Here is a 46,973-nt window from a genome sequence, read left to right on the forward strand (position 1 = left end):
TTAATCGCAAAAAAACACGCGAGCAAACACGTCAAACCTCTTAGTATGTTCGCTTGCACTATCAGGTAGATTAAATAATAATAACTGTATAAATGAACAGTTGTTGTATGCCTGATGAAAAAATTCATTCATATTGATATGGATTGCTTTTTTGCTGCAGTAGAGATGCGTGACAATCCTGCACTTGCCAGTGTGCCTCTTGCGATTGGTGGGAACAGTCGCCGTGGTGTGCTTTCTACGGCCAACTATATTGCGCGCCAATATGGCGTTCGTTCAGCTATGTCTAACTACCATGCTAAACAATTGTGTCCTGATTTAGTCATTGTGCCTGGACGAATGCATGTATACAAAGAAGTCTCTCAACAAATCCGTGAAATTTTCGCTAAATACACTGACCTGATTGAACCCTTATCGCTTGATGAAGCTTATTTAGATGTTACCCAAAGCAGTGCATGCAGAGGCAGTGCGACTCTTATGGCTGAGCAAATTCGACAAGAAATTTTTACCACAACAGGCCTAACTGCATCGGCGGGTATCGCACCGATTAAATTTATTGCCAAAATAGCCAGTGATGAGAATAAACCCAATGGTCAGTGCGTGGTACTGCCTGAGCAAGTGGATAGCTTTTTAGCCAAGCTGCCGCTAGGCAAGATCCCAGGTGTAGGGAAGGTGACGCTTGAAAAGTTGCAACTTAAAGGCTTATACACGGGAGCTGATGTACGCGAAAAAGGGGTTAATTGGATGCAGCAACACGTGGGGAACTTTGGTGTTTCGCTTTATCAAAAATGCGCAGGAGAATACGTAGGTAAGGTGTCTACGGAACGCGTACGTAAATCGCTGAGTGTGGAACACACTTATGAATTCAACAAAAATAGCTTAGCTGAATGTTTATCTGAGTTACCCCGTTTAATGACAGAGTTAGTACGCCGTTTAGAAAGGCAGCAACTGAGTAACAGAATCAACAAATTATCAGTTAAAGTGAAGTTTGCAAATTTCACAGTGACCAGTGCCGACCAAAGCCATCATCAGTTAGATGACAGCATTTTTACAGAGTTAATGAGTAAAGCGTATGAACGCGGAAATAATAAACCCGTCAGACTCTTGGGCATTGGTGTGGGAATAAAGAGTGAAGCCCACGAGCATTTTCAGTTAAGTATATTAGACTAAAGGTTAACACCTAGGTTGTTTAAAGTTTGTTAGTGTTCAGTGTGGGGTGTTGAACCATTTGTGTTCACGGCCTCTAGACAACATTATAACTACATAAGAGAGATGACTATGCAATCGGTCGTGATCGTGCTGCTCGGAATAGTCGGTATGTTATTCGGATGGTTTGTTTATTCGAAATTCATCGCCGAAAAAATCTTTAAAATGGATGATAACTTCGTCACACCTGCTCATGAGCTTGAGGATGGTGTGGATTATGTACCCACCAATAAGGTCGTATTGTGGGGCCACCATTTCACGTCTGTAGCAGGTGCTGCACCGATAGTCGGTCCTGCTATTGCTGTTTATTGGGGCTGGGTGCCTGCCGTGTTATGGGTCGTATTTGGAACAATCTTTTTTGCTGGCGTCCATGATATGGGGGCTCTTTGGGCCAGTGCTCGCAACAAAGGTAAGTCGATGGGGGCTTTGTCTGAAAGCGTCATCGGTAAGCGTACCCGTGCGTTATTTATGATTGTGGTATTTTTAGTGCTACTGATGGTGAATGCGGTGTTTGGGGTTGTTATTGCTAAATCCTTTGTATCCCAGCCAAATGCGGTTTTTCCTGCTTGGTCAGCCATTGTTGTGGCCCTTGTTATAGGCCAGTTACTGCGCCGTAAAGTTTCTTTAATTCCTCTGTGTTTAATTGGTGTCGGTATCCTTTATTACACTATTTATCTTGGCAGTAGTATGCCCATTGCGTTGCCAGATGAGATGTTTGGCTTAAGTGCAAACGCAAACTGGATCATTATCTTGTTCATCTACGCTGCAATTGCTTCTTTACTGCCTGTGTGGATGTTATTACAACCTCGCGATTTTATTAATGGTATGCAGTTGCTGGTTGGTTTAGTGCTTTTATATGGCGCGGTCTTTATTTCAATGCCAGATATCACCGCACCTGCATTTAATACGCAAACGGCAGTGGATACGCCTAGTATTATTCCGCTGTTGTTTGTCACCATAGCCTGTGGTGCAGTATCGGGTTTCCATGGAATCGTGTCATCGGGTACCAGCTCTAAACAGTTAAACAAAGAAACTGACGGTCGCTTTGTTGGGTATTTAGGTGCTGTGGGTGAAGGCATGCTTGCACTTATTACGCTGGTGGCGGTAAGTGGTGTCGCATTGGCTGTATCACCTGAAGAATGGCATGAAATTTACAGCCACTTAGGAGCGGGGAGCGTGAGTGCCTTTATCAATGGGGGTGCAAACTTAATCGAAAGTGGTTGGGGTATTTCACAAGAAGTCGCGTCGACCTTACTTGCGGTAATGGTGGTGCTATTTGCAGGCACGACAATGGACTCTGGCGTTCGTTTACAACGCTACATTATTCAAGAGTGGGGTGATATTTATAATATCAGTATTATTCGCAATGGGATTGTCGCAACGCTTGTCGCTGTACTGTGCTGCTTGCTACTTGCCTTTGGTGCAGGTGGTGCCGATGGCAGCGGCGGAATGATCATTTGGCCGCTGTTTGGCTCTACCAACCAAATCCTTGCAAGTTTAACGTTACTGGTTATTTCGGTAATGTTAATCAAAGCGAATCGTCCTGCGAAGTACACGTTAATACCGATGAGCTTTGTACTGGTAATGGCATTTTTCGCGGGTGTGATTAAGCTAGGTGAATATTACCAACAAGGCAACTGGTTACTTGTAACGCTCGATTTACTGGTACTAGTGATCAGTGTCTTGGTGATGCTAGAAGCATGGTCTGTCATTGTGAAACATCGCAAAGACAACCAATCTGTGTCAGAGCAGTAAACTTTGCTTGCCAGCCGCTCATTTGCACGGCTGGCAATAGCGCGTTAAATCAATGATAATAAGGTCCTATGTTTCTAACAGCAGGACCTTTTTTTATGGCATACCCTCATGCAGTTGTCGCCTCTCAATTAGCTGATGCAGATCACGATGCATTGATTATTATCGGTGATAATTTTTCGTCTTTAGCCGATGCAAGCTTAAGCCACGCTATCAGTGCTCAACAAGCCGTTGATGCACGTATCTCTAAGCAAGTCACATTACTTGTGATTGACTCAAAGCGCGTTATTTTAGCGCCTACAGGTCCGCTTAATCGCGATTATGACGATGTACGTCGTTATTTTGATGCTGCTAAATTAGCCGTGCTAGAAGCAAAAGCTTCGGGCAGCACCAAGCCTGCTATTTTACTTGCGAGTGCACACCACGATGCGCGTTACAAACATGCACTTGAAGTTGCCTTTTTAGGTGCTTGCCAAGCATTATGGCAGCCACTTGAAGCGCGTGAGTTTCATGGCCAAGCGATTGAGCCAATCAGTCAAATTAGCTTAGTGGGTGCTGATGAGGCCATGGTTAAAGCATTGAATGCAATTGCCGCAGGCCAATATGCTGCGCGTGACTTATGCGGTACAGAGCCTGAGCGCATGGCACCGCCACGTTTTGCCGATTATTGTGTTGAGTTATTTGCGGGCAGTAAAGTGTCTGTTGATGTGATCTCAGATATCGACACTATCGATAAAGATTACCCAATGATGAGCACTGTAGCGCGTGCATCATACGCTGTTGAGCGTCATCATCCACGTGTTGTTAAGCTTGAATATGTTCCTGAGGGTGACATTGAGCGTACGTTAATGTTCGTTGGTAAGGGGCTTGTTTATGATACCGGTGGTGCCGACCTTAAAGTGGGTGGCTTTATGGCGGGTATGAGCCGCGATAAAGGTGGCGCAGCATCGGTCGCTGGTTTTATGAAGTCAGTGGCTGATTATGCACCTAAAGGTGTCAAAGTGATTGCTTACTTAGCCGTGGTTCGAAACTCAATTGGTTCTGATTGTTTCGTGCCTGACGAAATCATTACGTGCCGTGAAGGCGTTCGTGTACGCATCGGTAATACCGACGCAGAGGGGCGTTTAGCAATGGGTGATTTACTCAGTGAAATGAAAGACCGCGCATTAAATGAAGTAAATCCAGAGCTATTCACTGTTGCAACGCTAACAGGTCACGCAGCACGTGCGATGGGTCCTTACAGCGCTTATGTTGAAAATGGGCCCGCTCGTCAAGCGCAGGTTTCACGTAAAATTGCTGATTTAGGTGATTTATGGGCTGATGGCGCAGAGGTCTCTCGCAGCCGTCGTGAAGACTACGACTTTGTTAAGCCTCGTACATTAGCCGATGATGTACTTTCGAGTAACAATGCACCGTCAGCTGTGACTGCACGTGGACACCAGTTCCCAATGGCATTCTTAGCGATTGTAGGTGGTTTAGATAAGCATGGCACTGAATCAGCACACCCATTACCGTATGTTCACATGGACATCGCGGGCAGTGGTGTAGAAGGCGGTGATTGGCAACATGGTAAGCCAACCGCAGCAGCTGTCAGCAGTTTATTTGCACGTTATTGCTTGTAATATTTAAGCATTAAAAAAGCCCCGCAAAAATGAAGCGGGGCTTTTTTTCGTTAAAATTTAGCTTATACCAATCCGCAAAAATACTTAATCATTTTGAGTGATCAAACCAGTCGCTACCTGCGTTAAAAATTTCTGATTTACGACTGCATGGATGCAGGAGGTAGAGCAATGCAGGAGCAATTGCCGAGCACAACTAAATAACTAAATTTTTGCCTTGTTATCAACGCGGTTTTATTGCCTCAAAATAGACCACTTAATTAAGCGGAATGGTATTAATCAAGTCTAAAGCGATTTACCACATCGCTTAGTGCTTGTGAGCTTTGTTTTAAGCTTTCACTGGCATCTGATAGCCCTTGGGTATTTGATAGTGACTGTTCGGTTGATTGTGACAGCTCATTGATACGTAAGTTAACTTCATCTGCCGCACTCGTTTGTTGTTCTGTGGCGCGGGCTATTTGGCTATTCATATCTTTAATAATTGTGACCAAACGCTCAATTTCACTGAGTGAGCTGCTTGCTTCACCTGCTTGTAAGACGGTTTCGCTCGACAGTTGTTGACTGGCAGATACCGCATCAACCGCAGCTTTAGCGCCTGCTTGTAACTTACTGATCATGGCCTGAATTTCATCAGTACTTTTACCGGTACGGCTAGCCAGTGTACGCACTTCATCGGCTACGACAGCAAAGCCGCGCCCTTGCTCTCCCGCGCGAGCCGCTTCAATCGCGGCATTAAGCGCAAGTAAGTTTGTTTGCTCTGCTATGCTGCGAATAACATCCAGTACAGAGCCTATATTGTTACTCTCTGCTGCAAGGTCAGTGGTTACCTTACTAACCTGCTCAATATTATGCGACAGAGTTTCAATAGCGGTAATGGTTTTGTTGAGCACCTGTTTACCGGTTGAAGCATTTTGCGCCGCGTCGTTTGCTGCATGCTCAGCTTGATCTGCATTTTGGCTAACATCATGAATTTGATGAGTCATTTCTTCCATTGCGGTGGCAACTTGTGTTGAGCTGTCATTTTGCAGTTCAATAAAAGAATGATTGGTTTTAGTGGCATCATCCACATTGTGGGCGTACTGATTGACCTGTTGAGCATTTTGCGCGACTTGCTTGAGTGACTCTCGCATTTTTGCAGTGTATAGGTTGAAGTAACGCGATAGCCGAGAGACCTCATCATTGCCGTTTTCATCAAGTTGTTGGGTTAAATCACCTTCACCTTGCGAAATGTCTTTCATCATATCAGCAGCCAATTGAGTTGGTCGTAATATACTATTTGCAATTAAATAACTGAGCGCAATTAACAGACCAATAATAACCACCGCAGTGATAATGACGTGATTTCGTAGTGAAGCAAATGCATCTTCAATGGTGTCAATGTAGACACCCGAACCAATAATCCATTGCCATGGTGTGAAACCCTTAACATAGGCAATTTTATCAACGGGTTGATCCTTTCCAGGCTTAGGCCATTTGTATGGAACAAACCCTTCGCCTTGTCGTTTAACCACGTTCACCATGTCAACAAACAGGTGTACCCCGTCGGGGTCTTTATTGTTGGCAAGTGATTTACCTTCAAGCTCTGGTTTGAATGGGTGCATAACCATCGCAGGTTGATAGTCGTTTATCCAAAAGTAATTGCTTTTGTCATAGCGAAGTGCAGCGATAGTATCCAGCGCAGCTTGTTTTGCTTGTTGTTCACTGAGTTTACCTTGTTGGAATAAAGCATAATTGTGTTCAATAATGCTGTGGGCTGACTCCACTAGGTTTTGAGTTTTGGTGTATTGTTCTTGTTCTAAAGAATCATATTGCTTCATTAAGCTTGAGATACTTAAAAAGATCAATCCAACCACCACTACACTAACCAACATGGCAAGGCGTTGTAAGATTGTAAAACGGCGTAAGTAGTTCATGTGTATTCCTTGGTCATGCTTGTCTAAAAGCAATATGTTAAGTGTAGTTAAAACAGGTATTAAATCTAGTTGTGGATGGAATACATTGAGACAAAAAAAAGGCTGATTGGACAATCAGCCTTTAGTCTAAGTTACCGAATTTAAATTTAACTATTGTACGTTAAAGTGACGGTTGAAAAAGCTTGTGATAGTTTGGTGCAAGTGTGTTTGCACACTCTTACCACGTAAACTGTGCTTAGAACCTGGGTACGTCATCATCTCAAACTGCTTTTCTTGATCTTGCAGTTGTTTAAATAACTTCGTGGCGTGAGTAAATAACACGTTGTCATCAGCCATGCCGTGGTAAATCATTAGCGGTCCTTTTAAGCCTTCAGCATAAGGAAAAACGGCACTTGCTTCGTAGCCTTTTGCATTTGTTGCAGGGTGGCCTACGTAGCGTTCTGTGTAGTGTGTGTCGTAAAGTGCCCAGTCGGTCACTGGCGCGCCCGATACACCCGCTTTGAAATAATCACCGGCTTTAAACATGGTCATCAGTGCCATATAGCCACCGTAACTGTGACCGTAAATACCTATGCGCTCAGGATCAACGTAATCAAGAGTGCGTAAGAACTCAACCCCTTTAATTTGGTCAGCGACTTCAGCAACCCCTAAGTGTTTATAGATAACGTCTTCAAACTTTTTACCACGGTTGTAAGAACCACGGTTATCGAGTTGAAAAATAACGTAGCCTTGCTGTGCCATGTATTGGAAATACAAGTTTTTGCTGCGCCAGCTATTTGTCACTCGTTGGGCATGTGGGCCGCCGTATACGTTTACAATAACAGGGTGCTTTTTACCATCTTGATAGTTAGTCGGCTTGAATAAACGGTAATGCATTATTTGGCCGTCTTCAGCTGTTAATGTACCGTATTCAGGAGTGATTAAATCGTCTAAGTACGGTGTAAGTGGATGCGACTTATCGAGTTTGTTTTCTTCAAGCCAGGTAATAAACTCGCCGTTAATTTTACGAAGTGCGGCTGAACCTGGTTTATTAACCGATGAGCTGTTGTCGATAAAGGTTTTATTATCTTTGGCGATAACCACATTATGATAAGCACCGAGCTCTGTTATGCGCTTAATATCCCCTTTTTTGAATAACGGTGCACTGTATAAATGGCTTTCAAGATCGGTGTCTTTACGCGCTGCAAAATACACAATGCCTTTTTTCTCATCGATTCCTTTTAAGCTATCAACCACCCAGTCACCTTGCGTGATTTGGCGGATCATTTCGCCATTTGTGCGGTACAAATAAAGGTGTTTAAAGCCGTCACGTTCAGAGGCCCACACGAAGTGTTTTTTATCGTTTAGGAACTGTAGATCAAAGTGTAAGTTAATCCATGTATCGCTTGTTTCTGTTAGGGAGACCTTTTGCTTTTTCGTTTCACTGTTGTAAAAACGCAGCTCTAACGTTTGCTGTGAGCGGTCTTGCCATTGATAAGATAGCGTTTTGTTATCTTTTAACCAGTTGGCGCGAGCAATGTAGATATCTTCGTCTTCGCCTAAATCAACCCAATCAGTTTGTTGGTTGTTAATGCTAACAACACCGAGTTTAATTTTAACGTTGTCTGTACCCGTGAACGGGTAACGCTGGTTGAAAAGCTTTACTTCATCAGCGTAAATTTCGTTTCGAATCGCTTCTTTTACAGGGCTTTCATCGACACGCGTATAGGCAATTTTTGTTTCATCACCTGACCACCAGTAGCCCGTCATGCGGCCCATTTCTTCTTGAGCCACGAATTCAGCCATGCCGTTTTTAATAACGCCACCGCCGTCTTTACTTAACTGGATTTCTTGACCCGTTTTTAAGTTCAGTGCGTAAAGGTTTTGCTCGCGAATAAACGATACAAAATGACCTTTCGGTGAAAAACGTGCATCGGTTTCGAATGCTTCGGTATCGGTCAGTTTGCGGCTTTTAGCTGAGGCAAGTTCGTAGTAATAAAGGTCGCCATTCAGTGGGAAAAGCAGTGCTTTACCATCTTTTGACCATTTATACTCTAAAATCCCTTTACCAAAGATACGCTGACGCTCACGTCGTGCTTTTTCTTCATCTGATAGGTTTTCTGGGCCTGAGAATAGTGCCGCAGAGTCAACTAATAAGCGGTTTTTGTTATCTTTTAAATTGTATTCCCACAAGTCATAACGGTTGTAGTCGTCGGTTTTACCTTGTAAGTAGGTAACGCGGCTACCATCGGGTGAGAATTTAAGTTGTACAGGTGCTTTACCTGCTAAACTAGGATCGTCAAAAATACGCTCTAGTGATAGTGGTTCAGCATTCACACTCAGTGCTGTTGCCACTATTGGTAAGGCAAGTGAGAGAGATTTAATTTTTTTTAGCACAGGGGTACCTTCGCTCGAATAAAAACTGCCACGATGTTAATGGTAAGCTTAGGCAACTGCAACTAAATGCTATAAAGTAGCAAGGGTACAACTTAGATTTAAGGACTTATTGATGAAAAATGCTGATATGCCATTTTCCTTGGCACCTGAATTACAGCGTGATTGTATTGAATTAGCAGATTGGCCACTGTGTAAAGTATTGCTAATGAATGACAGCCAATATCCGTGGTTTATTTTAGTCCCGAGAGAAGCGGGTTTAAAAGAAATTATCGACCTTTGTGAAGCGCAGCAAGTGACACTTTTACGCGAGTCGGCCAAACTAAGTAAATTATTACAGCAGGTTTTTAATCCAGACAAGCTCAATGTGGCTGCTTTGGGAAATATGGTGCCACAACTGCATATTCATCATATCGCACGCTTTAAAACAGATGCTGCTTGGCCTGCACCTGTGTGGGGTAAGTTACCGGCGGTTCCGTATTCTGATGAGCAGATTACTTCGCTTAAAGCGTATTTTTAAACGGTGAATATCGAAAATATAGTCCAGCAAATATGAAAAAGTGGCACGTTAGCGCGGCAATAATAACACGTTGTTTTTTTGTGACGATGTTATCTTTGAGTGCCTTTGAGAGTGTGGCAAAAAGTTATTATTTTGTAGGAAGTCATTTTCCTGCCATTTTAGAACAGGATCAGCACGGTTCTCCTACAGGACTCGGAGCTGACATCGTTTATGAAATAGGCAAGCGATTGGGGCATACTATTGTGATTGATATTATGCCGCTTAAACGGGCTTTAAAAATGGTTGAGCAAGGTGATGCCGATGCCATTATTGGCCCTTATAAATCGTTTCAGCGTAACCAATACATGCTCTTTAGTGCATTACCCTTTTATGAAGACCCTATTGTTTTTTATACCAAACCGAATAATGAAGTTACTTGGCGAGGAAACTTCGCCAGTTTAAAAAAAGATGCAATAGGGGTTATTCGTGGCTGGGATTATGGGGTTGAATTTAAGCGCCATGAATCGAGTTTACTGTTATCAGAAGTCGCCAATGTGCGGGCAAGTTTTTTACAATTAATGTATGACAGGGTTGATTTAATTCTAACTCACCCCCGCGCAGCAAGGCCGGTGATAGAAAGTTTGGGTATTGCCGATAAGGTGATCATACTTTCTCCTATTTTAACGGTTAATCAAGGTTATTTTGGTTTTACTAAGCAGCGAGATTTAGCGCAATTTATTGATGAGTTTAATGCTGAGTTTCAAAAAATGTTGCTAAATGGGGAAATCGTAAAACTAAACAATAAATATGGGCTGAGCTTTGTGGCGCATTAATGACTGTTGTTTAAGCATAAAAAAACGCTGCTCGAAAGCAGCGTTTTTTGTTTAAACTCGTTATTACTCAGATGAGAGTGCGTTTAGTTTAAACCTAATACCTCTTTACCTTGTTTAAAGGTCACATCAACAGGGATGTTTGCTTGGCTTAGCTTTTCTAAATCTTTAGCAAGCTCGGCTTTAATTTCACCATGAGTCGCGATTAATTGGTCGACTTTTTGATAATCGCCGTCACCTTGAATCGTTAAGATAAGGCGCGATAGTTTTGCCATCGCTAAGCTCATTTTTTCCATATTTACGCTGTATAAGCCATCTGCATTTTTAGAAAATGCACCTTCTTCGGCAAAAAAGTTAAAACGGATCATGTTTGCTTTACCATGTGCACTTGATGCACCAAAACGCACTGAGCGGAATATACCAGCCATAAAGGTGATGTAGTAATCTTCTAGCGTACCGTCAGTGATTTCACCTTTTTTAAGTAACTGCTCAACCATGTAAAGACCAAGGATATCTGCTTTACCTTCTTCAAGCGCGCTGGCATGCTCTTGCAGTGATTGACGCACAGTCCCTTTGTTGGTGATGGTGTTTTTAATTCCTAAGCCATGTGCGACTTCGTGGAACATGGTGTTTGCAAAAAACGCATCAAAGGTGATGTGTTTACGCTGCTCAGGCACAATTAATTGCTCTGAAATTGGCACTAAGATTTTGTCGAATTTAGCGCGCATCGCGTTTTTAAGCTGTAAACGGCGGGTGCCTTTTTCAAGCTGTACTTGCTCATCATTAGGCAAGTTAATAGCAATTGTTTTGCTGCCGGCATTTGAGTGGCCCGCATAGTAAACAACATCATATGCATTAAGGTCAGCGTCTGAACCCGGTACTTCTTGCTTGTACTTATCGTCTACGGGTAAGCCTTTTTGTAGCTCTGGTAAGAAAGCTGCAAACTTAGCTAAACGCTCACTCCACGCAAGGTCTTTAATTAATACGTAAGACTCATAAGCGGCACGGTAACCAAAGAGTTGATCTTCGTAGGTTTCGATTGGACCAATAACAACATCAATTGGGTTGTTTTTCATGTCCATCCATGCGAAGTCAGAGGGTTGGAAGTTATCACTAACAAGTGCATCAGCACGCATGCTTAAGTAGTTTGCAAATTCTTTGTCATCGGCGAGTTTACTTGCTTCACGGAGTAAGTTTGCCGCTTTTTCTAGTTCCTGTGCGTATTCTACTGAGTAAGCCACGCTGTATAGTTTGCCATTTTCATCACGTTTAATAACTGAATAAAGGCCTGTTTTATCTTCAACTGTTGCGTTGTTTAACGCTTCTTTAGTGATATCGCTTGGGTAAAACTCTGCGCCAAGTGGTTTTTCTTCATAACCAGATAAGAACACCTGATCGCCGTTTAAACGGTCCCATGGGCCGTAGTTGATATCTGCAAATTTTTGCACTTTTTCGTCATTAATTTTTGCCAAAAATGCTTCTTTGTTTTCACCAAATGCTTGACGCCAAAATAATGCATCCATGATTTTTGATGCGTCAATAAGTTTGCCAACCATTTGCTTTTGGTTATCGCTTAAGTGGCTCAAGTCTGAGGTTAATGTAAAGTCTGTATAGATATCTAAGCGGTTTCTGTCTGCATTGATTAGTTGCGGATTATTTTCTTCAGTATTTTGAGTCGTTTGCTCTGCAGCAGGCTTTGTTTGAGAAGGGGTCGCTTGTTGGTCAGAACATGCACCTAGAAAAACTGCACCAGATAAGATAAGTGCGTGGCTAATTTTATTTAATGTCATTTTTTTGCCCGTTAAAAAGAGAGAGTCGTTGCTTTGAAAATAAATGTGTAAGCATTAAAGCAAACCTAACATATAAATGGCAAGTTTACTGCGCAGTATGTGATTTTAAGCAATTAAATCGGTGTCTTAAAATATAAAAGTAGATTATTACTGTGAATTTCTTAACTTTAGCGCTAACTTAGACAATACTAAAACAATAATTAATCTAACAATGTCAGTCATTAGTTTGATTTTATAAAAGCAAGCTAATTCAAGAGGATGGCAAAGATATGTCAACAGAAAATGCACTACTGACCATTTTGGTCGACCGAATTAATAATGACACCCTAGTGTTGCCTACTTTACCTGAAGTGGCTGTAAAAGTCAGACAAGCTGCAGACAATCCTAATGTCAATTTGATGCAAATGGCCGATGTGATTTCACACGACCCCGCGCTTTCAGCCCGCATGATTAAGGTGGCGAACAGTGCCTTTATGGGGCGCTCGGTTAAGGTGACAAACCTACACCAAGCTGTAACGCGGATAGGTTTACGGCAAATTAAAAACATTGCAACGGCCATGGCAATGGAGCAACTGTTTGTATCGCACAATGAGTTAATTAAAGGCTACATGGACAAAGCGTGGCAAAAAACGCTGAAGGTGGCTTGCCACTCAATTACCTTAATGGATTTTTTCCTACGCGATAATAAGAAGACGTCATTAAATCGCGACACCATTACGCTAGCGGCTTTAGTGTATAACATTGGCGTGTTACCCATTTTAACGGAAGCCGAAAAACACCCCGAAGTATTTGCGAACCCCAGCTTTCTTGCGCATGCAATTCAAAAATTGGGAGGCAAAGTAGGGGGAGCGATTATGCGAGCGTGGGGCTTCACTGATGAATTTGTTGAAGTTGCTGAGAGCTGGGCAAACCCTAACTATCGTCCTGAGCATATTTGCTATGTTGACTTTATTCGCATAGGCGCGATCTTAGAGGGCATCCTGCAAGTATCAGATAAGTCTTCAGCATTACAGACCTATTTAGATAAAGGTGTTATTTCGTCACTTGATATGTTTAATTCAGATGAATATCACGACATGTTAAATGATGTAAAAGCGGTGTTTACTGAATAACGCATTAAAAAGCGCAGATTACGACTAATCTGCGCTTTTAGTGTCAACAAGCTGATTATAAATCGCTTGCATCTCCTAATCCTTGAGTTAGTTCTTCAAGTAATTGCTTAATTTCTTCAGATGCTAAAATGAAGTCTGCATCTAATTTTACGGCCATATCTTCTTTAGGGATATCGGCGTTTTCTTCTTTAAGTGTTTCTGAGTAGCTTAGTCGTTTTATTGACCCATCGTTTTGCAGCATGAACTTAACTCGCTCTTGCCAATCAAGTGCAAGCTTAGTCACGCGCTTGCCATTTTCTAGATGCGATTTCACTTCATCACACGATAAATCATGGCCTTTAAGTTTAACCTGTGCGCCACTATCGTCTGCTTCTTCAAGTTCTGCATCGTTGCCAATAGCGAACCCCTCAGGCGCATTAAATTGTGTTAGCCAATCGGTTAGAAACACATCCAGATCATAGTTTGCAAATGCGGGCACTACAGGTAACGACCCTAACGATTTACGTAACAAGGCAAGAAGTTCTTCGGCTTTGTTAAAACTACCACTGTTAACAACCACCCAGCCATTCTTTTGGTCAATAAATGCAAACTGTAAGCTCGACTTTTTGAATGCTTGAGGAAGTAGGGTATGCAGAATATTTTCTTTTAGTTCGTCTTTTTCTTTTTTCTTAACTGGGCGGTTTTCTTCCGCTTCAATCTGCTCTACTTTTTCAGCAACCAGTTCGTTAATAACCGCAGCGGGTAATACTTTTTCTTCACGTTTTGCGCACACTAAAATGCTATCTTGAGAAAAGTGCGATAGGGTTTGACCATGTTTACCAAAGGCTTTGGTCCAACCAAACGTTGATAACTCTTGACCACCACATGAGCGAAACAGGTCTTGTTCTAGGGCTTTATCGAAGTCTTCTTGGTTGTATGATACGTCTTGTTTAAAACGGTAACAGATAAGGTTACTAAACCACATATTTAGGCTAATCCTTTCATTAAATTTGCCCAATCATAGCAATAAAAAAGTGATGCCGAAATGAATGATTTCGGCATCAGGGGGTTTTGTTTATGTATTAAACATTGAAAGTGGCTTTGGCATGTTTTTAGGGAAACTAATGTGGTAATGCAACCCTTGTCCAGGCTCGCTTGTTACTTCTATATCGCCACTGAGCGTTTGTTTTACTAAGTTAAAAGTAATGTGTGTGCCTAAACCGCTGCCGCCTTGGTCGCGCTTGGTAGTAAAAAATGGGTCAAATAGCTTTTCTAACTGCTCTTGAGTTACACCATTACCGTTATCTTTAAAGTCGATGATAACCTCATCGTCTTCTTCTTTTATAACAATCTCTATGATGCCGCTTTCTATGCCTTCGAAACCGTGAATGAGTGAATTCATGATTAAGTTCGTGAAAATTTGACTAATTGCCCCCGCAGGTAAATTGAGTGTTAAGTCTTCAGGGCAATCTAGGTTTATATGGTGCGATGTTTTTTTAAGTTTAGGGTGTAACGAGCGGATCACCTCGCCTAAATACTCTTTAAAATTAATTGTACGCACCGCTTCACTGGCTTGGTCTACCGCGATTTGTTTGAAGCTGGCGACCAGCTCAGAAGCACGGTCTAAATTACTGGTTAATAAGCTGGTGCTTTGTTTTGCGTCGTTTATAAACTCTTCTAATGCTTTCGGCGAAAGGGTTTTGTCTTTATAGGCTGCTTCAATTTGATTCAGGCGCTCTTGTAAAAAAGAGGTCGCTGTAACACCAATACCAATCGGGGTGTTTACATCATGAGTAATACCGGCAACAAGCCCGCCTAATGCGGCCATTTTCTCTGAGCCTACTAACCGCTCTTGGGCCATGTTCAGTTCATCAAGGTAACGCTGTAGTTCAGTTTGCTTTGTTATGAGCTCTTGTTCGGTTTGTTTACGTAAATCGATTTCTTCAGTTAAGGTGAACTTTTGTTTTTCTAGCTCGTATTTTTGTTGCTGTAAGTCCATCATTGCTTGGCTCAAGTTTGATGTCTTACGAGCGACTTCCTGCTCTAATTGCAGGTTTTGTTGATCCAGTTTTTCGTTGCTTATCAGTAATTCTTTTTGTGTATGTTCAAGCTCTTCTCGGTACAGTACCACTTTATCAATCAGGCGATTAAATGACTCTTCCATCACTTTTAATTCGTTATGCTCACTGGTTTGAATGTCGATATGGCGACCTTCTAAATCATTGAGTTCAAGATCTTCTATTTGTTCTGTGAGCTGGGCTAAGGGTTCTGTTAACTGTTTTCTAAAGGCAATTAAGAATAGGATGATCAAAAATGTTGTTTTGATCATCGCATTACCGATTAAGAAATAAATCGAGATCATAATACGGCTAAATACGACGTCTCGGCTTGAAAATAGGGTGACATCACCCACTTGGGTGGCTCTGCCTGAAAACTCAAAAATCAGCGGGAAAGTGTAACCAAATAAACCTGACGGGGTGTCTTCAATAATCGCCTCTTCTTGCACTAGCTGCTGACTGTATAACTCATGTATGTCTAAAGAGCGCCCTAATTGTGATAACACTTCACCACTGTCATCTCGCACAATAATGCCTTCAATCATAGGGATCGCAAGTAACCCCTCAGCAGTGGTGATCGTTTGCTTAGTGTTCAGCTCCCAAATGGCGCGTGTGAGGCTGCGACTGAATGTTTTTTGCAACGTGGTTAATTCATCGCGAATGTAATCTTTGGTATTAACGTACTCAGCAATAACCTGCCCACACGTAACGACAAACGTTAATAAAAAATAAACCGAGAGCACACTAGTTAATAATTTTTTTGACAGGCTTTTTTGTAGCATGGATTATCCATAGCTCCTTGGTGAGATTTGTAATACATTCAGCTAAATCTAAAGTTAGCTAATAAATGATTAAAAATAAATAAATATATCCTTTTTTACGGGATCATTTACAGATTGTAACTAAATCATGAAAAAACTTGACCTTACTGCCTTTTAAAAAGTGTGATATAAAATTAGTCATCTTTAATTTATCCTCTATTAACGCTGTGTTTGCAACAGCGAAGATGTATATTTCATGAGTAATTCTAATTTTTCAGTGCTTGTCTGTGATGATTCAAACGTTGCCCGAAAACAGGTCGTACGCTGTTTAGGTGACTGCATCAGTGCCGACATTAAACAAGCCAGTAACGGCCGTGAGGCACTTGCTTTATTGCGGCAGCAAAACTTTGATTTGCTTTGCCTCGACTTAACCATGCCAGAAGTTGATGGTGTTGCTGTACTTGAAACGATTAAAGCCGAAAAAATAGAGTGTTTTGTGTTGGTTATTTCGGCGGATATTCAAACAGAAATGAAGCAACGAGTCGCAAAACTTGGTGCCATTGATTTTATTGATAAGCCGATAGAACTTGTCCGCTTAAAAACAACTTTGCATAAATTTGGTATTCATTAAGTCTTTATATAACCTAATTGCATAATTTATCTTTTTATTAAGGGTTGACAGACTGGCTGTTTTTAAGGCAGTCTAGGGGCTATGAAAACATTTAATCACGCAACGACCATTATTATTACAACCATCATCCTTACGGGATAGTGGCATAGGTCGGTGCAACAAAATTAAAGGCCTGTGTTCACTAGAACACAGGCCTTTTTTCGTTTATGGGATGAGGAAACATAAATAATGCGAGTATTAAAATTTGGCGGGTCGTCCTTGGCTGACTTCGCATGTTTGCAACAGGTAGCTCAGTTAGTCAAACAAGAACTTAAAGATGAAATGCTATTAGTGCTTTCTGCACCGGGCGGCATGACTGATTCACTCGTTGCGCTAGCGAGTGCAGCAGAGCAGGGGCGTGATTATAGTGAGTTATGGCATGCACTGGTTAATCGTTGTGAGCAGTTAAAGGCGGATGTAGAAGCAGAGTTTGGCGCAGTTGATAATTGGCCTAATTTAAATGACCTAAAAAATAAATTGGATGGTGTTGCATTATTAACGTGCTGCCCAGACCAAGTTAAAGCTTATGTTATTAGCTTTGGTGAGCGAGTGAGTGTAGCGCTCATGCAGCGTATGTTAAAAGAGAGTAATGCGCACTACCTTGAGGCAACCGATTGTATTGCTTCTGTTGGTGGATATATTGATGCAGAAGCAGACTTAGCCGCGAGTAAGTTGCGTTTTCGTGAAGCATTAAAAGCAGCACCAAGTACCATTTACATCATGCCTGGTTTTACTGCGGCTAATGAGCAAGGCGAGCTTACAACACTTGGCCGTAATGGCTCTGATTATTCAGCAGCAATTGCTGCAGCCTGCTTAGAAGCCGATGTTTGTCAAATTTGGACCGATGTTGACGGTGTTTACAATGCGGACCCGCGTTATATCAAAAAAGCCTCTAAAGTAGATTCGCTGTCTTATAAAGAAGCGATGGAACTTTCTTACTTTGGTGCCAAGGTGTTACACCCAAAAACAATTTTGCCATGTGCTAAAGCTGGCGTACCTTGCGAGATCAAAAATACTCATAACCCTCGCGCTGAAGGCTCTGTGATCAGTAACGATAGCGTATCATCAGAACCTGTTAAAGCGTTATCAAGCTTACAAAACCTTGCAATGCTAACGGTCTCAGGTCCCGGCATGAAAGGTAAAGTGGGTATGGCATCTAAGGTGTTTAATGCCCTTGCTCATGACAATGTATCGATTGTGTTAATTACACAATCGTCGTGTGAATTTAGTATCAGTTTTTGTGTTCACGAAAGTGATTTAGCGCTGGCTTTAGAAGCGTTGCAAACGGCTTTCGAACTTGAGTCGCAAGCTGGGCTTATTGAACCCGTTCAAGTACAACGTAATTTAGCGATTGTTACTTTAGTGGGCGACAATATGCGAGCGCACAAGGGTCTTGCAGCAAAGTTCTTTGCTTCATTAGCGCAAGCGCAAGTCAACATTGTGGCGATTGCCCAAGATTCAACAGAGAGTGCTATTTCTGCGGTTATTGATGGTGAGCTGTGCAATGATGCTGTGAAAGTGTGCCACGAGAACTTTTTTACACATATTCCATCAATCGATATGTTCTTATTAGGTTGTGGTTTAGTTGGGCAAGAGCTTATCCAGCAACTTGAGCGCCAGCAGGCATGGCTTGAAAAGCGCAATATTAAGCTTAATTTGTACGGTGTTGCTAACTCAAAACAACTCTATCTCGACAGTGACGGTATTGCCTTTAGTGATTGGCAAGAAAAATTAGCGATATCGGAGCAAGGTTTTGACTTAAAACTCGTTGAGCAATTTGTAAAACAAAACCATTTAATCAACCCTGTTATTGTTGATTGTAGCTCAGCCGATAAACTCGCCGCGCAGTATGTTGATTTCTTAAATGCTGGTTTCCATGTTGTGGCTGCGAATAAAAAAGCAAATACCAGCTCATTTGCGTACTATCAAGATTTGATTTCTGCGACACAAAAGAATAACCGTAAGTTTTTATACGAAACCAACGTAGGGGCAGGTTTACCAGTCCTTGATAATTTAAAGTCATTATTTGGCGCGGGTGATGAACTTATTAAGTTCAGCGGCATATTATCAGGCTCGTTGTCGTACATGTTTGGTGCTTTGCAAGATGGCCTCTCGTTGAGCGAAGCAACTGTAAAGGCAAAAGAAAGTGGCTTCACTGAGCCAGACCCACGTGATGACTTATCGGGGACCGATGTTGCTAGAAAGCTGCTGATCATTGCGCGTGAGTCTGGACTTGAACTTGAGTTAAGCGATATTGAAGTTGAATCTGTATTACCAACAGGGTTTGCAGAGGGAGATTCGGTTGCTGAGTTTATGGAAAAACTGCCCAGTCTTGATGCTGCATTTAATGACCGTATCCAAAGTGCAGCAAGCGAAGGTAAAGTGCTGCGTTATGTTGGCACTATTGAAAATGGTCACTGCAAAGTAGGTATTGAAGCGGTTGATAGTAAGCATGCACTTTATGATATTCGTGATGGTGAAAATGCACTGGCGATTCTTAGCCAATATTATCAGCCTCGTCCGTTTGTTATCCGTGGCTATGGTGCGGGTGCAGAAGTGACTGCCGCAGGTGTATTTGCTGATATCTTAAAAACATTATCACGCTAGGAGAAGGTTATGATCCGTATTTACGCACCGGCTTCTATCGGTAACTTTGCGGTTGGATTTGATGCTTTAGGTGCCGCATTGGCACCTATTGATGGCAGCCTACTTGGTGATGTGGTTGAGGTATCTGCAGCTGAGCAAGACACATTTGTGTGCTCAGGAGAGTATGCCAGTAAGTTACCAGCTAACGCAGAAGAAAATCTTGCCTATCAGTGCCTTATTCATTTTAAAGCGCATGTTGCACCGGCCATGCCCACAGTGAAACTGGAGCTTAAAAAGAACTTACCAATCGGTTCTGGGCTTGGGTCAAGTGCATGTTCTGTGGTTGCTACATTTGCTGCGCTTGATCAGTTTGCTAAAACTGAGTTATCGCAAGAGCAGTTGATTGAACTTATGGCTGATTTTGAGGCGATTGTGAGTGGTGGTCGTCATTACGATAACATCACGCCATGTTACCTAGGTGGTTTACAGTTAACAGGCGATCTTATTCCCAATAAATCCATTGCGTTACCGGTTGATGAGCGCTGGTATTACGTGGCAGCTTTTCCTGGCTTTTCTCTTAATACGGCAAAAGCTCGCTCGGTTTTACCCACGCAACTATCAATGCATGACAGTGTCGAGTTCGCACAAAGATTGTCAGCATTCAGCAGCTTGTTACTGACAGGGCGTTTTGATGATGCCTTATCAATTATGCGTGATGAAATTGCTGAGCCACACCGAGCACCACTTATAAACGGGTTTAGCGAGGCGAAGCATGCTTTACCAGAACTTGGCGCTGAGATTGTGAGTATTTCGGGTGCTGGACCGACTCTTTTTACAGTGTGTAAAAGTCTAGAAGCCGCTAAGCAATGCGCAGCGTGGCTTAATGATAATTACATTAATGAACATGGTTTTTGCCATATTTGCCAGCTTGATCAGCTTGGCACACGACAGCTATAAAGAATTTAAGGAACTACAATGCAATTACATAATTTAAAAGATGCAACACAACAGGTGTCGTTTATTGAAGCTGTAAAAACGGGTTTGGGTCGTAACCAAGGCGTTTTCTTTCCAGATAGCTTGGCGCCTATTGCTGATATTGATGCTTTATTAGATTTGGACTTTGTTACTCGCAGTAGCAAAATCTTATCCCATTTGATTGGGGATGAATTACCCGCAGACACCGTTGCTGAGATGGTACAAAATGCGTTTAACTTTGATGTAAAACTTGTTGAAGTCGAAAAGGATATTTACTGTTTAGAGCTTTTTCACGGGCCAACATTAGCGTTTAAAGATTTTGGTGGGCGTTTTATGGCAGAGTGTCTTGCACAATTTAGCCAAGGAGAAAAAGTTACAATTCTAACCGCAACGTCGGGTGACACAGGTGCTGCGGTTGCGCATGCCTTTTACAACAAACCGAATATTGATGTGGTTATTCTATATCCGAAAGGCAAAATTTCGCTAGCACAGCAAAAACTATTCACTACGTTAGGCAACAACATTCATTGCTATGCGGTTGATGGCAGCTTTGATGATTGCCAAAGCATGGTAAAACAAGCGTTTCTCGATGATGAAGTAAAAGAAAAGCTAGGGTTAAACTCAGCGAATTCAATCAACATCAGTCGTTTAGTTGCACAGGTGTGTTACTACTTTGAAGCAATAGCGCAATTGCCAAAAGCGCAACGTGCTAAAGCGCATATCTCTGTACCAAGTGGAAACTTTGGTAACGTGTGTGCTGCGATGATTGGCGCTGTACTAGGGATGCCAGTGGCAAAACTCAGTGCAACAACCAACCAAAACGATACGGTACCTCGTTTCTTGCAAAATAAAGAGTGGGCTCCTAACGCAACGATTGAATCGTTATCGAACGCGATGGATGTGAGTAAACCAAACAATTGGCCGCGTGTTCAGCACATGTTAGATAATGCATGGTTTAGTTATGATGACTTTTATTCAAGCTGTGTCGATGAAGAGACAACCAAAGAGGTGATGAAAAAAATTCATCAAACAGGGTATGTTGCAGAGCCTCATACTGCGATTGCATACCAAGGCTTAAAAGAAAACATTGCACCGGGCAGTGCGGGTATCTTTTTAGCGACAGCACACCCCGCTAAATTTAAAGAAAGCGTGGAAGAAATACTCGAGATTGAGTTACCGATGCCAAAGCCTTTAGCAGATGCGTTAGCAAAGCAATGTCTTGCAGAAGATATTGTGTGTGATTACCAGCTTTTACGTACTGAGCTGTTAAAAAAACTGGCGTAAAAAACATAAAAAAGAGCGGCTGAGCCGCTCTTTTTTAATGCAATATTGAATGACTATGCCGGTTTAAAATTCGCATCACAAGAATCACCACAGCGGTAATACACAGTAACACGCCAATCACTGAAACCAGTTCATTTTGTGTCCATTGGATCAAGGTATATGCCGCAATAAAAACAATAAATGGTTTAAATTCATAGTAATAATAGAGCTTTCTTTGATTTACTCGTTGACTCGAATGATCTGTGCGTCTTGCATTCGAGCGCATTCGCCAAATATTTGCACCCAGTAAAAAGAGTACGATACCGATGACTGTAGGCACCACATTATTTGCTAATGTGATGCAACTAATGCCGAGGATAAAGTAGCCATAGGGGGCGGCTTCGTAAAGAGGTTTTGCTAACATGAGATTTTATACCATCCTTGATATTTATTAAGACTATTAGGGTAGTTTGAAAATAGTAAAAAGCAATGCCTGTGTGCTATTTTTTATGCAAATGACATTTTAAAAACCTATGTAATATTTTAAATTCATAAATTTTCGTTATGTATCAATAAAAAAATATCATTATTAAAACACTGTGAAATAAATTCAATCCCTGTTTAAATATGTTCATCTTTACACGATAGGCAAATGTGCGTTTTCAGCGTACAATATAGCCTTCAAAAAAACACCATACACGTTGCCTTAGGAGACCCCATGTTAGAACGTAGCATGAATATTTCGGATTTCGATCCAGAGTTATTTGCAGCCATCACTAAAGAGACGGCTCGTCAAGAAGAGCACATCGAACTGATCGCGTCTGAAAACTACTGTAGCCCACGCGTGCTAGAAGCACAGGGTTCTCAGCTTACAAACAAATATGCTGAAGGTTATCCAGGCAAACGTTACTATGGCGGTTGTGAGCACGTTGACGTTGTTGAACAATTAGCAATTGACCGTGCAAACGAGTTATTCGGCACAGACTACGCAAACGTACAACCGCACGCTGGTTCACAAGCTAATGCGGCTGTTTTCCAAGCGCTTCTTCAGCCACATGACACCGTACTAGGTATGAGCTTAGCTCATGGTGGCCACTTAACGCATGGTTCACACGTTAACTTTTCTGGTAAAACGTACAACGCAATTCAATATGGCCTAAATGAAGAAACGGGCGAAATTGATTACGCTCAAGTTGAAGCGCTAGCACTAGAGCACAAACCAAAAATGATCATTGCGGGTTTCTCTGCATACTCAGGTATCGTTGATTGGGCTAAGTTCCGTGAAATCGCTGATAAAGTGGATGCGTACTTATTCGTAGATATGGCACACGTTGCAGGTCTTATTGCGGCTGGCGTATACCCAAGCCCAATTCCTCACGCGCATGTTGTTACAACAACAACTCATAAAACACTAGCGGGTCCTCGTGGCGGTCTAATTGTTTCTGCGTGTGGTGATGAAGAGATCTATAAAAAGCTTAACAGCGCCGTATTCCCGGGTGGCCAAGGTGGTCCTTTATGTCACATCATCGCTGCTAAAGCGGTTGCGTTTAAAGAAGCATTACAGCCTGAATTCAAAACATACCAAGCGCAAGTGGTTAAAAACGCACAAGCAATGGTTGAAGTGTTACAAGAGCGTGGCTATAAAGTTGTTTCTGGTAAAACAGACAACCACTTATTCCTTCTAGACCTAATTGATAAAGATATCACAGGTAAAGATGCTGACGCTGCCCTTGGTAATGCAAACATCACAGTAAACAAAAACTCAGTACCAAATGACCCACGTTCACCGTTTGTAACGTCGGGTCTTCGTATTGGTTCTCCGGCAATTACGCGCCGTGGTTTCAAAGAAGCTGAGTCTAAAGAGCTTGCTGGCTGGATCTGTGACGTACTAGACAACATCAACGATGCATCAGTACAAGCAGAAGTAAAAGAGAAAGTTAAAGCAATCTGTAAAAAACTACCTGTTTACGCTTAATTGCTGGTTAAACCGTAATTAAGATAACAATAGTGTTGTTTTTTGCTATTATAAAGGCCGCTTATTAAGCGGTCTTTTTTTGTTTTTTATAAACGGAAGTTTAACCTTATGCATTGCCCTTTTTGCACAGCAAAAGATACTAAAGTAATCGATTCACGACTTGTTGGCGGTGGTCACCAAGTTAGACGCCGTCGCGAATGCAACGAATGTCACGAGCGTTTTACCACCTTTGAAGGTGCTGAACTTGTTATGCCAAGGGTGATAAAGCAAGACGGTAGTCGAGAACCTTTTAACGAAGACAAATTATTAAATGGCCTGCACCGCGCATTAGAAAAACGCCCAGTGAGTACAGAGCAAATCGAAGAAGTCGTTAACGTGATTAAATCACAGCTACGTGCCACCGGAGAGCGTGAAATCTCAAGCCATTTAATCGGCGAGTGTATTATGGAATCGCTCAAAAAGCTTGATAAAGTAGCTTATGTTAGGTTTGCCTCAGTATATCGCTCATTTGAAGATATTCGTGAGTTTGGCGAAGAAATTGCCCGTTTAGGTGATTAAGCATGTCGTTCACTGAACTTGATAGCATTTATATGGCACGCGCTATTGAGCTTGCCAAACAGGGCCGTTTTACCACGACGCCAAACCCTAATGTGGGTTGTGTACTTGTTAAAGACGGCCATATAGTTGGTGAGGGTTTTCATCAACTTGCCGGGCAGGGTCATGCCGAGGTGAATGCACTGGCCGTTGCTGGCGATAATGCCAAAGGGGCAACAGCCTATGTGACGCTTGAACCTTGCAGTCATTATGGTCGTACTCCGCCCTGTGCTGAAGGTCTAAAAGCGGCCGGTGTGAGTAAAGTGATTGCTGCAATGGTAGACCCAAATCCAGCAGTCAGTGGCCGTGGCTTACAAATATTGGCTGATGCAGGTATTGACGTTGCCTCTGGGTTACTTGAGCAACAGGCGCGCGATTTAAACAAAGGCTTTTTGAAGCGAATGGAAACAGGGTTGCCTTTCGTTACCTGTAAAATGGCCTGTAGTTTAGATGGAAAAACGGCACTTAATAACGGCCAGAGTAAATGGATCACGGGTCCGCAAGCACGCCAAGACGTTCAAGCATTTCGCGCACAAAGCTGCGCAATTTTGAGTGGTGCAGATACCGTTATCAGTGATAACGCCAAATTAAATGTGCGTACTGAAGAGCTGCCATTTGCAATGCCAACATCATTGCCGATACGTCAGCCAACACGTGTGATTATCGATTCGCAAAACAGACTCACCCCAGATCTCGCTTTATTTAGTATTGAGAGTCCGGTGATTATTTTCACAACACAGCTTGATAATCAGCAGCAATGGCCACATTTTGTAAAACACGAAGTGGTGGCAGCTAACAAGAATAAAGTTGATTTATCGGCCGTTTTAGCACGGTTAGCCGAATTACAATTTAATCATATTTGGCTTGAAGCAGGAGCAACCCTAGCGGGCGCTTTTGCACAGCAAGACCTAATAGACGAATACATTGTTTATATTGCCCCTAAGTTAATAGGTGATATGGGCAAAAGCTTACTAAACTTTGCAGAAGTAACAGCCATGGGTGATGTCACTCAATTAACGTTTACCGATACACAGATAATTGGCGACGATATCCGCTTAACAGCGTACAAAGCAAAGCAAGCCACACACACTGAAGATAAAGAGTAGCATTATGTTTACTGGAATAATTGAAGCAACAGGTAAAATTGTTGAATTAACACAAAAACAAGGTGATCTCGCTATTCGTATTCAAAGTAATGATTTGGATATGAAAGACGTAAAACTAGGCGACAGTATTGCAACAAATGGTGTGTGCTTAACAGTAGTTACTAAACATAGCGATGGCTTCAGTGCTGATTTATCAAATGAAACCATTAGCCTGACAGGGTTTGCGCACTATAAAAAAGGCCAAACCGTGAATCTAGAAAAGGCCATGCAGCCAATTTCTCGCCTTGGTGGGCATTTAGTGTCAGGCCATGTTGATGGCATCGCGACAGTTGAAAGCATTACCGCCAATGCCAGAGCAACAGAGTACTGGCTAAGTACCGACCATAATTTAATGAAATACATTCCGTATAAAGGGTCGGTATGTATTGATGGAATTAGTTTAACGGTGAATGAGGTCGAGCAAAATCGCTTCAAGCTGACCATTGTTCCACACACCGCTGAGCAAACGACGATTGCAGAATTTCAAGTGGGCACGCAGGTTAACTTAGAAGTTGATCAAATTGCTCGCTACTTAGAGCGCCTGATCAAAGGGGCTGAACAACCTTCCCGTTCAGACATATCTATGAGCTTGTTAGCGCAAGCTGGTTTTATTAAATAAGCGAAGATACGTCATTATTAATCATACTCTCATGGGCACATTATGAATTTACACAGCGCGCAAGAAATTATCGATGACATTAAAGCCGGTAAAATGGTTATTTTAATGGACGATGAAGATAGAGAAAATGAAGGCGATTTAATTATCGCAGCAGAGCACATAAGTGCAGATGCTATTAATTTTATGGCAACGCATGGTCGTGGTTTAATTTGTTTAACCATGACTCAAGAGCGTTGTCAGCAGTTAGAATTACCGTTAATGGTTAAAAATAACGGAGCGGCTTTCTCAACAAACTTTACAATGTCGATTGAAGCTGCAAAAGGCGTAACAACCGGTATTTCAGCTGCAGACCGTGCACGCACAGTGCAAGCGGCCATCGCGAAAGGAGCTGTGCCAAGTGATATCGTACAGCCGGGTCATATTTTCCCTATTATGGCACAACCTGGCGGCGTTCTTACCCGTGCGGGTCACACTGAAGCGGGCTGTGATTTAGCGCGCTTGGCTGGTCTTGAGCCTTCTTCTGTTATTGTTGAAATTCTCAATGCCGATGGCACCATGGCCCGTCGTCCCGACCTTGAAGTGTTTGCTAAAGAGCATGGTCTGAAGATTGGTACAATTGCTGATTTAATCGAGTACAGAAATCTAAACGAAACCACCATTGAACGTGTTGCAAAATGTAAGTTGCCAACCGATCACGGTGAATTCGATTTAGTGACGTATAAAGACACCATTGATGGTCAGCTCCACTATGCATTGCAAAAAGGCGACGTATCGAAAGATGACGCTACGTTAGTACGTGTTCACTTACAAAGTACGTTTAACGATATTTTACTGTCAGACCGCAGCGCAGATCGTAGCTGGAGTTTATCAGATGCAATGGCCTATATTGCTGAGCATAACGGCGTATTGGTTATCTTAGGTAAACAAGAATCAACCGAAGATCTTGAAGCAACGGTCAAAGCATTTGCAGCAGAAGATGCGGGTGAAAATGTCAGTCATCGTAAATTCCAAGGCACGTCACGCACAGTGGGTGTGGGGTCACAAATTTTAGCAGACCTTGGCATTGAGAAAATGCGCTTGATGAGTCGTCCGAAGAAGTATCATGCATTGTCTGGTTTCCACTTAGAAGTGGTTGATTACGTTGAGCCGCAGTCTTAATTAACGCACAGCTTAGTTAACAAATTTTACTAGCAAGCTAATTTTAAGGCCAAGGTATTCTTGGCCTATTGCATGTAAATTCAAGGCAGTAAGCGTTGAAAGTAACCGCTGGAGATAGATTTATTATCCAGAGTTCAGGTTAACTAGGCGACTTTTATATTTTTGTGGTATTATGCGCCGTAATTTTTGCGCAATCGCAACCGCTTAAACTTATTTTTTAGGGTTATTAAATGAAAATTATTGAAGGTAACAAATACGCACCGGGCAAAAAATTTGCCATTGTCATTTCACGCTTTAATGACTTTATTGGTAGCAGCCTTTTAGCAGGTGCTGTTGATGAGCTTAAGCGCACAGGTGGTGTATCTGACGACGACATTACTGTTGTTTACGTACCAGGTGCCGTTGAATTACCTTTAGCAGCGAAACGCGTTGCAGCAAAGAAAGAACATGATGCAATCATCGCCCTCGGTGTCGTGATCAGAGGTGGTACACCACACTTTGATTTAGTCGCTGGCGAATCAAACAAAGGTCTTGCACAAGTATCACTTGAGTACGATATCCCGGTTGCATTTGGCGTATTAACCACTGAAAGCATTGAACAAGCAATCGAACGCGCAGGCACCAAAATGGGCAATAAAGGCGGCGAAGCTGCTTTAGGCGCGCTCGAAATGGTTAATGTGTTAGACAAAATTTAAGTTTAAGGAATCTCTGTGAAACCAGCAGCAAGACGTAAAGCACGCATCTTAGCACTTCAGGCCGTATATTCTTGGCAGTTAAGTGCCAACCCAATTGCTGATATCGAACAGCAAATGTTAATTGAAAATGATGTGACTAAAATCGACGTCGAATATTTCAAAGACCTAGCACGTGGTGTTGTTGTTAACTGTAAGCAACTTGATCAGATTGTTGCACCACATTTAGCACGCCCTGCTGATGAGTTAGATATGGTCGAAAAAGCAATTTTACGTCTGTCTGCCTATGAGCTTAAGTTCCGTGAAGACGTACCCTATAAAGTAGCAATCAATGAAGGTATTGAGCTTGCGAAAATGTTTGGTGCTGAAGACAGTCATAAATTTGTCAACGGTGTACTTGATAAAGCAGTTAAAGAACTGCGTAAGTAAGTAACCCCGTAGAGGAGAGCCGGCTTGGGCCGGCTTTTTTGTGTATGAAGGAATTTGAATTAATCAATCGTTACTTTAAAGGTCGCGGTATTATCCGCCGTGATGTAAACCTTGGAATAGGTGACGATTGTGCGTTGGTCACCGTGCCTGAAAACTGTCAGTTAGCCGTGACAACTGATACCCTAGTTGCAGGAGTTCACTTTTTTGATGATATCTCTCCTCGTGCACTTGGACATCGAGCACTGGCCGTCAACTTAAGTGATTTAGCGGCGATGGGTGCAGAGCCTACGTGGATTTCGGTTGGTTTAACTTTGCCAGAAGCAAACGTTGAATGGCTTGAAGAGTTCACTGAAGGGATGCATGAAATTGCCGAATACTTTAATGTGCAAATTATAGGGGGAGACACCACGCAAGGGCCTCTCACCATTACTATTTGTGCAAAAGGTATCGTACCGCAAGGCAAAGCTCTGCGTCGCAGTGGTGCAAAAGTGGGTGATTGGATTTACGTGACAGGCCCCTTAGGTGATGCAGGTGTGGCGATTGAAGCGCGCAAGCAAGGTTTCAATATCGCACCAGAGCATTTATCGTATTTAAATAACCGCTTTGATTACCCCGCTCCTCGTGTTGCCGCAGGACAAGTATTGCGTGGTGCAGCATCTGCTGCAATCGATATCTCCGATGGCTTGTTGGCTGACTTAGGGCATATTTTAGCGCTTTCTCAAGTAAGCGCGGTTATAAATGTTGATAAAGTTCCGGTGTCTGACGCCGTGAATGCGTCAATTCCGCGTGCTGAGCAGTTTGATTATATTTTAAATTATGGTGACGATTACGAACTACTTTTCACTGTGCCAGAAAGTAATAAAAGCATGGTGGATATGAAGCTTCGTCAGTATGGCGTTGAAGCCAGTTGTATTGGACAAATCAAAAATGGCGTAGGCGAAATTGAACTTTTACTTGATGGTGAAAAATTTAACTATCAAGGTAAAGGATTTCAGCATTTTACGAAGGAGCCGGTTTGAGCAGTAACCGTTTATTCAATTTAAAACGTCCACATCAATTTTTTGGTTTGGGTTTCGGTTTAGGTTTAGCGCCTAAAGCGCCGGGTACATTTGGTACTTTTGCTGCGTTGCCACTAATTTTTACTACAATGTACTTTCCACTGTGGTTGCAAATTGTGTTTGCTGTGGTGATTAGTGTGTTTGGTATTTGGGCATGCGGTAAAACAGCTGATGACTTAGGGGTACATGATCATCCTGCCATTGTATGGGACGAAGTAGCTGGTTATTATATCACCATGATTGGTGCTGCTCTCAGTTGGCAGTCACTGTTAGTTGGTTTTTTATTGTTCCGTTTTTTTGATATCGCTAAACCAGGCCCAATACGTATTCTTGATAGACGTTTACATGGTGGTCTGGGCATCATGGCTGATGATATTCTAGCAGGTGTATTTTCATTGATTTGTGTTCAAGCTTTGTTTAAAAGTGGCCTTTTACCTTTTTAAGCAATGAATTAAGGTTTTCTTGGTGGCAAAGGTATGATGCGATTTCTAGTGGTTTGTTTGTTGATGTTTTGCAGCACGTCGGTGTTTGCATCTATCACTGAGTACGTTGTCAAACAATGGAATATCCAAAATGGCTTGCCATCACAATCATTAAAAAGCATTGCGCAAGACGAACAGGGTTATATGTGGCTAGGCACCCAGTTTGGTCTTAGTCGTTTTGACGGTAATACATTTACTAACTTTAATACACAAAATAGCGATTTTTTACCAAGCAATGGTATCAACAAGCTATTAGTTGATAGTGATGGTTTGCTGTGGGTTGGCACCAAAAATGGGTTAGTCACACTCGACCCCGAAACCATGATGTCGCAAACTTTCAATGTGAAAGGCCCCGTGCGGGACATTTTAGAAGACTCAAAGGGCAGTATTTGGATTGCTGCGAATGGTCTTTATTATGTCGCTCGTAACCAGGTAGCACTGCAACAGAACTCAGCGTTAAGTGTTCCGGTGTCTAACGCGACCGCAATCACGCAAATTGTGGGTTCTGTCAGTCAAATGGCGCTCTCTCCTGAAGGAATTTGGCTGGTAAATGAACGTCACTTACTGCGCTTAACCAATACCTCATCTGATTTTGCGAAACTGCGCTTAGAGTTAACCGCAAAAGTCTCACTTCCCGAGCGTTTAGCGCAAACGATTATTCATGATATGGCTTGGCTTGAAGGTAACTTGTATCTTGCTTCTGAGCTGGGTGCTTACTTTCTTGATTTAGACGATGAACTACGCCCATTTCCTTTGCCTAATGCGAGTAACTCGGCGGTGTATAAATTCATGAGTGACTCCGATGGGGCATTGTGGATCTCAACCTATGGGCGACTCTTGTTCCGTGATAACTCGGGTGACTGGCAATGGGTAGAGCCGAGCCAACTTGATCAAAGTATTTGGTTTGCAGATATCTTCCGCGATAACCAAAATAATATTTGGTTAGCAAGCTTTAGTGAAGGTTTATGGCTTGCACATGAAGGGCGTATTGAGCGCCACTCAGCAATTTCTAACATGACCGAGGCGGTAATGGCGATAAGCCAAGCCCCCGACGGCAAGCTGTGGGTTGCTAACCGAAGTGGTGTTGGCTATTTCGATTACAATAAAAACTTTGTTAACAAAATCCCTAGTAATCAATTTGGTCGTGCCGCTGTGCACGATTTGCAGTTTGATGGTGATCGCCTTTATATCGCAACAGGTCGTGGCGTTTTTTATTACGAGAACCAAAGTTTATATACGGTGCCCGGCCGTGCATTACGAGACAACCCAGTGTTTGCTATTAGTCGCTCCAATAAAGGAGGATTTTGGTTAGGGACTGGGCGCGGTATGTATCGTTTAAGTTACGGGGGGCTTACTCCATTTGCCTATAACGCGTTCCTTGGTAGTAAATTTATTACTTATGTACTTGATGAACAGAACTTTGGTCTTATCGGAACCAGTAAAGGAGCTTACTACTTTACCGACCGCGGTATTGAAAAAATAGGCGACCAAACAAGCTTAGAAAGTGCCTACGTCACCAGTATTTTAAACATTGAAGGGGTTGGCATTTTAATAGGCTCATTAAATGACGGCTTATTTTATCGCAGTACAAAAGGGCAGTGGCGGCAGCTTGATGCCACCGATGGTTTACCTTATGGCTCTATTTTTAGTCTAGTGTATGACAAGCAGTTGAAGCGTATTTGGGTTAGTACCATGAAAGGCGTATACCGTATGCCGGTTGAACAGTTTGGTACTGATATTGAAAGCTTGAAAGTGGAGCAGGTTATCTCATCGTTTGATCGTCAACTCGATGGTAAAGCGAGTCAATGTTGTGCGGGGCTTGGCCATGATGCGGTTGCAGATACAGGAAATTCAATTTGGTATCCAAGCTTGCAAGGTGTTGTTGAGATTCCGAAAAGTGTAGAGCTTTTTGGAGTGAAAGCATTAAAGCCACGCATTGAAAATATTGTTACTCCATTGCGCCATTTGAGCACCGCAACATTAGGTAACAAACCTGAGCTGCAAATAGATGAGCGTGACATAACGATTAAGTACACAGCGATTGATTATTATGCGCCTTCGAGTATTGAATTTCGTTATCGATTAAGCGGATTAGACAATGATTGGCGATACGCGAATACGCGACGTGAAGCTATTTATACTAACTTACCCCCAGGTTCTTTCTTATTTCAACTTGAAGCAAAACGCCGGGGTGAAGATTGGAAAAAAGCACGCCGAACAGAGTATTCATTTATTGTACCGCGCCGCTTTGATGAGACTATTTACTTTAGGTTGCTGATCACCAGCAGCTTTATTCTATTGTTTTATCTTGTATTCTGGGTGTTTAGAGCGCAAGAGAAGCGTAAGCAATTGGCGCTGGAAAGTTTGGTTACTGAGCGTACCGTAGAGCTTCGTGAGGCTAACGATAAACTTAACCAAGTGAACTCGCAGCTTAAGTTAGTCAGCCACTCTGATGAGCTAACGGGGCTTCGTAGTCGTCGCTTCTTATTTGATCAATTACCGAAAGACATTGAACACTTTCAGCGAAATTCACAGTCATTGCAGGCACAAGGTAAATCGTTGGTACTGTTAATTATTAATTTTGATAATTTTAGCCGTATTAATGACGCGTATGGTCCGCTTGCAGGCGACAGCTGTTTACAACAAATGGCTACGTTGCTTAATAGCCGTACTCAAGGTTCCGACTACGTGGCTCGATGGAGCGGCGATGAGTTTTTACTCTTACTGCGCGATTTTAAACGCACCGCGATAGATGATTATGTTGCAGAGTTATGTGAAGCAGTGGCGAGTAACTCATTTAGGTTACCAAATGGTGAGTCGACAACAATCACCGCATCAATCGGTTGGTCGTTTTATCCATTGCCTTTATTAGGCGGCCAAGTAATTGGCTGGGAAACGTCTGTCAATTTAGCTGATATTGCACTGCATCAAGTTAAAAAGCGCGGGGGTGATGGTGTGGCTAATATTACCTTTGATGAGCAGCTAGATGCATTTGAGTTTGAACAAACCAATAATGTTGATCAGCAACTCAGTGTTTTACAAGAGAATGGCCTAGCAGACATCAAGATTTGGATGCGCTAGATATGATTTTTTGATTTACTAATATATAGTGGTGATAACATTTTGTTGGAGTTGTATTTAAAAGGAATGAAATATGAAAACAATGAAAGTAATTTTAATTTCCCTTTTGTGTCTTTATTCGTTTAGTGGTGTAGCAGATATTCAATCTGAGGCTTTTTTTTGCAAGCAATGTACAAGTAAAGACATTGCTAGAACAATAGCAAAAAATGAGTACGTAAACCCTAAGAAGTGTTACCCAGAAGATCCTAACCGTCCAATGAACGATGCTAATATGATTTGTAGCTCTGTTCAGAAAAATGTGGTTTTAGTTAACCCTGACACGAAAGCTGTTTATAGTTTTTTATTAGGGCACAGTAACGTTGCTCCAATTTTTCCTACCCTAGCATTAGACATGACACTGAGCCAGAATCAAATTGAAGGCTACCAAGCTGTTGTTGATTACAATGCTGCGCTTAATTATGCAGTAAGCAATATTCAAAATTATAAAGCAATTAACTCTCAGTATTTAATGACTTTTAATGCAAAGGCTACGCGTACATCTTCATCGGCATCTTGCCCAGATAATTCAGCTTTATCCATCATAGTCGAGCCGAATAAAATAAATCAGCTCAAAGAGTTGATGAATTTATCTCTAATGTTTAACTTAGAAAGTTCTCCAAGCGCAGACGTCTTAGATCGTATTAACAATTCAGGGCGAGTCAGCTCCACTAGTGTTGGAGTTAACCTAATGGGTGTAAATTTCACCGTACAATACACTGATGAAACGAAAAAGCCTTCCCTAATTTGGGAGTTTGAACAAAGCGAAAAAGAAAGTTCGTTCAAAGATGGTTTAGTTTTTGATTATGAAATCTACCTTCATGATTCTAATGGCGCGCCACGTGCCCGTTACACTATTATTGATGAAGCATCGAGAGTTGCAGGCATGACTCTTTCAGCTCTAAAAGGGCATGATGCAGGACCTTCAGTAATTGACAATGAATGTACTCTAGATAAGTTAGCAGAATTGAATGAAACAGGCATGTTCACTAATTCAAATGGAGATGTTTTAGGTTTTAATGGTTCAGATGGGGCTACAAATACTGTAATTAACGGTGCTGGAAGCGGTAGAACATGCACAATCTTTTTTCAGCAATATGGAACTGGTGACACTATAGTATTCCGTGTTCCTAGGTCAATGTGTAATTAAAAATGCCTTGTCTATTACTAGAGAAGGCATTGTGAGGCTAACCAGGGCGCTTGTTACCTAAGCCCCCTTTTTAGTTTTAATGGTTAAGCCAAGCCGGTAAAATAGCCACTGACTCTGGTGCCGTGAATGAGTAACTCACAGTCGCGGCAATATCACCACTTGGGCTATTTAAAATATTATCGAAGCGCATTACCAAACCATTCGACTTTTCAGCGACATATAAATGGTTGCCTGTATACATAATATCAACGGGGTTACCAAGCTGACTAGCTGGCCCTGCAATGTTGACGCTTACATTGGTTAAGCCGCTTGCTTTTGATGCGTTATTTAACACGTAAATTTTACCGTCGGTAGCATCGGCTGCACTGCCTACATCTGACACTATCAATGAATCACTTAGAGGATCATAATCAATACCATGAAGGTTAGTTGGCGCTGCAAACGCCGTACCGCCGGATGCTGGTGTGATCAAACGGTCTTCTCCAGTGATGGTTGTCATGCCTGCCATTAATTTGCTTTTCACTTCGTCAAATACTGCAACTGTGCCATTAGTCAGGGCAACAAATGCTTTGTCTGTTGCAGGGTCATAATCAACATCCCATGGGCGAGCACCGCCGTTGGCTGTTAAAGTCATGAGTGGGCTAACATTGCCCGTTGCACAGCTCGAAAAGATTAAAATACCAGGGGTTGTGGCATTAAATTCAGCCACAAATACCATGCCATTATCAGAGGCCACATCGATACCTTTAGGTGAAATGATACCTGTATTTGCTCCAGTGATTAGCCTGTCTTGGCTGGTTGTAAATGTGTCGCCATCACGATGGGTTGCTACTTTGTTCGAGACAACGAGACCGCCTATTGATGTCGTTGCATTATCGTACGTGGCATAGCTTGTCCCTGATTTGTCGAAGGCGACACTTTCAATGGTTTGACTTGCATTATAGCTGGCAAGCTCTGCAGTCAAGGGGGCATTAATGCGGCTAATTTGACCGGTTGTAGCGCCTAGTACAGCTGGGTTGCTACTGACAGCAACGCCCAATAATGGCATGTTAATCATGACACTGTCAGAGCTATCTTGCATACCATTGTGCATGACTGTAGGTGTGATTGATTCAGGCTTTGTGGTTGCTGTCACTAAGTCAGGAGCAATATCACCGCTGTCACCAGCGAAAATATTGCTAAACACGAGTACGGCATCATTTGATTTTTCGGCAACACGTAAATCACTGCCTGTCAGACTAATATCAACCGGATTGCCAAGCATAGACATTGGGCCTGCGATATGGCGGTCAACTGTGACCATGCCATCAGCCTGTGATGCATTTGAAATAACAAAGAGTGCACCGTCGGTTGCATCAGATGCACTTCCTACATCAGAGAGCACTAATTTATTAGTATGTGATTCAAGCGAGATGCCATGAAGGTTCACTGATATTTTGGCGCCGGTTTCATCGCTAGGGGTAATTGTCCGCGCGGGTGTAGCTGCAAAGCCGCCCATCACATAGTTATCATATACGGCCACATCACCATTAGTGAGTGCAACGTATAATCGGTCGTTAATTTCATCGTAGGTTAAATCCCACGGTTTTGCGTCTGTCACTGTGCTGGCCAGTGGTGCAACATCTCCTGCGGCTTCTTTACCGAACACCGTTACTTGCATACCATTAAAGTCAGCAGCAAAAATTAGCCCGTGCTTGTTTGAAATAGTGATGCCTTTGGGGTTGACTAAGGTGCTGTTTGTACCTGATATCATTCTATCAACGTCACTGTTATACATCCCGCCATCACCTCGGCTGAGAATCTGACACACTGTGCTGATTGCCCCATTGCCCGAATCGGCTGCTTGTACAAGGTTACCTAAACTGTCGAATACGACACCTTCATTTGCCCCAGTGTTAAAACTTGAAAGCTTAGCGGCATTTTGATTGATAACATTGACTGTCCCCGCATTTTCTTGGCCATTATTAGCGAGAATAAAGGTGGCAGCTGCAAAACCGGGTGCACCATCGTTACCATCCATACCGTCTGAACCATCAGTGCCATTTGTACCATCTTGACCGTCAACGCCATTGGCTCCGTCAGCACCATCTTGACCTGCAACACCCTGAGCACCCATCGCACCGTCTTTACCGTCGTCACCACTACATCCACTTACGCCGAGTAACACGGCTAGTGTTAATGCACAAAGAGTAAATTTTGTTAGTGTTGAATCTGTGTGAGTATGTAGTGCTATTTCATCATTTTTAAACGCTTTCATTTGTTCATACCTTATTTAATAATCCATCAAAAAGTGAACAGACAACGTGTAGTGCTCAGAACCGCTTTCAAAAGCATAACCCTTGCTCACGAGTTAACCTCATTGAGTAAACGGGGAAGGAGGGAGATTGGATGCAGGAAAAAATAACTTTTTTAGTGTTTGTTTTTATATTATTGATTTTAAAATTAAAAAAAGGAGCATTATGCTCCTTTTTATTTGAACTGATTGTGTAAGTTAAGCAATAAAGGCTTTAATGCTGGCTAAAATACCGTTTGCATCTAGGCCCATTTCGGCATGCATTTCTTCCTGCGTACCGTGCTTTATAAACTCATCAGGGATACCCAAATTCAAGATAGATGCATTGGCTTTAATGGTAGCAAGGTATTCATTAACTGCAGAACCTGCACCGCCAGCAATCGCGTTGTCCTCGAGAGTTACAATCACATCGTGCTCGCTTAGTAAGTCGCTAATTGCCTGTGTATCGAGTGGCTTAATAAAGCGCATATCAAGCAGAGTTGCATTTAATGCTTCTGCGGCAAGCTGTGCATTATCTAACAAGGTTCCAAATGATAATATGGCCACCTTGTTTCCTTGTTTTATTGTACGGGCTTTACCAAGTTCAATTGCATGCATCTGTGCTTGCACTTCACAATGGCCAGCGCTACCGCGCGGATAACGTACCGCAACTGGTTGATTACATTGATAGCCAGTATAAAGCATTTGGCGGCATTCATTGGTGTCACTCGGTGCCATGATGATCATGTTTGGTATACAGCGCATAAAGCTTAAATCGTAAGCTCCTTGGTGTGTTTCACCGTCGGCGCCAACAATACCTGCACGGTCAATGGCAAATAAAACAGGGAGGTTTTGCAGTGCAACATCATGAATTAGTTGGTCATAGGCACGTTGTAAGAAACTAGAGTAAATAGCAACGACAGGCTTTAAGCCTTCGCACGCAAAACCTGCAGCGAGTGTCACGGCGTGTTGTTCTGCAATGGCAACATCGAAGTACTGGTTAGGAAACTCTTTTGAAAAGCGTACCATGCCCGAGCCTTCTCGCATTGCAGGAGTAATTGCCATGAGTTTGTCGTCTTGTTTTGCCATGTCACAAAGCCAATCACCAAACACGTTCGAGAATGTGGCTGCGCCCGGTTTTGATTTAGGCAATTTTGACATGCTAGGGTCAAATTTTGGTACCCCATGGTAGCCAATAGGATCCGCTTCAGCAGGTTTATAACCTTTGCCTTTTTGCGTTTTTATATGCAGTAATTGCGGCCCTTTAAGGTTACGCATATTACGCAGAGTATCGACCAACATATTCACGTCGTGGCCATCTATTGGGCCGATATAGTTTAAACCTAACTCTTCAAAGAAAGTGCCTGGAATGACCATGCCTTTCAAGTGCTCTTCCATTCGGCTGGCAAGTTCTTTTACGGGCGGTAAACCCGAAAGTAGCTTTTTACTGCCTTCTCGGATATTGGTATAGAAACTACCTGATAAAATGCGAGCGAAGTGGTTGTTTAATGCGCCCACGTTTTCTGAAATCGACATTTCGTTATCATTTAAGATAATAAGCACATTTGGGTTTACATCACCCATGTGGTTCATCGCTTCAAATGCCATACCCGCAGTAATGGCACCATCACCAATTACGGCAACTGTTTTTCGATCTTTACCTTCTTTTTCTGCCGCAATTGCCATGCCTAGGGCTGCAGAAATAGAGGTGCTAGAGTGACCTACACTGAATGTATCGTATTTACTTTCTTCACGGAATGGGAAAGGGTGTAAGCCATCCTTTTGACGAATCGTATGCATTTGGTCACGACGACCCGTTAAGATTTTGTGTGGGTATGCTTGGTGACCCACATCCCATACTAAACGATCTTCAGGGGTGTTATAGACATAATGCAGCGCAACAGTTAACTCAACAGTGCCTAATCCTGATGCTAAATGACCACTACTTTGCGAAACTGAGTTCAAGAGGTATTCACGTAACTCTTTACTAAACGCAGGTAATTTGTCTTGCGCTAAATCACGCAGTTGTGCTGGTTCGTCAACCAAACTTAATAATGGATACTTGCTACTATCAAGTGTCATGTTTTTTATACATCCTTCGCTAACCAGAGTGCATTATAGCCCATAGCGGCTCTGATTTTTTAGTTATTTTGTCTTTCTTTTGTAGGCACTAATATTTACGTTCAACTATATAGCTGGCAAGGCTTGCCAACTCATTTGTGTCGTAATCTATTGCCTCAAGAGCCTGATGAGCTTGGGCAAGTAAATCTTGCGCTTTTTGTTTAGCACCTGCCATGCCTAATAAAGCAGGGTAGGTTGCTTTATTAGCCGCAATATCTGACCCTTGAGGCTTTCCTAATGTTTCAGTATCAGCTTCAACGTCTAGGATATCGTCTTGTACCTGAAAAGCCAGACCTATCGCTTGACCAAATAGATTTAGTTGCTGCAATGTATGCTGATCACAGTGAGTCGCGCACAAAGCTCCCAGTGTAATTGCACAATTTAAAAGCGCCCCGGTTTTCAGTTGGTGGATACGTTCCAATTGCTCAACACTGATCACTTGATCGGTAGAGACAATATCCAGTGCTTGTCCCCCAACCATACCTTCAATACCTGAGGCTTTGCTTAATGAGGCTATCATTTTAACCTGTTGTGTCGCTGGCACCGTAAATTGATGATTAGCAATTAAATCAAATGCAAGCGTTTGCAGTGCATCGCCGGCTAAAATTGCCTGTGCTTCGCCATAAACAATGTGGCAAGTTGGTCGGCCTCGGCGTAAATCATCATCGTCCATTGCCGGCAAATCATCGTGTACAAGTGAGTAACTATGGATACACTCAATGGCTGCTGCAAGTACATCTAAATCGGCTTTGTTTGCTCCCATCATACGACCGGTTGCGTAAACAAGGTACGGCCGTAAACGCTTCCCCCCATTTAAAACACCATAATGGGTTGCGTCTTTAATTGTTTGTTCGGTATTAAGTGGCTGATCAAAATAGCGATTTAACATGGCTTCAACATCGTGTTGAGCACGTTGTAGTTGTTCTTTTAATTGCACTGAATTAGTCCAGGTTTGAATCAAAGTTGCTCAGAGGAGCTTGGCTATCGTTGCCCATTAAAATGGCCACTTTTTGTTCTGCTTGCTGTAATTTACCCGATGAGGCATTTGCCAGTGCAATACCACGTTCAAACTGTTTAAGTGACTGTTCTAAAGACAGTTCACCTTGCTCCATTTGCACAACTATTTGAGATAATTCATCCAGCGCTTCTTCAAAGCTTAAGTTTTCTGGTTTCTTTGCCGCCATTGTGGCCTCGATAGCTATTAGAAAGTGAGGCCAATTTTAGGGGGAATGCTAAACTAGGTCAAAGAATGATGTGTTTTTTTACGCATAAAGCGATTTCGATATGCTATTTTTACGCTTTTAGATACAGCTTAAACTTGTAGCTTAAAAATCTTACATTAAAATAAAATTAATTCATTTAATGATTTAAGTAATTCAATTGCTTGCCGATAAGCAGTTAATAATAAAAATTTGATGCCTGAGGGTGTCGTGTTATTTTCCTCTGGAGGGGTATGTGGATTTAGCAACCATAATAGGTATTCTTGGTGCCATAGGCTTAATTGCTATGTCGATGGTGTTAAGTAGTGACGGCCAAGTTGCAATGTTTTACAACACACCTTCGGTGGTCATTGTATTCGGTGGCTCGATTTTTATTGTGTTATCAAACTTCACCATGGGACAGTTTTTGGGGATAGGGAAGGTTGCAGCTAAAGCCTTCATGTTCAAAATTGAATCTCCAGAAGAGTTAATTGAAAAAGCAGTTGAACTAGCTGACTCTGCACGTAAAGGTGGCTTTCTCGCGCTTGAAGAGGCTGATATCCCCAATGCGTTCATGCGAAAAGGGGTTGATATGCTGGTTGATGGTCATGATGCCGATGTTGTGAGGGCTACGCTACAAAAAGATATTTCTTTGACATCTGCACGTCATGAACATGGTGCCACTTTATTTAAATCGCTTGCTGATATCGCCCCGGCAATGGGTATGATTGGTACGCTGATAGGGTTGGTTGCGATGTTATCAAACATGGATGACCCTAAAGCGATTGGTCCTGCTATGGCGGTGGCCCTACTTACCACCTTATACGGTGCATTTTTAGCGAATGTTATTGCTATTCCTATTCAGGTAAAGCTTGAGCTTCGTAAAGACGAAGAAGCACTAAACCAGCGCCTCATTTTGGATGCGGTTTTAGGCATACAAGATGGTCAAAACCCGAAAGTAATTGAAGGGATTTTGAAAAACTATTTAGCCGAATCTAAACGTAAAGTAGATACTGAGGAGTAGGCATGTCTGATCAAGAGTGCAAATGTCCGCCCCCTGGCCTGCCAGCTTGGATGGGCACATTTGCTGACTTAATGTCGTTATTAATGTGCTTCTTTGTACTCTTACTTGCTTTCTCTGAAATGGATGTACTTAAGTTTAAGCAAATAGCAGGCTCGATGAAGTTTGCTTTTGGTGTGCAAAATAAGATTGAAGTAAAAGATATTCCCAAAGGAACCTCGGTGATTGCAATGGAGTTCACGCCAGGTAAACCTGAGCCCACGCCGATTGAAACGATTCAACAACAAACCGTTGAAATGACTCAGCAAATGTTAGAGTTTCAAGCGGGTGATGAAAGCTCTGCTGGTGGTCGCCAAGAGCAACGAGGTAACAAGCGCGGTGGTGAATCGCAAAGTACAGCGCAAGAGCAAGCGATGGAGCAGTCAATTTCAGCGGCTGATCAAGAGCAAACTAATGAGCTTGTGAAAAAAATTGCTCAGCAATTAGAGCAACAGATTATGGATGGGGCGATTGAGCTTGAGTCGCTTGGTCAGCAAATTATTATCCGTATTCGTGAAAATGGCTCGTTCCCATCGGGCAGCGCATTTTTACAGCCTAAATTTAAACCTATCATTCGTGATATAGCGACCTTACTTAAAGACGTACCTGGTGAAATTACGGTGTCTGGCCATACCGATGATTTTCAGGTTTCTAATGAGCTATACACCAATAACTGGGATTTATCTTCGAAAAGAGCGGTGGCGGTTGCCAGTGAAATGGAAAAAGCCTCCGGCTTTGATAAGTCGCGTATGGTGGTTGTCGGGCATGCTGAAACACGGCCGCTTGTTCCCAATGTGACCGATGAAGATCGCCGACGTAATCGACGCGTCGAGATCTCTATAATGCAGGGTAAAGCGCACGAGTCAGACCCTATTGATGTGAGACCATAAATCCATTACAGTAAAACTTCGTTAACAGATGTAATGGAGTATACAAATGAAAAAAATAGATAAGTACTGCTACATGCCAGGTAATGGTAGTGGTGATGATGATGATAAAACTGATTAAGGTAGGTAATTTTGCCTGATTGGTTTGGCTCCATCATATCAATATTAAATAATAGCTGGGTATTCATGTTGAGCCCAGCTATTTTCGTTTTCTATCTACAAAAAGACTGGTTTGCCTTTCGGTTTGCACTAATCACAGCCTGCTTCTTTTTATACGGCACGTTGATTCATGACCATTTACGTGGTTTTGATGATATTTATGTCTGGCGCTATGTAGTGTGGGCTTTCAATGATATTGCTTGGATGGCTGTAATTGCGTATTTAGGGATCAAAGATAAAGTTTATTTGTGGCAGAGTGTGTTGGGTCAACTTGTTGTTATTATGGCCCCTATTTTACAACTCTTTCGTTTAGTCGATCGCCATCTTTGGGACTTATCGTACAGCACATATATGTATAAGACGCTGCTGCCTCTCATTAATATTGCTACTGTTATTGTGTGTTATTTACCACTGATTTACTTACTAACACGGCGAGCAAAGCACGCTTAACTTATTCCTAAGTTAAAAACCCTATGCTAGACTACTGTTCATATAAACAGTATCTAGTGTTGCTTTATGAAACTTTACATTGCCGAAAAACCTTCTTTAGCACGCGCTATAGCAGATGCGCTGCCAAAACCTCAAAAAAAGCAGGATGGTTTTATTGAACTTGCCAATGGTGATTGTGTTTCATGGTGTATAGGTCATTTACTTGAGCAAGCGGAACCTGATGAGTACGATGAACGCTTTAAAAAATGGCGTTTTGAACATTTACCTATCGTGCCAGAGCAATGGCAACTAAAGCCAAAACCAAAAACGCGCAAACAACTTACCGTTTTAAAAAAGTTAATCAAACAGGCTACTCAGATTGTACACGCAGGTGATCCTGACCGCGAAGGGCAATTACTTGTCGATCAAGTGATCGATCAAGTTAAACTTAGCCAAGCAAAAAAACAGCAAATACAACGTTTACTAATCAGCGATTTAAACTTAAATGCAGTAAAAAAAGCACTCAATAATTTGCGGTCTAATCGCGAGTTTATTCCATTAAGTGTCTCAGCTTTGGCTCGTTCACGCGCTGATTGGTTATTTGGCATGAATTTGACTCGTGCTTATACATTAGCCGGTCAAAAAGCTGGATTTGGTAATGTGTTATCTGTTGGCCGTGTGCAAACGCCTATTTTAGGTTTAGTCGTCAACCGTGATAATGAAATTGCTAATTTTACAGCCAAGCCTTTTTATGAAGTATTGGCCCATCTAAAAACCCAAAACCAGCAAACATTTACAGCTAAGTGGCAACCGAGTAAAGCGTGTGAGCCGTATCAAGATGACGAAGGTCGCGTGTTGCACCGAGGACTTGCAGAAAATGTTGTATCGCGAATAACTGACCAGCCTGCAACGGTATCAGAACTTGAGCAAAAGCAAAAAAAACAACAAGCACCTTTGCCTTATAACTTATCCGCTTTACAAATAGATGCAGCAAAAGCGTTTTCGATGCCAGCACAAAGTGTGCTCGATATCTGCCAAAATTTATACGAGCGCCATAAATTAATTACTTATCCTCGTTCAGATAATCGTTACTTACCAAAAGATCATCACCGTGAGGCTGCGGGCATTATTGCTGCAATTGCGCATAATAATGGACAACCTAATGAAGCATGCAATAAAGCTGATAGCAGTAAGCGAAGTAAATGTTTTAATGATAGCAAGGTCGCTGCGCATCATGCGATAGTGCCAACAGTTAAACAATTACGTACTGCAGCCTTAAATGCCGATGAGCAAAAGGTTTATAGACTTATTTGTCGCCAATATTTAGCTCAGTTTTATCCAGATTATATTTTTAATGAAACCAAAGTGAGTGTGATGATTGCGGGCGGGCTTTTTAAAACAACAGCTAAGCAAGATGTTAGTCTGGGCTTTAAAGCATTAATGGGTAAAACAGAATTAAAGGACGAACAAACACTTCCCCCATTAGAGAAAGGCCAGCAACTGCATTGTTACGAAGCCCAGCTCGTTGACAAAATGACGTCACCGCCCGCGCATTTCACAGACGCCACTCTATTAAGTGCTATGACGGGCATTAGTCGTTATGTAAAAGATTCAGAAATCAAAAAAATACTGAAAGAAACTGATGGACTTGGAACAGAGGCCACGCGAGCGGGCATTATTGAGTTACTCTTTAAACGACGTTTTCTAAAACGCCAAGGTAAAAGTATTATTGCTACAGAAACAGGGCAAGCGCTTATAAGTGCCTTACCTCTTGCGTTAGCGAGTCCTGATTTAACAGCGAAGTGGGAAGCTTCTTTGAGTAACATTGCTGAACAGCAAATGAGTTATAAGCAATTTTTAACACCGCTACTTGATGAATTGCAGCAACTTGTTGAACAAGCCAAACACTGCGATAGCCAGGTATTCGCGCAACTACCAAAAACGCCACCTAAGCGGCGTTTTAAAAGAAAAGCAAAATCTAAGGCTAAGCCAGCTTAGCCTTAAAACAGTTATTGATTGAATAATGCGACAGCGGCGTTGCTCATCGCAGTTATTCCTGTGGGTAGGGCTTTTTTATAATCTGGCGCAAATTTACTCGAGTGCAGTGAAGGTAAAGTGCTACCCGATTTTATTGCATCATTGTACTGGTTAGGTTCGACACCCCCTAACCAAAATAGCGTGATAGGGACATGGTGCTCTGTACGGCCATACAAACCAAAATCTTCACCTGCCATTACTGCATCTGCATCAAGTACATTTTCTTCACCAAGTGCACTGGAAATCGCATTACGTACAACATTTGTTTGTGCGGGGTTATTATAAGTTGATGGAATAGACTCATCTTCATGAACGTATACCTCTGGGATTAAGCTTTCATCCAAACCAGCACTCAGTGCAATACCTTTACTAATTCGTTTAATCGCCGCAATTTGCTGCAAACGTACTTCGGGATTATAGCTGCGAAGTGTTAATTGCAGTTTCACTTCATCAGAAATGACATTATGTTTAGAACCACCATGAATAGAGCCAACAGTAATGACCGAGGGTTCTAATGGAGAAAGCTCGCGACTGGTTATTGTTTGTAATGCTAAAACAATGCGCGAAGCGATAACAACGGGGTCAATTGTTGTATGTGGGTAAGCACCATGGCCCCCTTTGCCTTTTACAGTGATATCTACAGAGTCAACACTGGCCATGGTATATTCATTTTTCATACTCACTTTCCCCGCAGGGACGCTCGCACTAACATGCAGCGCAATGACATGATCTGGGGTCGGATATTGAGAGAAAAGTCCTTCTTTTAGCATGGCTTTTGCACCGCCACCAACTTCTTCAGCGGGCTGTGCTACCATCATTAGCGTGCCTTGCCATTGATCTTTGTGAGATATTAATTGCTCTGCGGTCCCAATAAAAGAGCTCATATGGATATCATGGCCACAACCATGCATCACACCAACAGTCGCACCGCTGTCATTTTTCACAGTGACTTTAGAAGCGTAAGGCTTTCCCGTTTGTTCAACAATAGGTAATCCGTCAGTATCTGTGCGGATCATGATAGTTGGGCCTTCACCATTTTTATAAAGGCCTACAACCCCGTAACCACCCACATTATCAGTCACAGTAAAACCAAGCTTTTTAAGTTCTTTTGCTAGTTTTTGACCTGTTTGCTTTTCGTGATAAGACAATTCGGGTGTTTGATGTAAATCTAAATAAAGCTTTTCGATATTTGGCATTGATTGCGTTAGATTTAAATCCAATGATGCGGCGTGAGCAAGTGGACTAAGGAGTACTAATGCAGCACATATGCGCGATAATTTCATAATGACCTCGACTGAGTGGGCTTGTAATTGTTATGTTCGTCACCATATAAAAACCTAAATGAATATATAGTGCAATCGATCACATGAACAATATGATAAATCTTACACCGCAGAATCTGCAGCAAGCATTGGGTGAAACATCTTCAGAAAAACTAGTGCTACTTAGTTTTTATTCTGCACAAAACCCAGAATGTCATCAGCAAGCTGCAATTTTAGAGAAAATAGCCAGCGAATATGGTGAGCATTTATTAGTAGCAACACTAGACTGTGATGTGGAGCAAGCGCTGGCGTCGCAATTGGCACAACAAATTGGCTTGCAAGCTTTGCCTACATTAGTATTGCTAAAAGATGCTGCTCCTGTTGATATGTTGCCAGGCGCACAGTCTGAGCAGCAAATTCGTGATGCACTTGCAAAGCATTTACCTGCACAACATGAGTTATTACTTGAACAAGCTAAACAAGCCTTAATTAATCAAGATCTAAACAATGCTTTTAATTATGCCAAGAAAGCGTATGAGCTAGACCCAAGTCATACGCGCGTAAAATTAGTGCTCGCGGATATTTGTATTCAAATTCATAAATTAGATGATGCGCAAGCTTTATTAGATTCAGTTGATGAAAGCGAGCGCGATGCTTATTTTACAAACATTAAAGCTAAATGTGAGCAGGCATTGGCAGCAACAGACTCACCAGAGATAAAAGCGTTACAAGTAAAAGTAGAAAAGTACCCGAACGATTTAGAAATAAAGCTGGAATTAAGTAATGCATTTAATGGAGCAGGGCGCAAAGAAGAAGCATTAGAGTTATTGTTTAATGTACTTAAGAAAGATCTAAACTTTGCAGATGCAAAACCAACATACCTAGAAATTATTGCTTCATTACCAGATGGTGATGCGTTAGCTTCAAAGTATCGTCGTAAACTCTATAGTATCTTGTATTAATATTTAGAAAATGAAAGAAAGCGTCATTTAAATAAGGGCGCTTTTTTTATTTTTAAAACTTGCTTATTACCTAATTTCGATAATACTTAAGATCCTCTCGAGAAAAGTTGGCTGTATTTTGTACAGTAAACTGTGTTTTTTACTGCCTTTAGCTTGTTTTTTGCGCGAAAGGTAAGTTTTTAGTAGTTTTCTGCAAAAAAGTGCTTGCGTAAAAAATCCATCTCCCTATAATGCGCATCCACTGACACGGCGGGCAGCAACGAAAGACGCTGAACAACGTAGCAGAGAGTTAAGTAAAACTTCGGTTTTAAGTCTTCGAAAGAAAGTTTGAAATTAAGTGTTGACTCGAAAAATTAAGGATGTATTATACGCATCCCTTGAGACGCGAAAGCAACTCGAAACGTTCTTTAACAATATAAAGCAATCATCTGTGTGGGCACTCGTACAGATTGAGTTCTAACAGTCGAGCTACTTAGGTAGTAAGACAAACAAATTTAGAGTCTCAATTTAAACTGAGTGACCAACGGAAATAAGTTTACTTATTTCAGCACAGTCAATTCAACATCGAAAGATGTTAAATAAATTCAGAATTCATTGAGCATGTCCGCTCCCTTATGGGRAGGACAGAAAAAACTTTTAATTGAAGAGTTTGATCATGGCTCAGATTGAACGCTGGCGGCAGGCCTAACACATGCAAGTCGAGCGGTAACAGAGAGTAGCTTGCTACTCTGCTGACGAGCGGCGGACGGGTGAGTAATGCTTGGGAATGTACCTTATGGTGGGG

General features: G+C 42.2%; 38 protein-coding genes and 1 rRNA gene (1 of these 39 cut by a window edge). 28 read left to right on the top strand and 11 right to left on the bottom strand.

Going from position 1 to position 46,973, the window contains the following annotated elements; translation table 11 throughout:
- The 4 genes from BWD47_RS12120 to BWD47_RS12135 all read left to right on the top strand — a co-directional run.
- A protein-coding gene (locus BWD47_RS12120; RefSeq protein WP_075594054.1) for a hypothetical protein crosses the window boundary here: on the top strand, nt 1-44 show its end. Its footprint begins 163 nt before the window's first position; 44 of the gene's 207 nt are visible here — the last part of the coding sequence; its start codon lies beyond the left edge, outside the window; its stop codon occupies nt 42-44.
- A gap of 70 nt (nt 45-114) precedes the next feature.
- Nucleotides 115-1,167: a DNA polymerase IV gene (gene dinB, locus BWD47_RS12125; protein WP_036966279.1), complete on the top strand. Its 1,053-nt coding sequence runs from the start codon at nt 115-117 to the stop codon at nt 1,165-1,167.
- A gap of 108 nt (nt 1,168-1,275) precedes the next feature.
- Complete coding sequence (locus BWD47_RS12130) at nt 1,276-2,958, top strand: carbon starvation protein A (protein WP_036966280.1); 1,683 nt, start codon at nt 1,276-1,278, stop codon at nt 2,956-2,958.
- Between the two features lie 95 nt (nt 2,959-3,053).
- Nucleotides 3,054-4,577 (top strand): leucyl aminopeptidase family protein, encoded by a 1,524-nt coding sequence (locus BWD47_RS12135; protein ID WP_075594055.1) that lies wholly within the window; start codon nt 3,054-3,056, stop codon nt 4,575-4,577.
- Between the two features lie 272 nt (nt 4,578-4,849).
- Here BWD47_RS12135 and BWD47_RS12140 read toward each other — a convergent pair whose 3' ends face one another.
- Nucleotides 4,850-6,487, bottom strand: a complete 1,638-nt coding sequence (locus BWD47_RS12140) for a methyl-accepting chemotaxis protein (protein ID WP_036966284.1) — start codon at nt 6,485-6,487, stop codon at nt 4,850-4,852.
- Between the two features lie 150 nt (nt 6,488-6,637).
- Entirely contained in the window at nt 6,638-8,863 is a 2,226-nt protein-coding gene (locus BWD47_RS12145; protein ID WP_075594056.1) for a S9 family peptidase, read from the bottom strand.
- Nucleotides 8,864-8,975: 112 nt separating this feature from the next.
- On the opposite strand from BWD47_RS12145, the gene BWD47_RS12150 reads away from it, so the two are divergent.
- Nucleotides 8,976-9,380: an HIT domain-containing protein gene (locus tag BWD47_RS12150; protein ID WP_036966288.1), complete on the top strand. Its 405-nt coding sequence runs from the start codon at nt 8,976-8,978 to the stop codon at nt 9,378-9,380.
- Between the two features lie 86 nt (nt 9,381-9,466).
- Entirely contained in the window at nt 9,467-10,192 is a 726-nt protein-coding gene (locus BWD47_RS12155) for an ABC transporter substrate-binding protein (RefSeq protein ID WP_227006813.1), read from the top strand.
- Nucleotides 10,193-10,275: 83 nt separating this feature from the next.
- Here BWD47_RS12155 and BWD47_RS12160 read toward each other — a convergent pair whose 3' ends face one another.
- Nucleotides 10,276-11,979, bottom strand: a complete 1,704-nt coding sequence (locus BWD47_RS12160) for a Zn-dependent hydrolase (RefSeq protein ID WP_036966293.1) — start codon at nt 11,977-11,979, stop codon at nt 10,276-10,278.
- Nucleotides 11,980-12,248: 269 nt separating this feature from the next.
- Between BWD47_RS12160 and BWD47_RS12165 the strand changes: the two genes are divergently transcribed.
- Nucleotides 12,249-13,091, top strand: coding sequence for an HDOD domain-containing protein (locus BWD47_RS12165; protein ID WP_036966295.1), 843 nt, complete (start codon nt 12,249-12,251; stop codon nt 13,089-13,091).
- Nucleotides 13,092-13,146: 55 nt separating this feature from the next.
- Here the strand turns inward: BWD47_RS12165 and rdgC are convergent, their stop codons facing one another.
- Both rdgC and BWD47_RS12175 read right to left on the bottom strand, forming a co-directional pair.
- A complete protein-coding gene (gene rdgC / locus BWD47_RS12170; protein WP_036966297.1) occupies nt 13,147-14,055 on the bottom strand; it encodes a recombination-associated protein RdgC in 909 nt (302 codons plus the stop codon).
- Between the two features lie 90 nt (nt 14,056-14,145).
- Nucleotides 14,146-15,909 carry a sensor histidine kinase gene (locus tag BWD47_RS12175; RefSeq protein ID WP_036966299.1) on the bottom strand — a complete coding sequence of 588 codons (1,764 nt, stop codon included), beginning with the start codon at nt 15,907-15,909 and terminating at the stop codon, nt 14,146-14,148.
- Nucleotides 15,910-16,144: 235 nt separating this feature from the next.
- Here BWD47_RS12175 and BWD47_RS12180 point away from each other — a divergent pair, with 235 nt between their 5' ends.
- The 4 genes from BWD47_RS12180 to thrC all read left to right on the top strand — a co-directional run bounded on the left by BWD47_RS12180 (nt 16,145) and on the right by thrC (nt 21,403).
- Nucleotides 16,145-16,519, top strand: coding sequence for a response regulator (locus BWD47_RS12180; protein WP_036966301.1), 375 nt, complete (start codon nt 16,145-16,147; stop codon nt 16,517-16,519).
- Between the two features lie 228 nt (nt 16,520-16,747).
- Nucleotides 16,748-19,165, top strand: a complete 2,418-nt coding sequence (gene thrA / locus BWD47_RS12185) for a bifunctional aspartate kinase/homoserine dehydrogenase I (protein WP_075594057.1) — start codon at nt 16,748-16,750, stop codon at nt 19,163-19,165.
- Between the two features lie 9 nt (nt 19,166-19,174).
- Entirely contained in the window at nt 19,175-20,101 is a 927-nt protein-coding gene (thrB, locus tag BWD47_RS12190) for a homoserine kinase (protein WP_075594058.1), read from the top strand.
- Between the two features lie 18 nt (nt 20,102-20,119).
- Nucleotides 20,120-21,403, top strand: coding sequence for a threonine synthase (thrC, locus tag BWD47_RS12195; RefSeq protein WP_065979731.1), 1,284 nt, complete (start codon nt 20,120-20,122; stop codon nt 21,401-21,403).
- A gap of 34 nt (nt 21,404-21,437) precedes the next feature.
- On the opposite strand, the gene BWD47_RS12200 is transcribed toward thrC, so the two are convergent.
- On the bottom strand, nt 21,438-21,806 hold the full coding sequence (locus BWD47_RS12200; RefSeq protein ID WP_036966310.1) for a hypothetical protein: 369 nt from the start codon (nt 21,804-21,806) through the stop codon (nt 21,438-21,440).
- Nucleotides 21,807-22,100: 294 nt separating this feature from the next.
- Here BWD47_RS12200 and glyA point away from each other — a divergent pair, with 294 nt between their 5' ends.
- From glyA to BWD47_RS12255, 11 genes are all read left to right on the top strand, one after another.
- A complete protein-coding gene (glyA, locus tag BWD47_RS12205; protein ID WP_036966312.1) occupies nt 22,101-23,357 on the top strand; it encodes a serine hydroxymethyltransferase in 1,257 nt (418 codons plus the stop codon).
- A gap of 108 nt (nt 23,358-23,465) precedes the next feature.
- The gene (nrdR, locus tag BWD47_RS12210) at nt 23,466-23,915 is read left to right on the top strand and encodes a transcriptional regulator NrdR (RefSeq protein ID WP_036966316.1); all 450 of its coding nucleotides are present in this window, start codon (nt 23,466-23,468) and stop codon (nt 23,913-23,915) included.
- A 2-nt stretch (nt 23,916-23,917) separates the two neighbouring features.
- A complete protein-coding gene (gene ribD, locus BWD47_RS12215; RefSeq protein ID WP_036966319.1) occupies nt 23,918-25,057 on the top strand; it encodes a bifunctional diaminohydroxyphosphoribosylaminopyrimidine deaminase/5-amino-6-(5-phosphoribosylamino)uracil reductase RibD in 1,140 nt (379 codons plus the stop codon).
- A 4-nt stretch (nt 25,058-25,061) separates the two neighbouring features.
- Entirely contained in the window at nt 25,062-25,715 is a 654-nt protein-coding gene (locus tag BWD47_RS12220; RefSeq protein WP_036966322.1) for a riboflavin synthase, read from the top strand.
- 42 nt (nt 25,716-25,757) lie between these two features.
- The gene (gene ribBA, locus BWD47_RS12225; RefSeq protein WP_065979732.1) at nt 25,758-26,873 is read left to right on the top strand and encodes a bifunctional 3,4-dihydroxy-2-butanone-4-phosphate synthase/GTP cyclohydrolase II; all 1,116 of its coding nucleotides are present in this window, start codon (nt 25,758-25,760) and stop codon (nt 26,871-26,873) included.
- A gap of 230 nt (nt 26,874-27,103) precedes the next feature.
- Nucleotides 27,104-27,568: a 6,7-dimethyl-8-ribityllumazine synthase gene (ribE, locus tag BWD47_RS12230; RefSeq protein WP_036966328.1), complete on the top strand. Its 465-nt coding sequence runs from the start codon at nt 27,104-27,106 to the stop codon at nt 27,566-27,568.
- Between the two features lie 15 nt (nt 27,569-27,583).
- The gene (gene nusB, locus BWD47_RS12235; RefSeq protein ID WP_065979733.1) at nt 27,584-27,994 is read left to right on the top strand and encodes a transcription antitermination factor NusB; all 411 of its coding nucleotides are present in this window, start codon (nt 27,584-27,586) and stop codon (nt 27,992-27,994) included.
- Between the two features lie 44 nt (nt 27,995-28,038).
- Nucleotides 28,039-29,013: a thiamine-phosphate kinase gene (thiL, locus tag BWD47_RS12240; RefSeq protein ID WP_036966332.1), complete on the top strand. Its 975-nt coding sequence runs from the start codon at nt 28,039-28,041 to the stop codon at nt 29,011-29,013.
- On the top strand, nt 29,010-29,495 hold the full coding sequence (locus tag BWD47_RS12245; protein ID WP_036966334.1) for a phosphatidylglycerophosphatase A: 486 nt from the start codon (nt 29,010-29,012) through the stop codon (nt 29,493-29,495). Before thiL ends, BWD47_RS12245 begins: the two co-directional genes overlap by 4 nt.
- Nucleotides 29,496-29,528: 33 nt before the next feature.
- Nucleotides 29,529-32,615 carry a ligand-binding sensor domain-containing diguanylate cyclase gene (locus BWD47_RS12250; protein ID WP_065979734.1) on the top strand — a complete coding sequence of 1,029 codons (3,087 nt, stop codon included), beginning with the start codon at nt 29,529-29,531 and terminating at the stop codon, nt 32,613-32,615.
- Between the two features lie 73 nt (nt 32,616-32,688).
- Nucleotides 32,689-33,801 (top strand): hypothetical protein, encoded by a 1,113-nt coding sequence (locus BWD47_RS12255; protein ID WP_075594059.1) that lies wholly within the window; start codon nt 32,689-32,691, stop codon nt 33,799-33,801.
- 76 nt (nt 33,802-33,877) lie between these two features.
- Here BWD47_RS12255 and BWD47_RS12260 read toward each other — a convergent pair whose 3' ends face one another.
- From BWD47_RS12260 to BWD47_RS12275, 4 genes are all read right to left on the bottom strand, one after another.
- Nucleotides 33,878-36,058, bottom strand: coding sequence for a hypothetical protein (locus tag BWD47_RS12260; protein ID WP_075594060.1), 2,181 nt, complete (start codon nt 36,056-36,058; stop codon nt 33,878-33,880).
- Between the two features lie 234 nt (nt 36,059-36,292).
- Nucleotides 36,293-38,155, bottom strand: coding sequence for a 1-deoxy-D-xylulose-5-phosphate synthase (dxs, locus tag BWD47_RS12265; RefSeq protein WP_065979736.1), 1,863 nt, complete (start codon nt 38,153-38,155; stop codon nt 36,293-36,295).
- A gap of 88 nt (nt 38,156-38,243) precedes the next feature.
- Nucleotides 38,244-39,131, bottom strand: a complete 888-nt coding sequence (gene ispA / locus BWD47_RS12270) for a (2E,6E)-farnesyl diphosphate synthase (RefSeq protein WP_036966342.1) — start codon at nt 39,129-39,131, stop codon at nt 38,244-38,246.
- A 4-nt stretch (nt 39,132-39,135) separates the two neighbouring features.
- Nucleotides 39,136-39,378, bottom strand: coding sequence for an exodeoxyribonuclease VII small subunit (locus BWD47_RS12275; protein WP_036966344.1), 243 nt, complete (start codon nt 39,376-39,378; stop codon nt 39,136-39,138).
- A 271-nt stretch (nt 39,379-39,649) separates the two neighbouring features.
- On the opposite strand from BWD47_RS12275, the gene pomA reads away from it, so the two are divergent.
- The 4 genes from pomA to BWD47_RS12295 all read left to right on the top strand — a co-directional run bounded on the left by pomA (nt 39,650) and on the right by BWD47_RS12295 (nt 43,926).
- On the top strand, nt 39,650-40,417 hold the full coding sequence (gene pomA / locus BWD47_RS12280; protein WP_036966347.1) for a flagellar motor protein PomA: 768 nt from the start codon (nt 39,650-39,652) through the stop codon (nt 40,415-40,417).
- 2 nt (nt 40,418-40,419) lie between these two features.
- On the top strand, nt 40,420-41,343 hold the full coding sequence (locus BWD47_RS12285) for a flagellar motor protein MotB (RefSeq protein WP_036966350.1): 924 nt from the start codon (nt 40,420-40,422) through the stop codon (nt 41,341-41,343).
- A 129-nt stretch (nt 41,344-41,472) separates the two neighbouring features.
- On the top strand, nt 41,473-41,949 hold the full coding sequence (locus BWD47_RS12290) for a hypothetical protein (RefSeq protein WP_036966353.1): 477 nt from the start codon (nt 41,473-41,475) through the stop codon (nt 41,947-41,949).
- A 66-nt stretch (nt 41,950-42,015) separates the two neighbouring features.
- On the top strand, nt 42,016-43,926 hold the full coding sequence (locus BWD47_RS12295; RefSeq protein WP_075594061.1) for a DNA topoisomerase III: 1,911 nt from the start codon (nt 42,016-42,018) through the stop codon (nt 43,924-43,926).
- An 11-nt stretch (nt 43,927-43,937) separates the two neighbouring features.
- On the opposite strand, the gene BWD47_RS12300 is transcribed toward BWD47_RS12295, so the two are convergent.
- The gene (locus BWD47_RS12300; RefSeq protein WP_074988898.1) at nt 43,938-45,248 is read right to left on the bottom strand and encodes a M20 family metallopeptidase; all 1,311 of its coding nucleotides are present in this window, start codon (nt 45,246-45,248) and stop codon (nt 43,938-43,940) included.
- A gap of 83 nt (nt 45,249-45,331) precedes the next feature.
- On the opposite strand from BWD47_RS12300, the gene BWD47_RS12305 reads away from it, so the two are divergent.
- Together BWD47_RS12305 and BWD47_RS12310 are read left to right on the top strand one after the other, a co-directional pair.
- Nucleotides 45,332-46,189 (top strand): tetratricopeptide repeat protein, encoded by an 858-nt coding sequence (locus BWD47_RS12305; protein WP_075594062.1) that lies wholly within the window; start codon nt 45,332-45,334, stop codon nt 46,187-46,189.
- Nucleotides 46,190-46,826: 637 nt separating this feature from the next.
- Nucleotides 46,827-46,973, top strand: a 16S ribosomal RNA gene (locus tag BWD47_RS12310); the annotation flags it as partial.

It is taken from the genome of Pseudoalteromonas sp. PAB 2.2 (assembly GCF_001938575.1).
GTDB classification, from domain to species: Bacteria; Pseudomonadota; Gammaproteobacteria; order Enterobacterales; family Alteromonadaceae; genus Pseudoalteromonas; species Pseudoalteromonas lipolytica.

Bases quoted from the DNA above. Each gene is read 5' to 3' on its own strand.
- BWD47_RS12305 (WP_075594062.1), top strand. From the start codon at position 45,332: ATGAACAATATGATAAATCTTACACCGCAGAATCTGCAGCAAGCATTG.
- BWD47_RS12165 (WP_036966295.1), top strand. From the start codon at position 12,249: ATGTCAACAGAAAATGCACTACTGACCATTTTGGTCGACCGAATTAAT.
- thrA (WP_075594057.1), top strand. From the start codon at position 16,748: ATGCGAGTATTAAAATTTGGCGGGTCGTCCTTGGCTGACTTCGCATGT.
- rdgC (WP_036966297.1), bottom strand. From the start codon at position 14,055: ATGTGGTTTAGTAACCTTATCTGTTACCGTTTTAAACAAGACGTATCA.
- nrdR (WP_036966316.1), top strand. From the start codon at position 23,466: ATGCATTGCCCTTTTTGCACAGCAAAAGATACTAAAGTAATCGATTCA.
- BWD47_RS12295 (WP_075594061.1), top strand. From the start codon at position 42,016: ATGAAACTTTACATTGCCGAAAAACCTTCTTTAGCACGCGCTATAGCA.
- BWD47_RS12130 (WP_036966280.1), top strand. From the start codon at position 1,276: ATGCAATCGGTCGTGATCGTGCTGCTCGGAATAGTCGGTATGTTATTC.
- BWD47_RS12250 (WP_065979734.1), top strand. From the start codon at position 29,529: ATGATGCGATTTCTAGTGGTTTGTTTGTTGATGTTTTGCAGCACGTCG.
- thrC (WP_065979731.1), top strand. From the start codon at position 20,120: ATGCAATTACATAATTTAAAAGATGCAACACAACAGGTGTCGTTTATT.
- BWD47_RS12160 (WP_036966293.1), bottom strand. From the start codon at position 11,979: ATGACATTAAATAAAATTAGCCACGCACTTATCTTATCTGGTGCAGTT.
- ribD (WP_036966319.1), top strand. From the start codon at position 23,918: ATGTCGTTCACTGAACTTGATAGCATTTATATGGCACGCGCTATTGAG.
- BWD47_RS12140 (WP_036966284.1), bottom strand. From the start codon at position 6,487: ATGAACTACTTACGCCGTTTTACAATCTTACAACGCCTTGCCATGTTG.
- dinB (WP_036966279.1), top strand. From the start codon at position 115: ATGAAAAAATTCATTCATATTGATATGGATTGCTTTTTTGCTGCAGTA.
- thiL (WP_036966332.1), top strand. From the start codon at position 28,039: ATGAAGGAATTTGAATTAATCAATCGTTACTTTAAAGGTCGCGGTATT.
- BWD47_RS12220 (WP_036966322.1), top strand. From the start codon at position 25,062: ATGTTTACTGGAATAATTGAAGCAACAGGTAAAATTGTTGAATTAACA.
- BWD47_RS12135 (WP_075594055.1), top strand. From the start codon at position 3,054: ATGGCATACCCTCATGCAGTTGTCGCCTCTCAATTAGCTGATGCAGAT.
- thrB (WP_075594058.1), top strand. From the start codon at position 19,175: ATGATCCGTATTTACGCACCGGCTTCTATCGGTAACTTTGCGGTTGGA.
- BWD47_RS12180 (WP_036966301.1), top strand. From the start codon at position 16,145: ATGAGTAATTCTAATTTTTCAGTGCTTGTCTGTGATGATTCAAACGTT.
- BWD47_RS12255 (WP_075594059.1), top strand. From the start codon at position 32,689: ATGAAAACAATGAAAGTAATTTTAATTTCCCTTTTGTGTCTTTATTCG.
- BWD47_RS12200 (WP_036966310.1), bottom strand. From the start codon at position 21,806: ATGTTAGCAAAACCTCTTTACGAAGCCGCCCCCTATGGCTACTTTATC.
- BWD47_RS12285 (WP_036966350.1), top strand. From the start codon at position 40,420: ATGTCTGATCAAGAGTGCAAATGTCCGCCCCCTGGCCTGCCAGCTTGG.
- BWD47_RS12260 (WP_075594060.1), bottom strand. From the start codon at position 36,058: ATGAAAGCGTTTAAAAATGATGAAATAGCACTACATACTCACACAGAT.
- BWD47_RS12300 (WP_074988898.1), bottom strand. From the start codon at position 45,248: ATGAAATTATCGCGCATATGTGCTGCATTAGTACTCCTTAGTCCACTT.
- BWD47_RS12275 (WP_036966344.1), bottom strand. From the start codon at position 39,378: ATGGCGGCAAAGAAACCAGAAAACTTAAGCTTTGAAGAAGCGCTGGAT.
- ribBA (WP_065979732.1), top strand. From the start codon at position 25,758: ATGAATTTACACAGCGCGCAAGAAATTATCGATGACATTAAAGCCGGT.
- BWD47_RS12155 (WP_227006813.1), top strand. From the start codon at position 9,467: ATGTTATCTTTGAGTGCCTTTGAGAGTGTGGCAAAAAGTTATTATTTT.
- ribE (WP_036966328.1), top strand. From the start codon at position 27,104: ATGAAAATTATTGAAGGTAACAAATACGCACCGGGCAAAAAATTTGCC.
- BWD47_RS12175 (WP_036966299.1), bottom strand. From the start codon at position 15,909: ATGCTACAAAAAAGCCTGTCAAAAAAATTATTAACTAGTGTGCTCTCG.
- BWD47_RS12150 (WP_036966288.1), top strand. From the start codon at position 8,976: ATGAAAAATGCTGATATGCCATTTTCCTTGGCACCTGAATTACAGCGT.
- dxs (WP_065979736.1), bottom strand. From the start codon at position 38,155: ATGACACTTGATAGTAGCAAGTATCCATTATTAAGTTTGGTTGACGAA.
- glyA (WP_036966312.1), top strand. From the start codon at position 22,101: ATGTTAGAACGTAGCATGAATATTTCGGATTTCGATCCAGAGTTATTT.